Origin of the sequence: Pseudoalteromonas luteoviolacea H33-S (assembly GCF_001625695.1) — a bacterium.
Taxonomy (GTDB): Bacteria; Pseudomonadota; Gammaproteobacteria; order Enterobacterales; family Alteromonadaceae; genus Pseudoalteromonas; species Pseudoalteromonas luteoviolacea_B.
Map to the genome: position 1 here is coordinate 1 of NZ_AUXY01000081.1, position 57,671 is coordinate 57,671.

The window sequence follows — 57,671 nt, forward strand, 5'->3', positions numbered from 1 at the left end:
AATGGGTGTCACTTCAAAATCGTCTCTTAAAAATCTCTTAAAAGTCTCAAAATCTGTTGTCACTTAAAAATCGCTGTTTTGAAAATCACCGAAGTGTGGTTATGGTATAAATTTGAATGGGTGCCATGTGTAATGGAGACATCATGTGTAGTGGTGTTAGAGTTCAACCTTATTTTTTGTATAATTATTATGGGCGACACTTAAGTTTCACCCACTTTTATACGATTTATAGTTCAAGTTTATTTAGCTATAGCTGCCTGATTTTCATCAATAGCCCTATTCAAGATCCTTAAAACTTGTGGTGGCTCGAAGGTATCTGCTGTACCTCCCTTTACATTCTGTAAGTGGTTTACTGAGAGCCGCTTCAAACTTTTCTTCTTAAACTTCATTATATAATCCTTATTTCTCTTTTTAAAGTATCAACATATTCCATAACATGTTAGCTCAGCGAGTTGGAAATAACAATGAGAAGGCTAAATCAGATATTCATTGAAAATTGAATATTACAAACCCGAATTCAACATACAAGTGTATAAAAGTGAATATGACACCCATTTTAATTTGGGAATAGTTTAAGAAGCCGTCTATGCTTTAATGAATGTTAAAGTATGGAAGGCTTTTCTTATGGTAATTGCAAGGAGAGACAAGTTAGCTTGGTTGATACCTATTATTACCACCACGATACGTCAGACTCGTGTTTTTATGTGTAGTGCACTTACATGTTGAATTCGGGTTTGTATCAAAGGTAGGTCTTGACTGAAATTAAGGAATGTTATTCATAATCACCATAATTACTACAAATATCTTAGATTTAACATTTGTACTCATCATGACTTAATGTTGTCTTTTATTTAAATAAATTTATTTAACGTCAAAACCTGAGTGGATAGTAAGCAGTTGTAAATGAAGAGTCCCTCTATTTTTTGTTGAGTTGAAAATATTTTAAAGTAATTATATAAACACATTGATTAACAATTATTTTTTTAAAATAACATTTTAGATCTAAAATTACCCTTTGCGGTTCGAAAGTTGTTCGTTTTGTTTTTTTATTTGAGTTTTTTGGTTTTATTTTCTAAATATATTAATTTACATTTCTTTTTGGTTGAATGTTTTTGGTTTGAAAAGTATGTTGACATCTATTTTGTTTGTAAATATATTTAACTCAGCCAATGATTAATATTTAACATTAATAACTATTTATAAAGGATTTCTAATGAAATTATCATTTAAAAAAACAAGCCTTAAATCTCTTAACCAAAAAAGTTCGGAAATGGCCAAGAACCAGACAAAAAATGTAGCTGGTGGTAATGCTCGTTATACTTTAAATTGCTTAACTGGCGGTCCAAATGATTGGTGTCAAGAAAAGTAAATTTGAAAATGGCTGATAAGACTTTTGCATTTTAACACTGTACTAACAGTGTTTTTTTAAAGGCCAACACTTTCCCAAGGATTGGTGGCAGTTTAAAAAAGCCGTTTATGCTTTAATGAATATTGAAGTATAGATGGCTTTTTTTATCGCAATTTCATGAGATAGATAAGTCGGCTTGGTTGACGCAGGTTTGCTAGTGGCGAGTCCCCAACCATTTCGAGATACTGAATGAGTTAATGGGCGAATGCAAAATATGTTAGGACTAGGATATTGATTTTTATCTATTTGTAACTATGATATATTATATAATTTGGAGTTTCTTATCTTGTGAGGATGAATTTATAAAAGTCAAAAAATTCTGGTTTCTTTAGTTTAAAAATTAAATGAATTTGATTTGTGTATGGCTAAGAAAGCTACCAAAGCAGGTTTATTACATATAGTCCATGCTTCGCGAGAATAACAAAACTTACTGCTATACGTATGGCCATCTGAATTACATTTTCTTGTACTACCACCGATCTGCGGCGTCGCTTCTTTATTAAGTGAATGTGATGACTTAGAAATTTGCTTTACTTTAATTTATTCTAGTTTAACTTGATATTTAAATGCCACTGTAAATTTAAAAATAAAATCCATATTAATAGTCTTATTTGTGTTGGTTTAGGGTTGGTTTTTTTTGGGTGTTATAATTATTATTGATTTTTATGGGTAAGTTTTTTAGATTTTAATGGAACAAATGTGGTAGCAGTTATGATTTGAAAATTTATTTTTAGCCAGTTTTTATTTGTTATAACTTGGTTTTGTATAGAGTTGTCTTTGTTGTGTTTCCTCATTTGTTAGTGGCCTTTAAAATAAATTTCCATGAGGTTTTTGATTTTATTTAGTTGCTAAATCAGAGAGTAAATGAGCCTTCAGGAGATGGGGTAAGGCGTTTTCGGTAAGAAGGTGCTAGATGGAGGTAAGGTGTATAGTGCCTTGTATATAAGAAAAATATAGATAATAACCTGGCTAAATATTTATTATATATAATGTTTTGTTATGGGCTGTATGTAGTTGTACAAGATTTGAATCAGGCAGAAAATTATTTTATCTATAGATTGGTTAAACCAATAAGGTAGATATTGCTAGAGAGTACATTGCTTGCAAAAAAAGGTGGTGGTTTACACCTAATTTAAGCTAGTGTGTTACTTAATAACAACCTCATAATTAAAATTTATAAATTAAAGAGTTTTTATTAAATGAACAAGGTTAAATAGTGTTGATGGGTAATTTCTTTTCCTTTTTATATTAAAGGGATGATATCCTATTTCAGTAATATCAACCCTTTAAATCAATTTTTACTTCTTACCATGGATACCCAGTCGTCGAAGTAAACAGCATACCACCTTGCCACTCGCAGTTTCTGCGTTCTACAGCAGTATCCCATGAGAAATAAGTAATTCCGAAGTTAAGTACTTTACCGCCTTTTTTACATACATAATAAGTTTTTTGTACTGATTGAGGAGTAACTCCTTCTTCTGCTGCGACATTGACTTGAGCAGTTGCTGAAAATATAGTAAGCGCTGAAATTGAAGCGAGTAATAGTTTCATATTAATTTCCTTTTTTTGTTTAATATATATGTTGTGTTTTCACACTGTTAAAGATGTTTTTATTTTTTGTGGTTTGAATGTTGTTTTAATTTATAGTCATTGTCAATGTTTTTGTTTGAAAAATCTCATTAGTCACAGAAAGTGGTTTTTGTTATAAATCATAAAAATTTTCATTTTTACTTTAAGAAAAAATTAATATTATTAATGGAGTTTGTAGGCATGCTTGTCTTGTATTTACGGTTCATAGATTGTCTTAAATCAGGTTTATGGTACTAATTTTAAAAAATTATTTAAAATTTCATATGGTGTAGTGTGGCGTTTTTCTCCTGATTACAGTTGTGTCTTTAGTAAAAGACCGAGTTTGATAAGATTTACCCTGGTATTGGACGGAATGTTATCTAATAAAAATAATAAATTAAATTTATTTAATAAAACAATGCTTTAAGTTTTGGGCTGAAATTTGTTAGTTTGTTCACTCACTCAAAATAAATAGGAAGTAGTATCAAAGTTGGCAAGGCAACTTTTGAAAATTCAAAATGAGGCCAACTTTGAATTTATAAAAATAATAAGGGGGTTTATTTTAGTGCCAAATGCTTTACGACATTTTATCTTAGCCAATATAGTGATTGGCTCCTCACTCTTATCTAGCGATGCAAATTCTACACCAAGTGTTAGTGTTAGCGAAGCTCAGCCATGGCAAAGGGGCATTCAAAAACCACTGTATTGTCATGCTGACGTGCCATTTCGTCAGCAAATATCAAGTCATGTGTTTGCTGAGTTAACTTGGTTATTGCCTGCTGGCAGTCAGGTTAAAAGAGGTGAGTTATTAGCAAAGCAAAATGACTTTTATCTAAAACGCCAACTTGCGCAATTGGATGCCAATGCAAAAGCTGCGCATGCAAATTATATATACTCTTTCAATGAGTATGAGCGATTAGGCAAGTTAGATGAAGGTGGGGTTGTTTCTAGCTCTGAATTACAGCAACACAAGAAGGATTATCAAACTGCATTAGAGCAAAACAAAATATATGCAGAGCAATTTCGTTTAGTTGAACATCAGTTAAAAAACTTAACACATCGGGCGCCTGCTGATGGCGTTGTTCTGTCTTTATCAGGTCAGCCAGGACAGTGGGTTGGAGAGGGTGAAAGTATTTTAGAGTTTTTGCCTGCGGATCATCATGAAATGACTTGTCGAGTAGCACTAGATTTGTATCAGGAATTTAATCATTTTAAGGATGTTAAGTTATCTTTGTCAGATGGGACAGAGCTGTTTTTAGACCGTCATGCTGGTTTGGTGAGTAGCCAAGATCAGACAATCAATTTACATTTAAAGTTCAAAAGTACTCCCCCTGAAAAGTTTTTAATAGGCCAACGTTACGTTGTCGATGTATCGATGGCTGCAAGCAATTTGACCAAGGTACCGTATGATGCTTTGACCATTAACAACAGTGAATATTATGTTTGGCGTGTAAACCAAGACAACCAAGTGAGCAAAGTAATTGTACAAATAATTGATTCTGAAAAAAATTACTCAGTAATTCAGGGGAGTATACAAGCAGGTGACAAACTAGTGGTTAAAGGGAAAGTTGCACTCAAAGAAGATACAACAGTCACTATTAATGGTCAGGGTAAATTATGAGATTAGTTGAAAAGTATGTTTCTATTATTATCGCTTTCTCTTTTTTACTTGTTGTATTGGGCGTTTTTGCAGGTTTAAAACTCCCAAATGCGCTTTTACCAAAAATTGATAGAGCACAGATTGCCGTGGTCACATCATGGCCAGGTAAAACGGCGGCTGAAATTGAGCAAAGTTTAATTTCACCGCTTGAGCGTCAACTGGCTGGCTTAGGTCAATTAAAAAATTTACAAACCAATATTTCTAACGGTCAAGCTTGGACTACTTTGAACTTTCATTATCAAGCTGATATGGAAAAAGTGTATATGGAGGTTCTGGCGCGCATTAATCAGGTACCAGATTGGCCTTCTCAAGTTGCGAAACCTCGTGTGATTGACTTTAGCAATGGTGCGGGCTCAACTTTGGCTTCTTTGTTTTTGTACTCTGAGACAGAAAAGTCACAAGAAGAGTTTATGCATGCTTATCGTGCTTATGTTGAACCTGCAATGACAGATATTCCAGGTATTACCAACATTAATATGGATAATAATCGACTGGCACAAAGAGTAGATATTGAGTTTGATCCGCAAAAATTGACGCAATTTTCACTGACCATTGATCAAGTCATTCGTAAGCTTCAAGGCTTGGTTGACCGTTCTGGTGACAGCTTAATGTTGGGCTCAAAAGAGTATGATTTGCACTTTAAAGGCCAGATGGCATTAAGTGAATTAAGAAGTTTACCAGTTGCAGTTACTGGCATTCGCGTTGTGCGCTTAGGTGAGGTTGCCACTGTACACAAACGATTTGTATATGATTGGTCATATTCATCTTTTAAAGGCAATCAATCAATATATTTTTTCCTACAGCCAGATAAGGATATTAATGTATTAGAAACAATAGATCTCATTAAAGCGACTTTAGCAGAATTAAATGAGGGACCTTTGTCGTCACTTGATTTGAAAGTTGTCATGAGCAGAGACAACTCAATACCTATTAAACAAGCACTACTACTGGTTTATGGCAACTTGTTGTTAGGTGTGCTGCTTGCTTGCGGGTTCTTGTATTATTTCATACGTAATTTGCGCGTTGTGTTTTTGATTTTTGTCAGTATTCCTGTGTGTTTGTCTTTAGTGCTGTTAGGAATGCAATTGGGCGGGCGCAGCTTGAATTTAATTTCTTTGGCGGGGATGGCGTTGTCTGTCGGACTATTACTTGATGCATCCATCATCATAGTTGAAAACATCCAGCGCTTGAGGAGCACAGGGCTATCGCTGTTAGACAGCTGCCGACAAGGGGTATTACAAGTACGAGCAGCGCTCATTTCTTCTACTCTATCTAGTATTGTCATTTTTGTACCTATCGTTTTAATGCATTCAGAAGTAAGCCAGCTATTTGGCGATCTCGCATTTACGATTTCAAGTGCATTAGTGGCCTCGATTTTGGTTGCGCTGTTTTTATTACCTGCGTTATCACGGCAGCTTTTGCCTAAAAACCAAGTTTCATCCGGTAAACAGCTATCAAAAAAATGGACTACCTTTGTCACCGCGCCGTCTCGTTCAAAGATTCAAGGCGCAGTATGGCTGATATTAGCAATTCCCGGTGCTTTGTTAATTAGTTGGTGGATGAAGCCTGAGCTAGATTTACTGCCCAACCCGAAAGAAAACATTGTGTTGGTGTACACCGCTTTTGATGAACCGCTTTCAGTTAATGCTGCAAAATTACAGATAGGGGATGTTATGGAGCAGCGCATTGCAGCGCAAAAAGAGCTTGGTAACAATCCTGCTTTTGACATTCATGGTGCTTTTTGCCGACCAGCTAATTGCCTGTTGTATTTTTATCCCGAAGGGGATTGGGACTTTCCTGCATTCAAAAAGTGGGTGGAAACTGAAGTAGTTAAGGATTTACCTGATGCAAGAACCTATGTTTATCAAGGCACCTTACTTAGGTTAGCACTGCCTGATGCGCGTACCAGCCAATTGGATTTAAAAGGCTTAAGGATGCCAGAGCTACAAAAAGCTGGGCAAGCATTACTTAACCATTTAGTCGAGACTTTTCCTGACGCTCGGATCACCGAAGTCATTCCAATGAGAGATACAGTAGCAAGAATTGAGTTTACGCCTAAAGTCGACACGCTTGCTTTTATGGGGATGTCTCAATCTGAATTAAATCAGATCTTGGTGACATTAACCGATGGCGCCTATCTCGGTCAGTTTTATGCAGATAGTGATACTTTGCCTTTCTACTTAAAAGGGAAAACGCCTGAGCACCTTGAGCAATTATTGCAAACAGAAGTGATGATACCCAATCATGGACTGCATCCAATACGCTCTTTGGTAGACACACAGTTAAACTTGGCACCAAGTGCGATATATCGCACTGACCGAGAAGTCAGTATGTCAATTAATTTAGTACCTGCCAGTGGTCAGCCTGTGGGTCCGTTTATTTCGCAAGTAAAAGCTGAAGTTGATGCTTTTTTGGCGCAGAGACAAGAGCATGGGCTATATATCAATTACCGTGGTAGTGCAGATCAATTAAGTGGGTTTTTAACTGAGTTCTTCCAGATGTTTCTTGTATCTTTATTAATTTTATTTTTATTGATACGGATTGCACTTAGCTCATGGTCGTTAGCCATTGCTGTTATGTTGTCGATGCCATTGGCACTACTTGGTGGCATGCTCTGCTTGAAATTAGTCGATTACTTTGCTCCACAAAATTTAGACATCGTTACCATGATAGGCTTTATCATTTTAATGGGATTAGTGATAAATAATGCCATCTTACTTGCTAGTCAATATCGTTCGGCGATGGTGGCTGGTCAAACTCAGCAGCAAGCGATTATACAGTCAACAGGTTATCGTATGCGCGCCATTTATATGAGCACAGGTACAAGTATTTTTGGCATGTTGCCATTAATGCTCAGTCCTGGAGATGGCTCAGAGATTTATCGAGGTTTAGCTGCTGTTATTGTCGGTGGCATGACGTTCAGCGCTTTATTTAGTTTGGGCTTTATGTCGGCTTTACTGTCACTGCCGATTTTTAATAAGCAGCCTCAATTGAAAGATGACTCTGAAAATGAGCCTCTGTTAGAAAGTTAATGGCAATATGGCTTCTTTTACGACTTCTCTTTTATTGAGTAGGTAAGCAGTTGAAGCCATTACGACTCATTGTCGTTGTAAGTTTTTAAGTACGCTATAAATGGAAGGTCGCAAGTTATGCGACAGACATTAATGCGAGCCTTTGCTTTGGCAATTAGGTTCATGCGATTAAAGGGATAGTTAGATTTTATGATTGCGAGATTTTTATTGTGTTTGAGTTTATGTATTTTGGGTGTAAACACACTACAGGCTAGGGCTGAGGCAATTAGTCCTGCTCAGCAATTACAACCAGCACAAGCAAAACAAATAGTGGCAGAGTTTGCTCAATCTATTGAACAAAATTATATTTTTACCGATATAGCAAAAAAAATATCAGCTCAGCTACGTGGGCTAACTTTTCAAAGTTCGTTATCTCGTCATGGCTTGTCCAAACAAATTACAGACTTGGTGAGCCAATACGATAAACATTTAGCCTTAGTTACCCGCGTTGATAATAATGGCAAACACAGTAACGGTGCGCGAGAGCCTTGGTTTACCGAATTAAAACGCAAGAACTCGGGAGTACGACAAGTAGAAGTACTTGCAGGAAATATTGGTTATCTGGAGATGTGGGGTTTTGATACTGTATCTTCACAAGCCAACGAAGCGATTGCCGCGTCGATGACTTTATTGCAAAGAACCGACGCGCTTATTTTAGATTTTAGTCAAAATGGTGGCGGTGATGGTTTTATGGTTTCTCACCTTGCTAGTTATTTCTTAAAAAAGCCGACGTTACTGCATACTTACTTATTTAGAAATGACAGTCGCTACCCTTTTCATAGTGCTCAGCCTTTGGGAGCAAGTCAATTGCGTGATATACCTTTATATATATTGATTGGCCCAGGTACGTTCTCTGCTGGAGAGGCATTTGCATACGCGTTGAAACATTTAGGGCGAGCAACTGTGATTGGTGAGCCATCAAAGGGTGGCGCAAACCCGATCAGGCAATTTAAGTTATCCCATGATTTTATCGCATTTGTAGCAATTGGAACGAGTATCAGCCCAATAACTGGTGAAAACTGGGAAGGAAAAGGGGTAATGCCAGAAATCAAAACAGAGGTTGAATTTGCAAAGTCAAAAGCCTATCTCATGGCTTTACAAAAATTAGAAGGACAAAGTTCTAATCCTTACTTAACAAGGGAGAGAGCAGAGGCAAAGCGTCAGCTAATCTCTCAGCTGGCAGTCTTAGATGCAACAGATAGTAGTAATTAGTTGAATTCGATACTTTTCTGATGACGTATCGGGGTTAATAATCAAGTCATACCTGGTTGGTTTTATGCTCCTCTAATTCGCCTTTAAGTAATACGTAAAAGCCAAACTGAGGCATTTATTAAAGGCGTAATAAACTTTATCAATTAGGTATGTTATAGGTAGGAGAGATACTTTAAGAGTCGAGCGGTAAATTTCAATATAGCCTGTGGTATGAAATATATGAAATAGTAACCTGTATCTATAGTAAGTGAGAACTACTCAGTGGATACTAGCTGCGACTCTTATTTCCAGCTGCCAGAACATGTCGGTGAGATTTTTATTTCGAATCCCATTGTTTGGTTTTCAAGCAATGCACTCAGTTTAATGGATAGACTTTTCAGAGGTACGTAGAGCAAAGCTTTCCATTTCCTAGGGTTAAGTGTCCCTCTATATTTTTGCAGAAATATCAAAATTGGAATGATCAAGCGTGTTTGTAATAACGGTTGATTTTGTAATACCCAACCTATTCGGGGGGGCTTACAACCTATGAATGGCAATCACATATTATTGATAAAGCCTTAGATTCTATTTATAAAAATACAGGAAAGCGGCTGATAATAATTTAAAAAAGCTAAATGGTGTCCGTTTTTTTGAAAGCAGTAAATTAAAAATATAGGTGTATAATCCATCTAACAGGGGAAGGAATATGTTGAAAGCAGGAGTTGTATTAGGGGCTTTGCTAGTATCTGCAAGTAGTGTAGCCAATGAGGAGAACACGCTCCTTTCTGTTCATGCGGCTTTTATGAGTGACCAGAATAAACTTGATAAATCATCTATTCGTAAAAGACGAAGTGGTTTTGAAATTGAAAATATAGACACTGGTGAAATAACCAAGATTTATCAAAATAAAAAAGCCAAATCCATTTACTTAGAGCCTGGGGAGTACTGTTTCTTATCTAAAACAGTGTTTTTCCCTGTAAAGGCGCCGATTGTAAATCCAGTGTGCTTTTCTATTAGCGACAACCAAGTTAATAAATTAGGTACAGTCGTAATTGCGACTAGGATGACTAATAAAGGTCATAGGGCAGCGATTTTAGATATAAAGCAGAATTTTAGTGAAGTGGCTGCCGATGCAAAGTTTGTATACTATGAGCCTGTAAACTTCTATCTCAAGAATCAAGGTTAAAGTACTTATTAGTTTCTACAAAGCCCCATTGCTAGGGGCTTTCTAAGTACACGAAACTAACATGGTTTAAAATACTCAGGTCTAAAGTAACTAAAAAAACTTGTATTGTGAGCTGACTCTCTTTTTTCTCTTTCGCTTTAAGCTTTTTATCTTGATCAAAATGCCATTTAACGGCAAAAAATAGCTATACCTAACGCAACTACCTTAACACCCATAAAAATATATGGGAAAAATAAGAACAATTGTGTTCCATCACGGGCTCCATAAAATCACTTATCATTTACCACAATAAAGAGTCTTGCTACAAAATTACTTTTTTGAATGTCAATTCTTTTTAACCTTGGTCAAAGTTTGCCTGCTGTTATACTTTATTCGGCCAGTCACTGGGTATGGGCTTATATTTATAAATTCTGCTCATTCGATTCAAAAATATAATGAACTGAGACAATGTTTTAAAAATAAAATAAGGAAGGTGTATAACTGTCTCATAATTTTCAGCAGAAATATACATGGTGTAGCAAGCATGAATTTCAACTGGGAATAGAGGTTTTATAATTCAGTATAATTCAAGTGCTGTAAATTTTTATAGTTGGAAAAAGTGTTATGCATGATGATGTATCTAACATCTATTTGCTATGACTTGTTTTTTTCGATTGAGGCGGAGGTGTCGGTCATTTTAAATAATATCCAATCTGATATATAACTTTTTTACTATTGAGTTTGCTTCAATTTTGTGACTATATATTATTGACTTTTCAATATTATAAAAGGAGATTTTATGAAAAAGTTCAAAATGACGAGTATTACCCTTGCTATGCTACCCATGTTGAGTGTTGCGAGTTCAGAATTAGTCCTGCCGAGTGGGTTTTCAGATTCACTGGAAGTAGGCAAGACAGTTGTTCATAGCAATCAGCGATTAATAATAAAAAATGCAATGCTTGCTTCCTCGTCCTCGACTGTTAACGAAACGGATCAACAGACTGCTGCTTTCACGCAGCGCTGCCCAGATACTCTTAATATTAACACCAGTTACACGCTTGGGGGCGCGCAGACTGGCGGTAGCGATTGTTTCCACTTTAAACTCGACAGGCCGAGTAAGATCTATGCGTTTGTAACGGCGCAAAATGCACAAACCAATGTGAATCTGAAACTGATCCGCCATAATCCGGATGATACCTTGACTGAGATAGGGGCTTCGTCAAACGAGGCTGGATTGGATGAGCTGGTCACGACTGTTTCACAGGCAGGTGATTACTATTGGCTATTAGAATATGCTCAAGCGGATGGAAGTGAATTTAATTTTGGGGTTATGGCCAGTGAGTTCGTCGATAGTTATGAAATAAACGATACAATCTCACAGTCAACGATTTTACCGGACCAACTTAACAAAGTTGTCGGCAATCTGGATGGAATACTTGATATTGACCACTATGCGTTTGAAGCGAAAAGAGGACAAGAGGTCCTGTTGAAATTTTTGGACCCGGGTAATACAGGTGAATTTGTACTCGAGTACCTTGAGGCCGGAGCCTGGGTGGAAGTGCCACTTGCAAAAGGTAAGCTAATCACTCCTGCACAAGCTGGTGAATATCAAATTGTACGGGTCAGACCAAACTATAGCTTACCTAATAATCCGGCGAGCGTTTATCAACTTACTTTAGGTTCTAATGTTGCGTCCTATGCACAACATGCGGTGGAGCCAGATGCAAATATGTTACGCGTTCCTTACTCAGTTCAGAGCTCTCCATACATGACAACACAGACGTATCAAAAACTGACGTGGAGCCTTATTTTACAAGATTCTACAGGTCATCCAGTGGAGGGGGGGCAAGCGCACTTCATCAAGTGGAGTGACTACAATAACATGGCGGGAGCTAACGCTGAGATTACTAGTGCAGTTTCAGATGCACAAGGCAGAATCTCGGAAGTGATTGACCTGGGCCGCTGTACATGGGGAAGAGACGAAGCTATTCATACTCAATATAGCATGGGTTATGAAAACCGTTGGCGCTCCCGCTACAATATTGGTGCCTGGCGGGTACAGATCCCAAGTGGACTGGATAGCTACATAGGCATTGGCGGCAATCGTCATTCTGTTGTTACGCTCGGTCATATTTGTGATCAAGATCTGTTATCAAGCACTCGACAGTAAGTTAAAGGCCCCGGAAGGCTTTAGCCTTCCGCTACAATAATTATTTTGCAAAAGTGGGCTCTGCTCTTGCCTGTAATTGGTCGGATATATTGATCGTCCATTCCCACTTATTGAGCAAATAGCCTCTTTTCTCTCTTTCAATCTCGTCATTGCTGCCTTGTTCGATCATCTCTTTAAAATCGATGATCTGAGCAAAGTTGCCTTCGTTGACATCATATTTTCCCCAATACTGACTTGTACCGGCACTACCACGCTCAATTTCTAGTCCTTCCAAAAAGCTGGTTTTAAAATCTTTGGCGGCACTGACTAGTTCTTCATTGCTATTTAAAGCCTCTTCAACAAGTTGCTTATCTGCCTGATTCAAATGGCCTGTAGCAACCAGTTTGCCCGTTTCATCAACTGTAAAGCCCCAGCTTTTATTCTTTAGTCGCGGGTTCTGTTCATACAAATCTGCAGACACTTTTTCATACTCTTCTGCGATTCTGTTCGCTGCGGCTGGTGTTTCGTGTAAATACAGCTTGCTGGTGGAAATGATGGCGCTCTCAAGTATGCCCCTGTGTTCTTCATATCTGGCTGGTAGATCGAGTCTGCCGTTAGCCTTATAGGTGATTACAGTCAGTTTACCGTTGTCAGACTTAGCTCGCATTTGCTCTGCAGGATGTGTCGGCTCTGAATTGATAAATTGTTTGGTTGGATCTACTTTGAGGCCCTCTTGACTGCTTGGGGCTATATTTCTCATTTCATCACTAACCTGATTGTTTTTTGCATGCAGGAGTGGTCCCGCACTTGCGTTAATCTTCATGTCATTATCCTTATTACACGCTTTTCTCTGTACTGTATCGGTTACATAGAGAATAAATTTAACAAAATTTTATATATATTTTAAATTAATTTAAGGAGAACACCTATGGTGACTCTGTATTTAAGATTGAAAAAGTGACATATCGGTTGTTTTTGTCATTATAAATATAACAAAGCAATCCTCTTGGGTTTATTTTGGGTACTCAGCAGTTTTATAAAAAGGAAAAAGGAGGAATACACATGACACTTAGCCAAATTTGGGAATAGTTTAAGAAGCTCCCTATGCTTTAACAAATGCTAAAGTATAGACGGATTTTTAAATGGCAATTGCATGGAAGAGGCAAGATAGCTTGGCGGATACCAATTATTATAATTGTATATCGCGATGTGTAATACGTGCACTTTTATGAACAGAGGACAATAAAAGGTAAGTCTTATGAGTACCAAAGAGGGTAGATTGAAGGGTGAGCTGTTAAAACTAGCTAAGGTGCCTTGTATTTGATGTGTGCGCTCATGTTGTGATTAATAACCATATTTATCATGTTTTATATGCAGGTTATAAACAGATAAAACAAGGCTCACTCGTTGGTACAAACAATTTAAAGGGGCTTACATGACACACAAGCATGTTAATGGTGTGCCGTTGAGAAAACTGTTTCTATTTTATTGAAAAGAAAGATGAGTATTAGTGTGAGATATAAAAGCAAAGTAATAGCGCATGATGGCTGTTAATAATAAGCCACTTTTAAAAGTGGCTTATTATTAATAATTCTTAGCTAAAAAATTAACTTTCTTTTTGCTCTTTCGCTTTGAGCTTTTTATCTTGATCAAAATGCCATTTTACAGCAAAAAATCCAGCTATACCCAACGCAATTACCTTAACACCCATAAAGATATATGGGAAAAAATCAGACCAATGTTGTTCCATCACACACTCCACACAATTACTTATCATTTACCATAATGAAGAGCGATGCTACAAAATTGCCTTTATGAATTTCAATTCTGATTTGCCTTGGCTGCTGTACACTTTTTGTCATACTTTATTGGGCTTGCCAATGGGCATGGACAATTTTTTATAAATGCTATTCGCTCGAGACGACAATATATTGATCTGAGATAAGATTGTCAAACTATAATTAGAAAGTGCAGAACTTTTAGAAATCTTTGAAAGTTTATTGTGCAGCTAATTGAACTGAAGTGTTGGTTTGTCGTGCTTCGGTTTGAATTTATTTATGTTTATTTTTAAATAAAATCAATTGCTTATGTGTTTTTTGGTTGTGCTGGATGGTATGTGGTTCTTGTTTGTTATGCACATTGAGACAACACTATAAAGTGAATATTTTAGAATTGAAAAGCAGAAAAATTATGACCTTATGCATTAATATAGAGGTACATTACGACCTTAGCACCCAAAGTTTTCTTTTCAGTTATCCCTGATATTTGATACCGTCTAGCCAGTACGATAAAACCAGTGGATTCAAAATAGGTTATATAATGCAGTCACAAAGTAAAGCTAATCAGCCCATTATTGCACAATTAGGGCATCCTGTATTACGAAAAAAAGCTGAATTGGTTGATGATATTTTGTCAGATGAGTGTCAAAACCTAATTGAAGAAATGATGTTAGCTGTTGAAAAAGCAAACGGGGTAGGATTGGCTGCACCGCAAATATATCAGAGTTTACAGCTTTTTATCATGTGTTCTAAACCGAGTGTTCGATATCCGACCGCGCCTACTATGCGACCAACTGCGATCATCAACCCAGAGATCATTGAAGTCAGCGATGAGTTAGAAAAAGGGTGGGAAGGGTGTTTAAGTGTACCCAGTATGCGTGGATTAGTGCCTAGGCATAAACGTATTTCGGTTAGGTACTATGATCAAAATGCCCAGATGCACACACGAGTATTTGACGATTTTATCGCGCGTATTTTTCAGCATGAATTGGATCACTTAAACGGTTTGACCTTTATTGACCGGCTAGAGTCACCGCGAGATTTGGTGAGCGAAAGTTATTGGTATGAGCACATTGCAAATAAACAGTGAATTTGAATTAGGGTAGAGCATTGCATCGTTTTTTTATGCATATGATTGTGATAATAAATTGGAATTGGCTTTATTTCGAATACTGCGAAAATGAAGCAATGCTCTTAACATAATTATTTGTTAGTGAGTTTGATAATTCACCACATAGCCCATCATCCTAGTGAATCCATATCCGCTAGATAATGCATCGTCTGATACTCTAGGAAGCTTACAGTTAATAAATGCACTGATGTCTCCCCCCATAAAGTTTTGATAATTAGCTTGGTATGATTGTAGGTTAGCTTGAAATTCTTCAGATGGTTTCATCGTTAACCTAGAGGACAATTCGAAAACTCCGTTTGTTGTCGATAGTTTAACGCTGGGATTAGCCATGCCTCTTATTTCTAATGTGCATGATGCATCAGAATGTGGGTGTTTACTTGCAGTGTTAAAATAGGCATATACCGATTCAATTGGTGCACTTTGGTCCAAGTTTATTGGGCAATAAACATAAATATTTTTGTTCGTTGTATTTTCTATGCTTGATGATGAGAAGTGTCTATATTTTAAAGTTTCTTCCCCTGGGTTGACATATCGTTGTTGACACTCAGTTGCATTGAACGAAACAGAGCGAGCCTCAACACTTTCAGACACGCTTAGTGTAGCAACGAATAATAAAATAATATGTGTTTTCATAATTTCCCTTTTGTAGTAGATATTAATTCTTAATTCTTTTTTAACCCTCTTATAGCTTAAATTATTTTTAATTGACTTACTAATCTAGATTGACGACCTCCATATCTGAGAGATTTCACTTATTGTGAAGATGTTGCAATATCTTTGTATAGATTTTTCCTCGTTATATTCTGTCTATAGTTTTTCACAAGTAATCTAATTGAATACTGTAATTAAAATGAATAAAAATAGAAAATTACGTTCTTTTTAGTAAGTTAAACACGGCTTATGTAGTACTAGGTAATGGATTGTAAGTAACTGTAATGTAGACTTTTGGTTTTAAAATTATATGTGTAATGTTAACTAAAATACAAAGCGACGACAAATTTATAAAAGGATAATTAGCATGAAGACCAAGATTAAAAACATAGTTCAATTGTTGGTTGCGATAGCTGGAAGCTCAATGACGTCTGCATTCGCTCAAAGTTCAGAGCCTATGTCTTGCCAATGGCAATTTGATCAGCAAAACGAAGTTGCCATACATGAGAGTTTACTTTGCAATAACCCGGTAGGTTCAAGTTCGTCAGATTTACTTATAGCTAAAAAAGTAAATATACCGAGCCAAGGTTTTTGTAGTGTGAATTGGCTTGATGGCTATAGATCTGAATTAAAAGGCAGTATTCAAGTTACAGGCGAGAAATCAGCTTGCTATGGTTCTGCTGTTTCTTTCAAACCTGCACCGAGGTCTCGAATAGTTAATGGCGTAACTGAAAGCCTGCTTGATTGTAGTTGGACTCCTAAGGGAAACAATACGCATCAATTAATGTGTAATACTAATCAAGGACAGGCACTTAACTTACCAATTGCAACCAAATTACAGCAGAAGAATTCTGGTAGCTGTTATATGATTTTTAACGAGAATTCGCTTAAACATATTGATGGTGGTACGGTTGTTATCGATAACGCACCTAGAACAGATGCCTGTGATATTGGCCCAGCATATTTTAGAGCATATCCGCAAAAGCGCGTTGTAAATGGGTTTGAGCAAACACTTCTACAATGTGAGTGGCGCAATCAAAGTGAGCAAGTGAGTATGAAGTATTGTACTGGTGCGCAAGGGTGGAATGGTGATGTGGCAGTCGCATATAGAGTGGGCGCTTCTACACACTCTTTGGTAGACGCTTTAAATGAAGGGTTAACTAACGGTCAATTGATAGAAGATAAGTCGCTTAATTCTACTAATCCACCACTTTACTTTAGTGCATATTGATGATTACTTTATGGAAAAATTATTTTCTATTGCTAGTACATCAGGTGTGGAGTCGATAAGGGAATAGATAGGTATATTGTAACCAAATGACAGTGTTTGCAGATCATAGATATAATGGCTTTTCAAGACTTGTATTGCGACACTACTATCTTGCTGCTAAGTAGTTTTATTTTAATAGAAGCTACGCTTTGGCTAAACATGATATAAAGTAGGTTGGATGATAAAACCAACCTACTTAACTTTATAACACTTTCGTCGTTTAGTTTTAATGGCTAAACTTTAGTTTTTTACTACTGTTAAAGATCAAATAAAGCGATTTTCTTTTAATAAGTTTAATTTTTATATGTCAAATTATAAAGGGTTTAAACTGCCCCATTTTTTAATAGTAATACCTGCTGAACCTGTGCCGGTGTAGCCATCATTATCTGTCACCTTAACGGATAAATAAAATGATTCCCCAATGGCGCCGAATACCTGTACTTCGCCTAAACTCGTGTTAATAAGTTCCCCATTTAGTCTTATTTCACGTGATACAATTGTGCCATCTCTGTCACCCTCATTTATCTCAAATACAGCTGAACCTTCACTAAATTGTCTCACTGAAACAGATACGCCTGGTTTATAGTCACAAACTTCTTTAGTAACATCTTCAGTGTGAGAGAAAGGAACCGTTGCACGACAATTTAACCATTCACCGTTTATAAATTGATGTATCGTTCTTTGCTGCAAGACTGTTGGGTGAACATATTCCCTTATTTGTTTCATTCTACCGTTGCTGCTGAATGCGTTACAGTATGACCATCCTCCGTATAGATTAACTGTGCCCGCGTCGACTATGCGGCAGTTTACAGGAGTCGCATCTACAAATGTAGATGAAAGTATTAAAGGTAGGGCTAAGGTTATGCGTTTTATATTCATACTATTCTCTTTTTAGTTTTGTGTTGATTGAATCTGGATTTAATGAATAGCACTGAATCTTAGCAATTTAACTTCATAAAACTTTAAATTTTCCTTAATGTTTTATTATTTAAATTTTTATCAATAGGCAATTGTTTTTTTTGATGAGGTTTTAATTTTTCTTTTTTTGAATTAAAGCTTTTTTGTTTGTAAAAATTGTAACGATTTAAGTTTTTTTAACTTACGCCTTTGATATTTAAGTTTATTTTGCTTTTATTTTTTTTGCAGTTTGTGTCATGATATTAATGATTTATATAGGGAGAAAATATGATGAATAAATTAACTGTCCTTGTACTGGCAAGTATGTCTTGCGGTGTTTCAGCCAATACGTATTGGGAGTTGCTTTCCGATTCAAATTTAAACGGTGTACTTGAATCACCTTCTGCACATGTTCAGTATCTAGACATCCGTGTGTTGGCGAACAAATTTAGCGCAATTGCTGTTCAAGAGACAGAACCATCACTTATACAAGGTGAGTTTGAGCATCCAAATACGTTTGAGATAGGTTCTGGTACTACTCAACGTGTCCAATTTACAATTTCAAAAGACGGTCATCGATTGTATTATCTTGGTCAAGGTAACGCTCAAGCGGGTTACCATGGAACTTGGTATGGTCCTAATAATGATTCTGGTGATTTCACATTGGCAGCTAGAACACCGGTTGTCTCGTTACCATATAACTGTGCTCAAATTCTAAGTGAGAATCCCGAAGCGACGTCAGGCATTTATACAATAGATCCAGATGGTGAGGGCTTGTATGAGAGTTTTGATGCCTATTGTGACATGGACACAGATGAAGGGGGTTGGACTTTAATTGGTACGTACGCAAAAACTGAGCCAGGTGGAAAAGAGCGGATTAATCAATATAACCCGTTCCCTGATTCAACCGCAATGGAACCGTCAACAGGCCTATATCAGGGGTCTCTCAATACATTTAGAGATGTAAGAGAACAAGTCGCTTGTAACTCTACAGGCTGTAAAAGCACTGCATATCAATCTTCATTAAAAGAGGCTGAGCTGGATATGATCCGTTATACATGGGGATATATGGATCAACAAGAGATGCAGACAGAAGAAACACCGTTACCAAACTGCCGTTCACAATACGAAGCCAATAGCAAAACTTTCACAAAGTGTCTGATAAATCAAGATCGTAACAACATGAATGTGATTGGATGGCAACGTGACATTCACCCTAGCCACTATGCTTGCTGGTTGGGGCATGCATTGTATAACACTCCGCAAGCTAAGGGCAGCCCAGGTTGTGGGTCTCCAGTGGCAGGAGATGGAACAAAGTGGGGTCTTTTATGGGTTAGATAATACAGCCCATATAATCAATTCGGAGTATTATAGTGATTTATAATACTCCGAGTTTTACTAAACGTTTAAGCCATTATAGTAACTGGGTTTTGATTGTTTTTTCGCTCTTTATATAGAAAAAAGCAGAGCGAGAGGAGCGTTAAAACAGTACCTACCATGCCAGTAAAATACCCTAAATCTCGCAAAAAAATATTCCAATCGATAGTGTGGTTATGCGTGCTTTGATAAACCATGACGCCAACCGTACCTAAATAACCAAACGAATCAGCCAGATAGGTTAAAAACCCGACATTAGCAGGGCGGTTAAATGTGGCTATCAGTCGTTCAAATAATGACGTTGTGAATGGCACATAAGCTAGATACAGACCAATGCCATTACATACCATCCAACTGATAGGGCCGATTTGGTGGTGTTCGTACGCAATTGAGCTTAGCAGAGTGATAACAAAACCAAGGCATATCAAAATGTGATTAATTATCATGGCTGTATGGTTATTTTTTACAAGCTTTAGTAGCGCTATTATAATTTATACAACCACAGCGATTGGCAATTCAGTTAGCGTGAATAGTGCAGGTTCGCTGCTAAGTCCTGTCGCTTGCCAGACATCGGCTGCAAAGCTGTCGCGTAAATCGCGCAAAATAGTCAGTAGGATATAGCCTAAAATGAGCATAGTGATCCCAAAGCCGAGTAACTTTAGCAGCTCTTTACGACTAGTTTTATTCATTGGCACGCGTTTACAGCGTCGTTCAATATCGTCTTGATTTGGTGGCGGCAGTTGGTCCAGCATCCATACTGACACACACAAAAAGGGTAAGAACATGGATGCAGTAACAAATGGCATCCATATTTCACTCACGTTAAAGTTTAGCAGTAAGATGCTGGCCACCGTTTTAACTAGGCCTGATGCGAGAATAAAGCTGGTACAAAGGCCTGCGGCGAGTATTTCTGTAACTCGGCGTCCTTCTAAATAGCTGAACACAATGCCCCAAACCATACCCAATGGCAGTCCATTCAATAACATAAACACGGCGTTCCATGGAGAAGGGGTAACGGCAAACCCTAAAAGAGCGAACCATGCAAACAATACCAAAACGAGGGTTGCTTTGGCACGGCCATGGCTTTGTAGTTCTGATATAACTTTAATTCCGATAAATTTAGACAGCGCATAACCCAAAATTTGTGCGGTTAAATACACGGTTTTTAAAGATAGGCCTAACCAAGTAATGTCTTGGTAAAGACCAACTGCAACCGGTTTTCTAAAGCCATACATAAATGCATAGGTACTACATGCGGCAACAATGGCGTATAAACAAAAGAGAAAAGTATTTGTACTAAGTCGGTTTTGGGTTTGCTTGCCCAATCGGTAAAACATTTGACACTCATAGTGGAACGCGCATATTTGGTATGTACCAAATGGTGGCTGTCTTGAATTTTTTTACAGTTTAATTGGGCTATATTGCAGTTGTTTTACAATGTGTTTCAGTTTAAAAATGGAGCTTAGCTTTGTTTTCTATCATTAATGCATCATGGCGCCAATATTCGCGGTCAAACTCAAAGGCCGTTCCCTCTAAATCTCTCACTATACGAGTTACTTTAAGCCCCAAAGCGCCATCATATGTATTTAAATATTGTGCAATAGGATTGAATAAGCAGCATGATTCAACCGCAATATCATATAGAACATTGTGATGGTGATACGTATTTTTAAGTAATACGCTTATAGATAAAGACAGGTCATGTTTATCAATGTTGGGCAGGTGTTTGTTACTAAAGTTGAGCTCTTCGACGACAACGGCTCGACCGTCAACTGAACGGACGCGCAATATGCTTGTTAGGCTAGTTCTGCCATCTAACTCAAGTGCGTTGGCTATTTCTTTGCACGGCTTTTGCTTTTTTTGCTCAACTAACTTTGTACTTGGTTGAAAGCCTTGAGCAGTTGTGTACTGCAAGAAAGAGGTGTGTTGCATTGGGTCATATTTGAGCTTGCGAGGGCAAACATACCAGCCACTGCGGTTTTTTCTGTAGATCAGACCCATATGCTCAAGCTGGCCCAGCGCTTGTCTTAAAGTGGAGCGTGCGACATCGTATGTGGCGCATAATTCGCGTTCAGAAGGCAGGTTGCCTGTTAATTTTTGCTCAGCAATTTGTTGGCTGATGGCTTCCCGAACTTGGGCATAGGCATAACTCGTGTCGCTCATAGGTGACTTATTCTTGGCAATGTGTTGATGTTATTTATTGTTATCACATTACAACAAACTTCACAAAATGAAAACTTACCTTAATGAATTTTGGTCCATACCAATTAAATTAAAACTTAAATATTTCTGTAAAGTCCCTGTAATGATACGTAACTAAGATTTGCCCCGTTCGTAATTTTGGTATGTACCAATCACTTTCGGGAATTATAATGAAAACTTTATACTCTACAGGCTCTACAAAAATATCTATGCTGGCAATGGCCATCGCTGCGGCTTTATCGGCACCAGCTTTTGCAGAGGATGATCAAGCAAAAGCGGACCAGCAAATCGAAGAGATCATGGTTGTTGGTAAAAGTGTTTCTTACGCAAATAATGCAACATCTGAAGAAATGTTTAAGCAACAGTCATCAATGACCAGCGCGATGGCGATGATTGACAACTTACCGGGTGTGCTTATCAACGAGGGTGATACATTTGGCTCTGACGATTGGTCAACAACAGTGTCAATACGCGGCTTTCAATTGAGCTTAGATGAGCAGCAAGTTGGTATTACCATTGATGGCATCTCAAACGGTAACTCAAACTACGGTGGTGGCGCTAAAGCTAATCGTTATATAGATACAGAAAACCTAATGGCGGTTGAGGTATCTCAAGGTACAGCAGATATTGGCTCTCGTTCTAACGAAGCACTTGGCGGTACGTTAAACTTTACGACTATTGACCCAAGCACTGAGCAAGGCATTGTTGCAAGTTTATCGTTAGCGAATTTTGATGCGCAGAAATACTATATGCGTATTGAAACTGGCGAAGTGATGGATGACACCTTTGGTTGGTTGAGCTATTCAAACTCAAGTAACAGCGATTGGATCACCGGTACAGCAGAAAATACCCGTGACCATTTCGCTGCTAAGTTTGTTAAAGGTATGGATAGTGATTTAGAGATCACTGCGTACCTATCATATGATGATGTACACGAAGACAACTACCAGCGTGTTTCATTAGAAAGCTTTAAGCAAAACCCTGAATCAGATGGCCTAACCGGTGAGTGGACAGGTATTCCTTATATTGACCAAGTTTATCGTCGCGGTTGGTCAACACTGCGTGAAAACTTATTTGGTTACATCGAAGTGGATACGATGCTTGGCGAAGTGGAAGTGACTGCAAATGCCTACTTCCATAAAAACGAAGGCCGTGGTGACTGGGTACCGCCTTATATTGTTGATGTGAATCACGATGGCGCTAAAGGCCATTCTGAACTTGTGTCTGGCACGACTTATCAAGGTGGTAGCTCTCTAGGTAAGATTTATTTTGTTGATGCAGATGGTAAATCACTTCAGCCAATGAAAGGCTGTGAAAGCTCAATTACTTTCCCATACGGCGGTGCAGATGCTGAGTATGATCCAAATTGCTATGAGTCAACTGCACGCCCTGTTGGTTCCTACCGTAACAGCCACTATGAAAAAGATCGCTTTGGCATCAATGCCGACCTGACATGGGAAACCAAGATTGGCGATTACAACAACATCTTACGTGGCGGTATTTGGTATGAAGATTACGAGCGTTCTGAGTACCGTGATTGGCACAAAATCATCGATTCGAAAAGCAGCTTTGACTTTGATCACAACCCATATTGGATCCAGTACGACCGCACATATCCAGTAGAAACAACCATGTTATACCTTGAAGACTCAATTGAGATGGATACGGTGACATTGCGTGCAGGTGTGAAAAAGTACTTGGTCGATTTAGACAGCCACGACAAGTTCACAAGCACGAATAAATCGGTTAATTCAGATTCAGATACGCTGTTATCAGCGGGTGCTGTATGGTACACGCCAGTTGAAGGCTTAGAAGTATTTGCAGGTTACGCAGAGAACTTTGCGGCAATTAAAGACCAAGTACTTGAAGCAGATGCGTCGGCACTGGGTAACATTGAGCCTGAAACTGCGGAAAACATGGACTTTGGTATTCGTTATGACAACAACGATTTTGATGCGAGTGTTACTCTATATAGCATTGACTTTCAAAACCGCTTAACGTTTGTTGCACCTGAGTCTGCGTCTGGTAATGATTACTTGGTTGGTACGAGTGGGCAGTACATCAATACGGGTGGTATTGAATCATCAGGTGTTGAAGCGTCATTGACTTACTATCCAACTCAATCACTGTCTGTGTACATGTCATATACAAGCAATGACTCTGAGTACACAGATGGTACTGTTGATATCAAAGCGGGCAATACCGTATTTGGTTCAGTTGAAGACATGGCTGTGTTGTCGCTTGATTGGCAATCAGAAATTTACTCAGCGGGTCTTTCGACTAAGTGGATTGGCGAGCGTTGGATGGACTCGGACAATACTCAGCGTATTGACGCTTATGCAGTTAGCGATTTGTATGTTGCTGTCGATTTAGAAGAAGTTGGTGCACTAAAAGGTGCCTCAATTCGCCTAACAGTAAACAATCTATTTGATAAGAGTTATATCGGTAGTGTTGCAGGTGGTTGGGGTGGCTGGATCGGCGCACCGAGAACTGCAGCAATCAACTTCCAAACACGTTTCTAATCTTATCGTTGGCGAGCGATGAACAGCGTTCGCCATCAACTTTTGCCAAGTATTGCGGTAAAAAAGGATATTGATAGTGGTTTATAGAGGGTTTGATTATGCGTAGCGCGCAAGCATGGAGCAGTAAGCATAATACACTCTAAAGCACTATGCCGTAAGAGCTGAGAGATTCCTTTCCCCTGATCACTTAGCTCTTTTTTCTGGCAAAAAGTAAATGCAAGAAATCTACTAAATAATATTTACTATCTGCCTTTTGTACGACCTGTGTTTAATAAAAACAAACTCGGTTCTAATGAGCGTTTGCTTAGTCAATATAAGTCTGTTTTACAGGTAGGTGGTCTAAAAAGAGAACATCAAATCATGAATGTTAAACGCCCCATACTATCTACTTTATTTGTTCTAGGCTGTGCAGCAGCCAATGGGCATGCGGCGGGTTCTGTAGATAAAATCCTATTTGGCTCATGTAGTCACCAAGATAAGGATATTCCAATTTTTGATGCAATTAACAAAGAGCAGTCAGATCTTTTTATATTCCTTGGCGATAATGTCTATGGCGACACTGAGAATATGACGGAGCTAGCGGCTAAGTATCAAAAATTAGGCAGCAAAGAAGGGTTTAAAGCGCTGCGCTTAACGACACCTACCATAGCTATTTGGGATGACCATGATTATGGTGAAAATGACGCGGGGAAAGAGTACCCATTCAAAGAGCAATCTCGACAAATCATGCTTGATTTTTGGCAAGAGCCGAAAAATAGCCCGAGGCGAACACGTTCGTCGGGTATTTATACTTCTTACATGTATGGGGAGCAGCATCAAAATGTGCAAGTGATCTTGCCTGACTTACGTTGGAACCGCCCTGAACTCAACTCAATTGCCTCCTTGAGCTATTGGGTTGGCAGCTTCTTCAATAATAAAGGCCCGTATCGACCAGTTGATAACAATAGCTCTATGCTGGGAGAAGCACAGTGGCAATGGCTTGAGAAAGAGCTTTTAAAACCAGCAAAAGTGAAAATAATTGCGTCAAGCTTGCAACTGATCCCAGATTTCACTGGATGGGAAAGTTGGGCTAACTTTCCAGCTGATAGGCAAAGGCTATTGGATTTTATCGAACAGCACAAGATTGGCGGTGTGATAATGATCAGTGGCGACACGCATTGGGGGGAATTATCTAGATATGATACTCAACATGGTTATCCGCTTTGGGAGATCACAAGTTCAGGGTTAACGCAAAAGTGGAAAGATGTGAGTCCAAACCGCCACCGTATCGGAGATTACACTGCGCAAGTGAATTATGGCTTTGTTGAAATTGATTGGGAGCAAGCTGATCCACAAATTCAATTTGGCCTTAAAGATATCCATGGTGATATCACGCACCAGCAAAGCATGGCGCTTTCTTCACTACAATTTGAATAGTTGTGGAGGGCAATTAACATGCTGTCAAATTTTAAAAAACACTCGTCAATTTTCGCTGTTTTACTTTTAAGCCTATCGGGATGCAAAATGCTTGAAAGCAATGTTGATGATAAAACGGCTAAACCATCACAGATTAAAAATATAATCTTGTTGATTGGGGATGGCATGGGTCCCCAGCAAGTTGGTTTATTGGAGGAGTATGCGACGCGTGCCCCCCAATCAATTTATCGAGGTGACAATAGCGCGATATCTAAACTGGCCAATTTAGGTGTGACAGGGCTATCTTTACATGGGCCAGCTGATAAGCTGGTTGTGGACTCTGCTTGCTCAGCAACGCAATTAGCGACAGGAGTAGCGTCTGGCAATGAGATGATAGGGTTAAACCGTGCTGGGCATAAAGTCCCAACCATTTTGCAAAAAGCCAAAGCGTTGGGTAAGTCAACGGGGTTAGTATCTGATACTCGATTAACGCATGCGACACCAGCTGCTTTTGCAACGCATCAAATCCATCGTTCGATGGAAAACGCCATTGCGGAGCAAATGGTGTTAAGTAACGCTGTTGACGTTATGTTATCCGGTGGATTACGCCACTTTATTCCTAAAGACTATTTGTTATTGGGCGAACAAGCGGGATTTGAGAAAAATCTCGCTGATAGTGGCTTATCATTTAAGTCAAAACGCCGTGATAGTAAAAACCTATTGAGGCAAGCTGAAAATCAAGGTTATGAGTTGGTATTTAATAAGAGTCAACTGCAAGATACACAAAAAGCGCGTATTTTAGGCTTGTTTGCAAACAGCGCTATGGTAGATGGCATTGAAGCTTCAAATCTGCGTTATCTGGGTCAACCAAGTTTACGGGACATGACGCAAGTCGCTATCAGTAAATTATCACAAAATCCAGAAGGCTTCTTTTTGATGGTCGAAGGTGGGCAAATCGATTGGGCTGGTCACAATAATGATGCTGGCACTTTATTGCATGAAATGATCAAATTCGATAGTGCAGTAGATGCTGTTTTACAATGGGCTAAGGACAGAGATGACACTTTAGTTGTTGTGACAGCCGATCATGAAACAGGCGGCTTTGGTTTTAGCTATAGCGGTGCGGATTTGCCTCAAGCAGAGCAGCTCAACAATTTTAATAATGATACATATAAGCCTAATTATAATTTTGGTGAGCTTGAGATTTTAGACAAACTTTTTTTGCAAAAACGAAGTTATAGTGCGATGTGGAAAGCTGCTAAGCAAGATCATAATAACCCCAGTGCCGCGAAATTAGTTCAAACAGTCAATTTAAACAGTGAATTTAAAATAAATGGTACAGATGCTAATGCCATTTTGGCAGAGCAGAAAAATGCCTTTTTTCAACGTGGGCACAAAAGTTTAAGTCTCAAGACTAGCAGTAAGATCAATGATTTTTCTCCTTTTTATGTTTATCTAAATGAACGACCGCTCAATCTAATTGGTAGGGCACTATCAACAAAACAAAATATTGTTTGGTCAACAGGTACGCATACACATACCCCCGTAGGAGTTTTTGCTTTAGGTCCACAACATGCGATTAAACAGTTCAGTGGATTTTATACTCATGTAGAGCTTGGCAAGAAAATGCAGCATATATTAATAGATAAGGTAGATGCGAATTAAATAAAATCAGAATAAGAAATAGTTAAGTTTACTATTTTGCAACATTTAACTTTACATTTGGATGTGTTAAGTATAAAAAATACTGGCTATTCAAAAAAAGGAGAATAATTAATGAAGTTAGCATCTATGTTCGCTAGCGTAATAATTGCGCTTAGTACTGCCACCTCAATGACTGTTTCAGCGAAATCAGTTGGAGATTTTGCGTATTACCATATTGGTTGTTATGGATCTGGAACAAACACAATGTTGTGGTACGAAATCGCGGAGTCTAGTTCACAGATCAGAAGTATAATCCAGCGTTGCACCTCGCAAGGTGGGGATTTTAGGATCCAAAAAATTTATACTAATTAGCAAGGCTTATTTCTAATTAAAAGCCCCTTTTTGGGGCTTTCTGCAATGTAATAAACATATAAAACGTAAACACTATTGTGTTATAAAGTGGAAAAGTTTAAACACTTATAAATTAATAAGGAAGTAAATTGAGTATTCATGAGCAAAGTGAATGGTGGTCAATGACGTTTGAAGGTGAAGATCACTCTTCAGATGAGTTCATATCCAAAAGTTTTGAAAGCTGTACTTTTATCGGCTGTAACTTTTCAGAAGCCAGCTTTCGCAGCTGTAAATTTGTAGATTGCGAGTTTATAAAGTGCAATTTAAGCTTGACTAAAATTCACTACAGCGAATTTTCGGACGTCATCTTTCGCGATTCTAAAGTTATTGGCATTGATTGGACCAAAGCCGCTTGGCCAAGGTTAATGCTTAGTGCGCCTATTAAGTTTTACGATTGCATGTTAAACGACAGCTCTTTTTATGGCTTACAGTTACAAGGTTTTGCACTAGAGCGATGTATCGTGCGTGGTGTCGATTTTAGAGATGGTGACTTTGCCAGAGCTAGCTTTAGAGATAGTGAGCTATCTGGGTCTATGTTTTCGAGCACTAACCTGTCGGCTGTTGATTTTTCAAATGCGACGGGATTTGATATTGATATCTTTAGTAACACGATAAATAAAGCGAAGTTTGATCGCTTTGAAGCGACGAGACTACTGAATTGTTTGGAAGTGGAGTTAGTATGAGATGAAATACAATATACTTTAACTTGTATTTAAATCTTTGTTATATAACTTTAAATATGGTTTTTGTTAAGTTAGTTTTAAACTGGGCAGTAATTTTAGAACTCTAGCCTCACTGTATGGACGTTTTTAATTTTCAAATTTTCCTGTATAATTTCGCGCCTGTTGAGTGGGGCTTTATTGTCACTTGTAGAGAATAAGTTCATAGAAACCATTCACACCATATCTAACTATCTAAAGTATAAGGCTAATTGGTAGTTTACTTTTTGCAGTGTTCTATAACGCACTAATCAGTTCGAGCACTGGCTATCTAGCTCTTAACTAATGGAGAAGCACCATAAATGAGAATATTGGCATTATTGATAGTATTTGTTGCACTTAGTGGCTGTGAGGCTACGCGTGTAAACAACGTAAATTCAATAAAAACAAAAGCTAAGCTTAACAATACACTATCATTACCTATCAATGCAGATGTTGCTTTTCATGTAGATCGTTCTGTACCAGAAGATAAGGTCAATTTTATTGGTCAGTTAGAGAGTGCCGCTGAACTAGTGACACAAGAAATGTTCAGTTCATCAAAAAAGCTAGATAGCGATGTAAAGTTTGACTATTTAATTAAATTAAAAGCAACCAGTGATTGGGATATCGTGTGGGGTGGTTGGGACTCAGATTTTACAATACAAATTTTCAGTGCAGATGGTGAGTTAATCTTCGATAAAGCATCCATTGCGAAAGCAAGTGGAAGCGGGGGGGTTTATGATTTTAACGCTGTGTTCAACTCATTTGCTAAAGAAACAAAAACAGCTTTGATTGATTTCGTTAATGCAAACGAAACTCTTTTGCTTAATCCTACAATGGTTAGTGCGCAGAGCAAGCCTGTAAAGTATTTTTTCAAAGATGCAGAGCCTGCTATGTCAGGTACTGGTTTTTTCATTAATAATAAAGGTGTCGCCGTTACCGCAGCACATGTTATTGATGAATGTATCTTTTATGAAACACAAGAAAAGGGAGTAAAGCGAGAAGTTGAACTGATTGCACAAAGTAATTTGTTAGATCTTGCTGTTTTGAAAGTTAAAGGCATTGATTCTGCGTCAGTAACAATTTTAGAAGAGCCGAACGTGACATTGGGCAAGCAAGTGTTCACAACAGGCTTTCCACTGTCAGGAATTTTGTCTGAATATCCATCGATGACGATGGGTAATATTAGTTCCTTAGGTGGATTGAAGGGCGCTAAGGGCTTCTTTCAATTCTCAGCACCTATACAGCCCGGTAATAGTGGCGGTGCAATCTTAGACTATAAAGGAAATTTGGTCGGTGTTGTATCAAGTAGTCTTAATCAAAGTATTATGCTGAAAAAAAGCGGTACTGTTGCGCAAAACGTTAACTTTGGTGTTGATGTCGAATTACTTAAGAAATTCTTGACAAAGCAGGGTGTTACATACAATCAAGGTCAAAGCGAAACAGCTTTTGAGCAATCTTCGGCTAATGCCGTTGAATCGACTATTCAATTGTTATGCTATAAGTAGGTAGTAAAATGAAAACTTTTAATTATGCATATGTCCTTTTAAGTTTAATAATTCTGTCTTTCAGTGCAAACCTACTTGCTAATTCAGGTGGAGAAAACAGTAATACACAAGCAGTTACTGAGCCCGTCCTAACCGAATATAAGCATCAAGGCGTAACTTACCCGCCGGTGTTATTTGTGACGAATATTGAAGATAGCAATTTTACTGACAGTTTAGATGGATACGAAGCTTTTTCTAAGCTTGACAAAGAAGCGGTAGGTTTGCCAATTGGCCTTAGAGTATTAAAACTTCACAGAACAAAGCAAGACGCCACTCAGTTTTCATCTCTAATGCTCTCTGCATCTACTCTTGGAATTATTCCAATTGTATCAAATACAGAGTTCAAAGTTCGTTATGATATCTTTGTTCAAGGTAAGTCAATTGCACACTTTGAATACTCTATGGACTCAACTGATGTTGGAAATATGTGGACTCAAGCATACAACAAAAGAGAAACAAAACCCTCTGAAGTACAGTTTTTAGCAGATACTATTCCTGCATTTTTAAATGAATTGAGTAATTCTAAAGAAGTAAAATTGGCATTTGCTGAATACGAAGAGTATTTTGGCGACTTATAGAAAAGATTGGTAATTAAGTTTGGCGGCCATTTTTAAACTTGACCGCCTTTTTACCAAGCTTCATTTTTGATATATAGAATATTGGCATTACCTTATTGCGCGTAATTTTATGCGTGGGTAATTATATACATATTAGATATGTCGTAGCTTAAGGCATGTGGAGGCAATGTACGGGTTATTTAATACAAATTATCTAGCAATCTCTGAGTAGAGTTTTCTGTGGTCAGCGTCTACCTTGGATTTAAAGCTTTCAAACTTCTTTTAAATAACTCATAAATAAACATTTTTAAAATGTGTCACTTCCTAGATTGATTGTTAATTTACAAGTGTTTTGGTTTACTTTTGGCCGATTTTAGTTTGTTTTGCGGTGAATTGATATCAAACTTCTATCTAAGCACTTATCATATCTATTTTTAAACTCGTCTTATATCGTTTAATAAACATAACGATTCATAACATCAATAGAGCGCAATGAAAGTCAAACAGTTCTTAATTATTTTAATCGTATTCTTATCTGTTAATGGTTGTGGCATGACAGAAGATTTAATGAAAGCACGGTACACGCTTAATAAAGCCCGTCACTCAGTACAAGTCGCTGGCGACCATCCTGCTCTTAATGAGCACCGCCTTAAAAACTCAGCAGAAATTTGTTTAAGAGAAAATGATAAGCAGTGTTTAGCTCTTGCGTATGAACTTTATGGCCATTTATATCGCTCCAATACAATCAGGGTAGAACAGAACCATTACGAAGAAAAAGGATTTGTAGAGCCGAATGTCACATTTGAAAATAGGTTTGAGCATTCTGCTAAACATTTTGAAAAAGCCATTAGCTATTGGGACCATGCTAAAGATCACAAAGAAATATCAACTCTTTATATCCAGCTATCATTGAGTTACCACTTAATAGAGGATATAGAAAAAGAGTGTTTAGCGTTAGAGAAAAGCTTACAGTATCACTTTCAAGCGTACCCAGAAGATGACATGCCTGCTGATGAAATTCCAATGAATTTTGAACGCTTTAGTGACTATATTTTGCAACTACAGAGTCAAGCAGGCTGTGCAAGCAAACCAGAATAACATATCCTTATGGTGCTTAATCACTCGATTAAGTATACCTTGATGAGCGGCTTTTCAATTTTTTACTATCCGATAGTAATGACGATTTTTAAGATCAGTTTCAGTGAGTTTATGAATATAAAAAATACTATGTTGGCAGTTGGTGCTACCTTTGTTTCAACCGGGTGTGAAGTGACATATAAGCAAGAAGATGCAGATAGGGACTTTAATAAAGCAGTCAGATTCTTAAAGCAAAATAAAGCGCCTAAAGGGGTAGATAATCTGCTGAGTAATGTGCTGGAGTTTTGCAATGAAACCAAAAAGCCAAAATGTTTGGTGTACACTCATTTGTATTATGGTGACTTTTACTTTTCTTCTATGCTGACCAACCATAAAGGCACGTTTAACGTTTTTGGGTTTGCAGAAGCTGGTGTGTCATATGAAAACAGACACCAGCAAGGTATTACGCACTACTTAAAGGCGATCAGTTTTGTAGACCCAGATAATAATCAAGCATTTATAGCGAGTTTATATGAGAGGCTTTCATTAGGCTATCGCACTATGGGTGAGCAGGAGAAAGAGTGTGAAGCATTGCAAAAAGCTTTAATGTCTCAAGCAAAAGCGTATCCAGATGGTGATGAGCCTGTAGAGCATTTCCCTGTAAATGTTAAATATTTCAGTGAGTATATCGCATTTAAACAAAAGCGTGCTGGCTGTACTCAATTCGAAATAAAGTAGTAATGTGTGCTACTAAATTGATTTTTTACCAATTTAACATAATTCATAAGCTGGTTCGTTTTTGCTGTATCGTGACAAGGGGATTTAGAGGGGGTAAGGGTTTAAAGTTGTTCTTTGTGTTTTAAGTACATTGGAAAGTGTTTTAAGCACATTGAGAAAGGCGCTTAGTTTATGTACTCATTTATATAGTATGTTTCTCGGCCAATTACACTTTCTGCTCAGTTAAAAAAGGCCAACACAAGTTGGCCTTTCAATTACTAAATAATCACGCTATTAGAACGAGTAGCGGATACCAATTTTAGCTTGCCATGCAGATGCACCTTTGGTGATCTGAGAGTAGTTGCGAACGTCTGAACCTTGGTAACGCGGATCGATAACTAATTTACCGTCCTCTAAACCACCAAAATCATATAGTTTTTGGTCGCTGTAACCAAGTCTCTTTTCAACACCCCAATCACTGTTAAGTAGATTAGCGAAGTTTTCAATCATGAAGTAAACTTCGCCTTTGTGTTCTTTGTAGATACCAGGGATCTCTTGAGTAAAGCTTACATCCATTGTAGTTACCCAAGGTTGAGTCCCTGTATTACGGTCAAGTAATTGGCCACGCTCAGAAATACCAGCTCTGTTAAGAAGTGCTTCTAACTCATTCCACGATAACTTAGATTCATTCCAATCTACGTTTGTGTCATCAGGACCTGTTGGAATGTATGCAAGATAAGCTGATGTTCTATCTAGACCACGAGTATCACCAAAGTCGCCATCGTTGTATGAGCCCATAGTATAGCTAAATGGACGACCAGAACGACGCTCGAAGAACATGTTGAACTTAGATGCATAACCTTCGAAGAACTCAGTCTGGTAACGTAAGTTAAGCTTAAAGCTGTGCTCAACTTCATAGTGACCACGGCCAACTAAGTCAACGTTACGGCTATGTGTTGTTGCATGTTTGTAGTTACCGTCAGCTTGTGATGCACTACCCGGCGAGATGTCTTCAACATCTTGATGTGTATAGCTTGCAGACACGTATAGGCCGTTATCGAATTCTTTTGCGATTGCTGTTGAAATGATAATTGAACGTGCATCTAAGTCAGAATTCGTCATCATGATGTCATGATTATCTGTACGACCAGATTCTTCTGTGTAAATACTTTCATAAATTACACGCCCTGTCGCCGAAAGGTTTGGAGCAGCTTCCTTCTGTTCAATAGCCGTATTGTGCCAAACAGCTTCGTCTTGCTTGTTTTGGTAAGCAATTTCAGCAGACCATTTGAAGCCGTCACCTAATAGCTCTGAATCAAATTCATACTCAAAACCAACTTGTGCACGAATACTTGAAGGTAGTTTAAAGTTTGGATCAGTATAAGCTGTATTACCTGCGCCTTGAGTAAGCGTTGATTGAATAGCCTCTGGTACTCGCGTGATATCAACTTGCTCTACATTAGCAAAATAAGCGTTGATATCATCTTGCGATGCTTCAACTTGTGTTATGCCGTCTTTTTGGAATGGGTTGTTGAACCAAACGTTAGGAATACCGCCTTGGAAACGACCAATACCACCGTTAATGGTTAGTGCGTCCGTTGCGTAGAACTTAAAGCCAATACGCGGAAGGATGATGTCTGCGCCATCTAGGTTTTCTTGGTTAGTATAACCGTACGTTTGTAGGAAATATTCGTTAAGATTAGGCTTATCACCTGAAGATAAACGTTCATATCGAACACCAGCAGTGATTTCTAAATCATCAGTCAGGTAGAACTTATCTTCCACATAAAGTGCAAGTTGCTCACGTGTCGCGTCATACGCTAAGTCATTCACATTGTTTGAATTTGCGTTCATGTATGAGAATTGGTAATCATCTTTCCAATTTTGATATAGCTTTTTGCTTTCAAAATCATCTAGGCTACCAAACTTCCAAGTACCCATCGAATTTTGGGCAAATAGGTTGTATAGACGCTTACTTTCTAGTTGCGCACCAAAATTGATCTCATGGTCACCCATTAGGTAAGTTGCATCGAAAGTGAATGCGTAAGTTTCTGTTTCAGAAACATTGCTGTGACGTACATCGTCACGACCAAACTGAATAGACTCACCACGGTCGCTATTATTTAGATAGACTTGAATTTGACCTAAATCAGAATTTGTTAAGCTGTCATTTGATACATCTTTGTAAGCAAAACCAATTTCAGTTGAGAAGTCATCAGACCAATCAGAGTATAGTTTTGTCGCAAAGTTGTTGAATTTAGTCACGTATTGGTAACGGCTAGATGCCATAGTGATGGTGTTACCACCAGTTGCGAAGCCTTTGTCGCTTTCTTCATCCTGCCATTGGTAAGTAAAGTCTGCGCGGTGAAGGTCACTGATGTTCCAGCTAAGTTTGACTAGCAGGCTGTCACTAGTATTTTCTGGATCGCCACCAAGCTCATCTTGTAAACCGTATGTATTACTTAGGATGGTATTGAATCGGTCGTAATCTTGCTTAGAAATATCAAATTCGTGTGATGTGCCAGAGCCATCAAAGCCATAGTCCATTTCTCTCTCTTGTTTCCAAGAATTGTAGTTCACGAAGAAAAATAGTTCATCTTTGATGATAGCGCCACCAGTGCTAAAGCCCATTCTCGCTTCAGTTTCGATTGGATCTGTGCTTGAAACGTCAAACGTTTTGTGGCCATCTTTATCGAGAACGTGGTCGCCAGCTCTGTACTCTTCACCAGTCTCTGGGTTAACGCCATCTTTTGTGTGTTTAGCTTCTGAGATGTTATCTACTTTACCAGCAAGGCTAGGTGTACTTGTCTCGTAAAAACCAGAGAAAGTAAACTCGTTAGAACCTGACTTAGTTACGGCATTGATAGTCCCGCCGCCAAAGTTACCTTTTTTCGCAGAGAATGGAGAGCTATCAACAGAGATTTGCTCAATTGCATCCAGTGCAACTGGTGGTTGAGCTGTTGGGTAACCACCAAAGTTTAAACCAAAGTCATCGTTTTGGCCTATACCGTCTACAGTTAAACCGTTTGTTCTTGGGTTATTACCAGCAATGGTTAATTCACCGTTACCGTTAATGCTTGCAAGTGGGTTAAGACGTGCAACGTCTTTGATGTCGTTGTTAAAGCTAGGTACGTTATTAATGGTATCTTCACCAAATACACTGCTTGAACCGCCGGCTTGTTGTACTAGTTTATAACCACTTACTTGAATTTTTTCGATTGATTGTAGTGGCTCTAGCTGTTTTGTAATACGGTGTGTGTCACCTAGCTGAAGTGAAATATTGTTTAGCTCTGCATCAGAATATTTGTCAGAGTCAATCACAACGCGGTATGGACCGCCTACGCGAAGACCCTTTGCGATGAATGCACCAGAGTCATTAGTCGTAAATGTATTTACTGTGCCTGTCGGCTCGTGAATAACCGTAACTTTAACGTTAGCGGCAGCATCGCCAGCAGGCGTAGTGATTTTACCACGCATGGCTGATGAAGTGTCAGATGCAAATGCACTTGCTGACACACCAATAGCAAGTGCTAAGGCGCCGGCCACTTTTGATAAGCGAACGTTTTTCATTGTGTTGTTTCCCGTGTGTTTAGGTTGTTTCAATCTTAAATTAAAGTTTCTAACTATCTGACTTTAAAGATAAAGTTCAATAATTAGTAAAAATCTGCTTCATCCACACTATTTTATTCAGACCAAAATCAAGCAAGCTTCCAAAAGGAGGCTTACTCGGTGATAAAGTTGGTATGAGAATCAATAGATAGGAGTTACTGCTTATTATTTATAATTAGTACCAAAGAGTGTTTGACCACGAAGATTACAAATAAGAATGCGTAACTGAGTAATGATCAAAAATGCACAGGGCACTTTGAAAAAAGTTGCTATTTTAGTTTGTAACAACAAAATGTTTCGAGTTAACACGTTCTACTCTTTCTAGTCATCTATAAAGGTCTTGCCATTGTTATTGAATCAATAAATTTTGATTTACCGGACATTCATCCTGTGTATTCAATTCAATGTACTTTAAAGTCCGCCTCCCTTCATTTAAGTCAACCTGCAAAACAGCAGTAAAAATCCACTTAAATACGAGAAGAAAAACCTATCACCCTTTGGTTTTGTGCAATTATGGGCGCGCATTATAACTCAAGCTTGATTAGGTTATCAAAGATATTCTTTATTAAAAGAATAAAAAATACACAGTTTCAACGTATATTTTTTGGTTTTAAAGTTGAGGTGTTTATGAGTTACTGTCTGGATATACAGTTATTTGTTTGAAGTGTGTCCAGGTGGTAAAAGTGTTAATGATTTTTTCCTATATTTATGTATATTATAACAAAATATGTTATTGGTCTCTGTTGGATTTCAATGAGTGAGTATGGATTTGAGTTCAAAGTTACTGGTTCATTTATATAACTTTAATGAATGAATAAATTATTGCTTTATGTTTTGTTTTGTAAATTATGTAGAAGTTATTATTGTTTCATGTATTTCTTTATTGTTGTGTTTTTGTCATTTTTAAAAAGTGTGAGTTCAAGGCTAATCGGGATTGTTTAATTAGCCTTGAACATTGGTTTTGGTATTCTGCTGTTATTTATTTGTAAGCATAGTTAAGTGTTACACCACTGTAGTTACTATATCCAAATAAGCTAATGTGCCATGTGCCAGAGTTCGGGTTGGTGAATGTGCACTGTTCCTCGTTTCCGTCTTTCCATGGGCGACAGGTATAGTTGTTTGCATCTGGTTGCGCGTTGTAACGAACATATAGATCTGCATCACCGGTTCCACCTGTGATATTCAAGCTCATTTCTTTCACCCCTTGCGGTATATCCCAAGTGTAGTGCGTCCATCCGTTTTGCGTACCTTGTAAATTAGGCAAAGAACCATTGACCGGCTTTACACCGCCTGGATTACCTGGATCACCGCCACCTTGACAACCGTTTGCAGATAAGTAGTCAGATGCGCTTCTTGCTTGCGCAATTCCATGACCATAGTAGATATCATATCCTGCTGCACCTTTGTCTTTAGCAGTTGCATTTAATGCAGCACGAATTTCTTGGTTTGTACATTGTGTGTGATGGCTCCAAACGAGTGCTGCAACACCAGCCACGTGAGGCGAGGCCATAGAGGTACCGCTTAAACTTCTGTATGTGTTGGTTGGGTAGGTGGAGTTAACGTTTGAACCTGGGCCAGATATTTCAATTTGATCATTGTACTGGGAAAACGATGAGCGAGATTCATTTGAAGTCACCGAAGCAACAGAAATGACTGAATCATAAGAAGCTGGGTATGATTTCGTGCCGTTGCCATCGTTACCGGCGGCTGCAACCAACATCATGCCGCCGTTAACAAAGTTCTGCATTGCAGTGTTTTCAGTATTTGAGTAGTTTCCACCACCCAAACTCATATTAACCACATCTGAGCCCGCATCTTTACATTGCTGTATTGCGTTAATGAGGTTTGATGCGTAAGTCCACTGACCGTTATCATCGAAGATCTTTACAATATGCAGGTCTACACCAGGATAAACACCGACAACACCTTGATTGTTGTTTTCAGCAGCAATTGTGCCAGCTACGTGTGTACCGTGGCCGTTTCCATCATTGTTCCATCTACCAACTGCATTGTTGTTAGCAACACCAGTCACATTGCCATAAGGTAAGTCTGGGTGGCCCAAATTGTAACCAGTGTCTATAACACACACTTTTCGTGCTGAAGTGTTAGTTTGTGACAGTTGGTTTCCCTGTACCATGTTTATGCCATAAGGAGTGCTTTGCGCATAGGGCGCAATAGAGTCCTGAGAGGTTGGTTTTGACAAGTAACGCTTAGGATCAATTTCGATTGACTCAACAGATGACATCTTACGTAATGTTCTAAGGCTAAATTCGTCTAGTTCAGCTATCATGGCTTGCTCATCATTCAGTGCAAATAATGGCTCAGCACCCGCTGTGAATAAGTAATTTAGTGCTATAAAATCGTTGAATGCTCTTTTTTCACCTAGTTTTTCTTTCTTAAATTTTACAATGTATCGGTTAGACTCAACCGTTTTTGCTTTTAACTTATGGTCTGAGCTGTGACCTTCGAAAACAGGCTCATTTGCTAATGTGGGCAAACTTACAGCAGCTGCCATTAGGGTTGTGATTGCAGATAGTTTAAATCGCTGGATACTCATGTTTGTTCCTTGTTGTTTAGGTTTAATGATGCTTGTGAGAAAACATTTCTTATTCAGCCATATGCATTAGAATCTTAATATTCATAAGCATTTGGGTGTGCCTGTCATAAGGTGTAAACATCACGGCAACATGTTGTGTTCTTTTAAATAACATAATACTTGGAACGGTCTAATGGCAATGTCGTTTGCGAATTTAAATTAAAAATACCTATTTTTCAGTTTGTTTTTTGAGCAGAAATTATTGTTATATATGAATATATATAACAACTTGAAAAATACTAATAATGAGGTTTCAGCTTGAATAATGGGTACATGAATTGTGGTTGTTAGGGAAAATTTCGATGAAGAGAAGCTGTATCCGTCTTTGTATCTTTGTCTATCCTTTGCAAAGCTTTGAAAGGAACGGCGAGTATTTTATAGACTTATAACACAGTTGCACTTGCTAAACTTGCTTAGCAAAGTGCTAAAGTTTTGTCCCTAGAGTTAAGTAAACATTTGTTTTGGTTGTTTTATCCCAAATTGTATTAACAGTTTGATGCTAAGTGGTATTGTGCATCTTTAGATAAATAGATAGAGGTATCACAAACCGATGAAAACTCGATTATTTTTAATGTTTGTGTTGTTGGTTGGGTTGGCGCTTAATGTACATGCGACTTCTTCACAAGCAAATACAGCTTTGAGTATAGAGCGCTTATGGCAGCTAGAACGATTAGGTTCACCTGTTGTTTCGTCAGATGGAAATTTTATCGTAGCACCAGTGACTAAATTCGATGTTGCAAAAGATAAAGGTGAAACGCAATTGTGGTTGTTCGATGCGAAAGGAAAACCCGCGCGAGCATTAACATCTGCTAAGTTAAGGGCGAGTCAGCCTGTATTTTCTCCTGATTCCAATCAACTTGCGTTTATTAGTAAGCGTGCAGGGGATAAGGCTGGTCAAATCTATATTTTGCCTCTAACTGAGCCCGGTGAAGCAAAAAGATTAACGAATGTCCCAACTGGTGTAAAAGGTATTAAATGGGTAGGTAAGCACCTTTACTTTATTAGTTCGGTTTGGCCGCAAAAAACCTGGACTGAAATGGAAGGGCTTCTGAAAGAACAAAAGGATACCAAAGTATCTGCTCGACAATGGAACGCTTTGCCATATTCTTCTTTTGATCATTTCATTAATGAAGATAGACAAGCGCACGTTTTTCGTATTCCTGAAAATGGCGGTCAGGTTGAGCCTATTACTGAGCCAATGGGAAGACAGTTGGTTCGCTCGAGTCAATCAGCACTAAGTTATGACATTGACTCAACGGAGACACACATTGCGTTTAATTCTAATGGTTGGGAAAACCAAGTAGACACTAAGACAGATATTTTTGTTGGCAAAATTGGTGCTAAGAAAGCTGTAAATATCTCACCTGATAACAATGCTCCCGACTTCTCTCCAAAGTTTAATCAAAGTGGCAAAACCTTAGCCTATTTAAGCCGCAGCATTCTCGGCTTTTACGCTGATACTGCTGTCATAAAACTATATGACTTAAAAGATAAAGAAACCAAAGTACTCAATATAGACAAAGACCGTTCAGTCACAAATATTACATGGGCAGATAATGGCCGTGATTTTTATAGTTCGATAGATGATGCCGGAACAAGGCGTATTTACCATATTAATGGGAAAAGCGGGAAAACACGTGCAATTACAAAAGATACTAACTTTGGTGCGCCCATATTACTTGGTTCGCGCAAACTGGTAACAACGAATGAGAGCTTTTTATATCCAAAGCGTTTGGTCGTAGTCAATACGCGTAATGGAAAATTAAGTCGCATAGATAGCTTGAACGAATCTGTTATGTCTGAAGTTGAGTTAGGCACTTATGAGTCTGTAACCTACAAAGGCGCTGGTGGGCAGGACATACAGATGTGGGTTCATTATCCGCCAGGGTTTGATAAATCCAAAAAATATCCATTGATGATGCTGATCCATGGTGGACCACACAATGCAATTACTGATGGATTCCATTATCGTTGGAATGCACAGACTTTTGCTTCTTGGGGTTATGTAACTGCATGGCCTAACTTCCATGGTTCAAGTGGCTTTGGACAAGATTTTGCAGATGCAATCAACCCAGATTGGCGTACTAAGCCGCTTAAAGATGTGCAACTAGCAACAAAATGGTTTGAGCAAAAAACATGGATTGATGCGGAACGTATGGTTGCTGCAGGCGCAAGCTATGGTGGCTTTTTGAGCTCTACTTTACTCGGCGATAACCATTCGTTCAAAGCGTTTTTAATCCACGCTGCTGTGTATAATATGTATTCTCAAATGTCAGCTGATTTTGCGGTGCATTCGCCTCGTTTTGGTAGCTATTGGGAACAACCTGAAATTTATAAAACGATTTCACCTCATTTTTATGCTGAGAACTTTGATACACCGACTTTAATAGTCCATGGTCAGTTAGACTATCGTGTTCCTGTAGGTCAGGGGTTTGAGTTATTCCGCACTTTACAGACCAAAGGGGTAGAATCACGCATGATTTATTTCCCAGATGAAAACCATTGGATTATGAAGCCAAATAACTCAATTTATTGGTACAATGAAGTTGAGAAATGGATGACAAAATTTGCTGAACCGGGTGGCAAATAAACTAGACTTTGGGGTATCACTAGCAGTTATACCCCATTTTTTGCTGACCAGTTTTACACAAGGTCTCAGGTGGCAATCTGAATAGCAAACAAATCTATGTTGAAACAAACTAGATAAACAAACCTTGAAATGAATTATGAGTAGCCTGAGCAATTGATATATTGGCCATGGCTAACTGTTTTATCTGCTGCGTTATCCATCTTACTTTAATTATACCTATTCTTTTCTATTGATACTGTTATCAAAATACTTAACGCAACGCACTATCTGAATAAAAGCACACATTTCCATCACGCTAAAGTATTTTTGGCGAGTCTTCGGTCGAAGGTTTTATTTTGACGACTTCGAGTGAAAGAAACTAAACATAAGTTAATAGAAAGAGCCGAATATTAGCTTGATAACTGTTAACTTTGGTTTGTGCTATCCGCTAATTTGGATGACTAATATGAAGAAGAGTGACGTTGGCGCTTAGGGGGCAAAAATAGGGCGCTCATAATTAATTGTTGGTTATATATGCGCCTAAAGGAACTTTAGGCGCCATCAAAATTTAGACCGGCTTTGTGTTTATTAGTGACCAGTTTCGTATGATGCTCTAGCAGTATTAGTTTGCTCCCAAGTACCGTCTTTGTATAAGATCAATGCAGAAGCAGTTGTAGACGAATAAGCTCTTACTGTCACGCCGCAGCTTGTGCTAGATGTGCCACATCGTGCTGCACCGCTCCAACGAACTTCTTGGATTGGTTTTGTAACGTTTTTAAGGTAAAAACGGCCAGAAGTCGAACTGCCGAAAGAAAAGTCAAAGCCGAAGCAGCTCTTTGTGCCATTGCCCCAAGCATTACCATTACCTTTTGGATATACATCACACACAAGGTCTGCTGAGAATGCAGAACCAGCAAAAAAAGTGCCTGCTACAAGTGTGAGAGCTTTTAAAGTAGTTTTCATTTTAAAATTCCTGTTTATTGATGTTTTTTATTGAACGCGATTTCGCATTAACAAGATAATAAAATATTTAAGGTTTCGTCAATGGTGTTTTTTCTGTATGAAACAATTGGCTCATACAGGAGAGTGGATTGATTTTACATTAAGGGATTGAAAGTGTTGTTAATATTTTACTTTTACATCTTGTCTTTTAGTTAATGCTTTTGATATCTATAAATATTTTTTTATTTAACAATTTGGGTGATTTTATGTTAATTTTTATATTCTCGTGATGATTGTTCAGCTTTTGTTTAGGTGGTGGCTGTCATTATTCGAGTTTTTAGATTGAAAAATACGCATAAAGCTCCTTGTTTACACTAATAAACGACAGATAAACATTGACAAATCATTGAGTGCTTAAAGGGAAAAAACTTTGCAAATCTATCAAAGAGTGATTCACCGCTAGCAATAGTTTGAGGAAATTCATACATGTGTTTTGAGGTGGGTAATATATTTTGTTGCTATTTTGAACAGAGAATGATTGTATATTATTAATTTCTTAGTACTATTTAAATACAGATATGTGAGCAGTTCTACATAAGTTCATTCTTATATTAATTACGTTGGTGCACATCAAGAATATTTTTTGACATGCACCATTACTAGCTAAATTTTTTTGACTAGTGACCTGATTGATAAGTTGCTCTTGCGGTGTTTGTTCTCTCCCAAGAACCATCTTTGTATAGAATTGTTGCTGTTGCCTTGTTGATACCATATGCGCGAATAGATACGTTACATTTTTTACCACTACATCTTACAGTTCCGCTCCAATCAACTCTTTTAATAGGTCTGGTTACATTTTAAGATAAAAGCTGGCGCGTGCGGAGCTACCAAATGAAAAATCAAGTGCTTCACAACTTGAAGTGCTATTTCCCTATGATTGTCCGCCGTAGGCAGGATAAATATCACATATAAGTTGAGCAAAGAATGCTGAACTAGAGAAAATAGTACCAGCAACAAGAGTTAACGCTGTTAAAGTTTTTTTATTTTAATTTCCTTGTGATTTACATTATGTATATGAATTTGTGATTTTAATTTTTTATTAAACGAAATTTCGCTTTATAAAATTAGTAAAATTAATTAGGCCCGTCAACCTTATTGAAAACCTTAAAAATAGATAGTTATAGTTTTTTTGGTATACCTTGAAGTTTTGAGTTATTTATATTTTTAGCTTTAAATTTTGTTGTTGTCATATCTTGTGTTGTTTTAAAAGGAAGTGGTTATATGTGGTTTTTTTTATAATTAGGTTGTTTTAATTTTTATTAAAATCTTTCTTTTGTTTTTCTGTATATGCATGTTATTTAAGCTAAAAATATACATTGAGATGCTCTTTTAAGGTGAGTGATCAAGTTAATTTATGTTTGAAGTTAACGACCAGGTTAAGTTGCTTTTTAGTTGTTTAATTTTTATTAATGTGTTTTTTGAACATGTCAGGTTTTCTGTTCGTTTAGTTCTTTAATTTAGAAAGGGGGATTGTAAGTGATTTCTTTGTTATGGGCGTGTCAGCTATGGAATAAATATTTTCATTTCTTATGTCTTTCTAATTTTTATGATAGAAAGATTAGTTGTTTAACCTGTTTCAATCTTATTTAACATTAATTTTAAACTGCAATTAAAAGTTCTTTCGACCACTTTTAAGTAGTAAATCATTGAAATAGTGCTGCCTTTCAGTTGAAGTTTGTGGTTACAAAATATGTCTATTTGACATTTCACAAATGTTTTCTGATACATTGGTGAACACAATTTATCTAACAATAAGGAAATAAGAATGAAAAAGTTCGTGATTGTGTTCGCTTGTTTCGTGCTTAATGGTTGCTCTGTTGCGATAAATGAGTCTAACTTTATTAGTCAATCAGAATCAGTAAAACCATACGAGCGACAATTTATAAAAAAACTCGATCAGGTTATGACGAAACATACTGTTAAAGAACTTAATATGTCTGCAGATGAAGGCACAGTTCAATTAAATGGCTTGCATATAGACTCTTTAGATACAGAAAACACAATATTATTTATACCAGGTAATGGAATGACAGTTGAAAGTCCGGCAACTGAAAAAGCATTACTGCATTTAGCTAAATATAACTTTGATATTGTTGTGTTTGACCGCAGGGGCCTAGGCGCAAGCAATGGCAAAGCCACAATATCAAACCTAGTTGAAGATGCGAAAATGAGTTTTGAATATGTTAAAAACCAGCTTAATGCTGATAAAGTGTTAGTGCATGGTTTTTCCTTAGGTAGTTTCTTGGCAGCTCAAGTAGCAAGTTCCAAGTCAATTGATGGCTTGGTAATGGAAGGATCAGCCACTAATGTTCAAGAGTGGATAGATGAAGCAATTCCTTGGTATAAAAAAATGATTGTTGATGTTCAAGTGGATGATGTCTTTTACTCTGTTGATAATAAAAAAGTGCTAGGGAAGGTGTATAAAGGACCATTACTAGTTATCGGTGGTGGGGAAGATAAGCAAACTCCTGTTTCACTCTCACATGCATTGTATAAATCGAGCAATAGTCAGAATAAACGAATTGTAATTTCTGAAGAAGCTGACCACTATCAAATGTTTGAAAATGAAAAAGTGCGCCGTGCCTATGCTGATTTTGTTGTGAGTCTTTAGAGATCATGTTTAATGGGCTAGCATTATGTCTTAGCTAGCCCGTTTATTCGGATCAGCAGGGTGATGTTGGACAACCGCACTCAGAGTACCAAGTAGGGTTACGAGGCACTGATGGGCCGCAATCATCAGAATATTGATCAGTGTGATCACCCCCTGCAATGCGAGGAGTTATATCCAATGGCAGCTTCAAATTGTCTTTAGATAAACTTTTTAGTGTTTTTTTATTTAGTTTTTTCATTCTTCTTTTTCCTTAAGTGATACTTGGTTTTCATTAACGTATATCAATAACAATAGGATGTAAATGATTTGTTTTTATTATGTATATTGTGGTGGCTCTATATTCGAATTATAGTTACTAATTGCTACCGATTTCCGAGGGCGATATGAAATAAACCTTTATAACTTTATGAGATTAATTATATAAAGTTATAGCCGCTTGAACATGAAAGATGACATTGATAATTTCTACTTAAACACCTTAATACACAGGCCGTGTTATGAATGAAATCCCGAGTTCTTCTCTTATTAAGTCATATGTAGGTAATGCAGATTTTTATGATTGCTTTTCGTCTGATATCGATAGTTACCAAGATGAAACAGCACTTGAGCTATTTATAGAGTTAGTGACCCGCTCACCTGCGTGGTTCAACTTTTTAATGAGTTTGCGTAATAAGATCGTCTCTAGCTTTGGTATGAAAGATCTTGGTGCGATTGACGATGTTAATCCGCAGAAAAATTTAGAGAACATAAAAGTTGGAGACAGGGTTGGAATTTTTACTCTTTATAAAAATACGCAGCAAGAAGTCATATTAGAGGATAAAGATAAACACTTAAACGTTAAAGTGTCTTTTCATGTGACACCAAATAATTCCGGAGCCAAACTCCATGCAACCACTGTTGTCCATTTAAACAATATTTTTGGCAAGTATTATATGTTTCTTATAAAACCAGTTCATAAGTTGATAGTTCCAACGCTATTGCATCGGCTTCGCGGCGCAAAGAACAAAGGAGAACAGACAGCATCTTGATAGATTGGTTGCAATAAGCCACAACCAACCTAATGCTAAATAAGAATTTATCGCTCAATAAATGAAATTAATTTCTCGGCAATTTGCGTGTTGTTTTGCGAGCCAATGAAATCTTCACGGCCTTTGCCATGTGCAAATACCTGAACATCTATGGCAGTATGACCCCCTGTTGTCCAACCGGTGTAACTAGCTTCATTTATTTGCTCGTTTATCGCTTTAAAAAGTGCTCTATCACCCTCTGATTTTGCTTCTTTCAGCTCTTCAGCAACTTCAGACGTATATTCTAAGCCGGTAAGTGCAACCCAGTCTTTTTCTAAGTTTTTACTATCTTTTAGTTTTTGGGTAATGGTTTTGACTGATGCTTTAACATTTGCAACGACGTCACGTTCCCATTTGTAGTCGCCGTCTGCCCCCAGCGTTAGACCACCGGTAGAGTGATCAGCTGTAATAACTAAAAGTGTATCAGGGTTTCTGTCGACATAGGCCTTAGCGAGTTCAATCGATTGAGCGAAGTCATCCATTTCCATCATGGCGCACGCAATGTCATTAGCATGTCCACACCAATCAATTTGACTGCCTTCGATCATGACAAAAAAGCCTTCTTTGTTTTTGTCTTTATCAAGTAGAACGAGTGCTTTATTGGTCATATCAGTAAGGCGAAGAGGGCTTTCATCAATAGCATGTGGCATGCCTTTTTCGGCAAAAAGTCCGATTGCAGGAATTGATTTAAGTGAGTTTAGGTCATTTAAATCGTCAATGTATTGATATCCAGCTTGCTTGAACTCAGACACTATATTTCTATCTTCTCGGATGAAGTATTGTGTACCACCGCCTAGCATTAAATCGACAGGTAATTTTCCTGCTATTTTAACGTCTACATAATCGTTGGCGATTTCATCGTAATTGCGTCTTGACTCATTATGCGCAGCAAAACTTGCTGGTGTTGCATGGTTAATTTGTGATGTTGCAACCAAAGCCGTAGTCATGCCTTTTTCTTTTGCCATTTGCAACATTGTTTTAAGCGGCTTTTTAGCTGTGTCTACCGCGATTGCGCCATTGTAACTCTTCTTTGCTGTACTTAACGCCGTTGCACCGGCTGCACTGTCTGTTACAACTGTGTTGTCGTCAGGATATGTATGCGCCATACCAACTAAAATAGAGTCAAACACCGTAGGCTCAACTACTTTGGTTGTTTTGTCATCTTTGTAGTATCTGTATGCCGTAGTATAAGCTGGGCCCATGCCGTCACCAATCATGTAAATGATGTTTTTTGGTGCAGCGTAAACTTGGCTACTCGCCAATAATGAAATTGCCGCTGCAACTGCCGAAATTTTGCGTGACATAGTTTTTCCTTTGAATTCCCGTGTTTGATTTAAAGTCTGATGCAATAATTGAATTAATTATTTCTATAGCTGTATAGATTTTATCGCGTATGATCATAACTAAATGTGTTTGTGAAGAATATCAATAAATGCTGATTAATAAAAAAAATGAGATGAAAGACAATTTTAAAGATGGCTTTTCTTGGCAACAGGCTGGTAATGGGCCCGACGCTGTTGTTTGTTTGCACGGGTGGTTGGATAACAGTAATAGCTTTAAACCGATAGCGAAGCTACTCACGGAAGCTCAGAAAAAGAAATACACTTGGTATTTTTTGGATCTACCAGGACATGGAAAATCAGCTTGGAAATCTGACGATGCGCAGTACTATTTTGTCGAGTACGTGTATGATGTAATGCGCTTCATGCAAACAGCGAACATAAATAGCGCACATTTTGTGGGTCACTCCATGGGCGCGCTCATTGCTAATCTACTTGCCAGTACTTTTCCTCATTACGTACGTTCATTGAACTTAATTGATGGCATTGGGCTCATATATCAAGGTAATGAATATGCAAAAACAAACTTAGTAAAGGCGTTTGAAGAAAGACAAAAGCTGTCTTCTCAACGTGACCGTTGGTTTGATGACAGGTCATCAATGATTAAGGCAAGAGCTAAGGTTGGCGGTTTTGATGAGCAAATCGCAGAGGTTTTAATGGAAAGAACGATTCTTGCCGAGTGTGGTAAATACAGATTGAGTTCAGACCCTAAACTTAAACTGCCTTCGACAATTAGGCTAAATCAGGAACAAGCGCTGAGTTTATTAGATAAAATTTCAGTAGACACTATGCTTATCTTACCTGAAGAAGGATATGCTCAAATGCGTGATAACATGAAAAAATTTCTTTCGTGTTTTGATAAACTTAGCGTTTCTAAGGTCTCTGGAGGTCATCATTGCCATATGCAACACCCTCAAGATATCTTAAATGAGATTGTTGGACATATCGAAAAGCAGGTGCTTTGCTGATTGTAACTTTGCTTTAAATATGGGAATATCCATCAGTTAGAGTATTTACTCAATTGTTTAAGTGCCTTATTTGCTTTAAGGTTAATGTAAAAAAAGAACGAGAACACAGGAGCTAAGAGTGGAAAAAATCTGGCTAAAGCGCTATCCAGAAGGCATGCCGGCAACGATTGATCCAGAACACTACAACTCGCTGCTAGAATTAATAGACGAATGTTTCACCAATTATGCTCAGTTACCCGCTTATTCAAATATGGGCAAAACGCTGACATACAAAGAGATTGATGAAGCGACTAAATCAGTTGCAAGTTATATTCAAAATACGCTTAAACTTGGTAAAGGCGATAAAGTTGCGGTGATGATGCCAAACTTATTGCAAACACCAATCACGATTTTAGGTGTACTTAGAGCTGGTTGTACGGTTGTTAATGTCAACCCGCTTTACACAGTTAGAGAGTTAGAGCATCAATTAAATGACTCTGAGGCCAAAGCTATCTTTATTCTAGCGAACTTTGCAAGTACGTTAGAAAAAGCGCTTCCTTCAACACCGGTTAAGCATATTGTTTTAACTCAGATTGGTGATCTACTTGGCGGTGTGAAAAAGCATTTAGTGAACTTTGTCGTCAAAAAAGTCAAAAAGATGGTACCAGCTTATAATTTGCCATCGGCGATCCCTTTTGCAAATGTAATGAGTGCTGACCCTAATCGCTATAAAAAGCCTGAAGTTAATCAAAACGACCTTGCATTTTTGCAATACACCGGTGGTACGACTGGTGTATCTAAAGGGGCGATGTTAACGCACGGCAATATGGTTGCTAATTTAGAACAAGTATCAGGGTGTTTAGACAAAGTACTAGATAAAGGCAAGGAAGTTGTGATCACGGCGCTGCCGCTTTATCACATTTTTGCACTTACCGCGAACTGTCTGACTTTCATGAAGTACGGCGGTCATAATATTTTGATCACAAACCCTCGTGACATGGCGGGTTTCGTCAAAGACCTAGCAAAGTATCCGTTTACTGTGATCACGGGGGTAAATACACTATTCAACGGTTTGCTCAATACTGATGGCTTTGCGCAGTTAGACTTTTCGAACCTAAAAGTGTCTTTAGGTGGCGGTATGGCAGTGCAGAGACCTGTTGCAGAAAGGTGGCAGTCTGTCACTAACTCGCGTTTACTAGAAGGCTATGGTTTAACCGAGTGTGCGCCGCTTGTGACGATTTGTCCGTTAGACCTAGAAGGCTATAACGGGTCAATTGGTTTGCCAGCACCAAGCACAGATTTAAAAATAGTGCTAGAAAATGGTGAGGAAGCACCTAAAGGTGAACCGGGTGAGCTTTTAGTGAAAGGCCCTCAGGTAATGGCTGGGTATTATAACCGTCCAGATGCAACGGCTGAATGTTTGCAAGATGGTTGGTTTGCAACTGGTGATATTGCAACCTATGACGATGAAGGCTTCTTTTACATTGTCGACCGTAAAAAAGATATGATCTTAGTATCTGGTTTCAACGTGTTCCCTAATGAGATTGAAGAGGTTGTTGCGAGCCACGATGGCGTGCTTGAAGTTGCTGCGATTGGTGTGCCTCATGAGGTCAGTGGTGAGCAAGTTAAAGTTTTTGTTGTCAGAAAAGACCAATCCTTGTCAGAAAAAGATATAATAGCGCATTGTCGTGAAAACCTAACAAACTACAAAGTTCCTAAAATGGTTGAGTTCAGAGATGAACTGCCAAAAACGAACGTAGGTAAGATATTACGTAGGGCGTTAAAATAACAAGAAACCGGCTTATGCCGGTTTTTTTTCGCAAGAAGCGAAGGAGTCAATGTGCAGTATCAGTTTATTCAAACTCAAGCAGAGTTAGATAAATTTATTAACCTCATTTGTGAAAGTAAAATTTTAGCAATTGATACCGAGTTTATGCGTCGTAGAACGCTATATCCTGAAAGTGCTTTATTCCAAGTGTATGACGGTACACATCTAGCTTTAATTGACCCATTGATTGATATGGACTTTTCAGCTTTGTGGGCACTGTTTACTTCACAAGATGTGATAAAAGTAATTCATTCTCCCTCTGAAGACATTGAAGTATTCCAAAAATTTGGTGGCATCGTGCCTTCTCCTTTATTTGATACTCAATTTGCGTTGCAGTTGTTGGGCGAGGGGAATTGCGTTGGTTTTGCAAACATGGTTAAAAACCTTTTGGATGTTGAAATCGATAAGAGCATGTCGCGCACAGATTGGCTTAAAAGACCATTATCAGATAAACAGTTGGAATATGCCGCAGCTGATGTTTACTACCTTCTTCCTTGTTTTGAAAAACTAATAAAGAAAATAGAAGAAAAGCAGTTATTTGATATCGTGATATCAGAGAGTGAATTGATTGCTCAAAAGCGTGCTTTTAGAACGCCGGATGAATACCTTTACTTAAACATTAAAAATGTTTGGCAGTTAAGAGGGCGTGATCTTGCTGTATTGAGAGAACTGGCGGCTTGGCGTATGAATAAAGCTGAAAAGAAAAATATCTCGGTGAATTTCATACTTAAAGAGCTCAATATGGTTGAGATTGCTAAGCGGCGTCCTAGTTCACTTTCGAGTATGCGCAATATTCCAGAAGTAGACGCCATGGAAGTGAATCGATCTGGTAAAGAAATATTAGCGTGTATCGAGAAAGGTAAAGCCGTACCAGAAGATACTTTACCTGCAAAAGTAAAAAGACTCATTGACTTTGCACAGTACAAAAGAGCGGCGAAAGAAATTAAGTCAGACATTACGGATGTTGCTAAGAAGAGTAACTTACCTGTTGATGTCATTGCATCTAAAAAGCAAATTAATCAAGTGATCAGCTGGAATTGGAAGCTCAGTGCCAAAGAGCGCGAAGTAATGATAAAACCAGATTTATTCCAGGGCTGGCGTAAGCAACTCATTGGAGATGCGCTTAAAAAGTGGGAAGTATAACTGTTGTTTTAGTTTCTTCGAGCGAAGTAGTGTACTTCGCTCGAACTATCTAATCAGAATTTAACTTGCTCACCTTCATTTAAAATATACAGTGGGGAGCGGCTTTTCAGCTCACCCTTCATATGTAACAGACGAAACAGGGCTGAGTGTGATGTATGATCGCCCATTTTCCAGCTCATATTTCCGTGTCCCCAAGGGATCATAACACCGCAATTTAGCTCATCAGCTGCAATTAGCGCATCTTCTGGCGTTAAATGGACATTTCTATACCACTTTCCATGTTTCTCATGGTGGTAAGATGCAATTGGGATAAGACAGACATCCATATCACCATACTGTTGGTGAATATCTTTAAAGTGCCCAGAGTACCCCGTATCTCCGGCAAAAAACAATTTCCTGCCTTTACTTTCGAATACCCAGCCCCCCCAGAGTGTCTCATCATCATCACTTGTGATCATGGGCACAACAATACGACTACTAAAATGGTGTGCAGGGACAAAATGGACTTTTGTGTCACCGATATCATATTTTGAGAACCAAGGCATTTCGACAATATTATACCCACCAGTAGGAAAGTAATCTGCAAAGTTTAAAGGGGTTAGGTAGGTTGGATGATTACCTATGTTTTCAATATCTGATTTATTGAAGTGGTCATAATGGATATGCGAATAGACGACTGCCTGAGTATCTTCAAGTGTTTGTTTACTGTATGCACTGGGCTCGGTTCGATAAAAACCACCTGCCAAGTGAACAAATGCCCAATCTACAGGCCAGTCAAATTGACCTGTGACAGGGTCAATCAGTATGGTTTCTCCCGAAGGTGTCGTTACGGCAAAGCTAGCGTGACCTAACCATCTAACATTAAAAGCGTTTTCTGTAGTAATGGAAAGCACAGGGTTTTGACCAACATACTGGCAGCGTTCCATGTCATTTTCGCACTGAATATCTTGGCTTTTAGGGTAGCAATTTTCTTTACAAGTATAAGGATAATCTTCGGGCATCTTGTATGTATTGGCAAATTGATGGGTATAGCCTTCAGTCACTTTGTATTTAATGTCTTTGGTCGGTTCCAAGCGATTTACATTATTTTGTGAAGCACAACTTGCTAGTAATATGCAAAGTGGAAGAGGGAAGTATTTGTTTATCATGGGTGTAAAATTTCTTATTGTAATTATCCGAGTCTGTCTCTATCCTAAAATTGCTTAACATTTAGAGTGTTAACCAATTTAATTCACTATGGGAGTGTTATGGAACGAGTTTCAGACGAAACCTGGTACGCAGTTTTAATATTCTTTTCGTTGATAATAGTACCTTTTTTAATAGGGCTCGCAATATTTAAAGTGTATCGAAAAGTGTTTCCATACACACATTCTGAGCATGACTCTATTGTAGAGACGTTAAACGCAAAGCGACTGGGTTTTTTTCGACCTTTTTTAATCGGTTGGATTGTGTGCGGACCAATTGTATATTGGTTTTATAGAGAATATTTGCAATATGTGTAGTGGTTAAATAGGCTCATCCTTGAGCCTGTCTCACACTTAGGAAATTTTATTATTCAATATCATGGTTGCTTGGAAGAGAAACAAAAGAGCCAAACCTTGTGACGGCATACGCCCCACATTTCGCTGAGAAATTGACCAAGTCGAGCACTTGTGCCTCACTACTGACTATTTCTTCAAATGGGGTTTGAGGTAATTTTCGTGTTAGCTCAGCAAGTAAGCCTCCCACAAATGCATCTCCACCCGCGGTTGTATCAACTGCTTTTACATTCGGCGGCGTGATGTATCCAGAAAACTGCTCAGTAAAATAACGAATGTCATTAGCACCGTCAGTGATGACAAGCAATTTAACTTTACTAGATAATATTGCCTCAATGGTGTTTTGCTCATCTTTAGAAGGGTGGGCATGTGTATTTAAAAATACCAACTCTTCTTTAGACAACTTAACCACATCAGATTGAGACATAATGTGCCAAATTCTGTCGAGGCAATGATTCATCGAAGGCCAAAGGTTTTCACGCAAATTCATATCAAAGCTTTTGATAAGGCCATATTGCTTAGCTTTTTCCATTGCTGTGACAGTGCTTAGATAAATGTTTTTCTCTGTCAGACTGTTAGAGCACACATGTAAAATGGTTCCCTGCTCAAACATACTTTCTTCGAAATCTTCTCCACGAAATAGCAAATCCGCTGCTGGTGGTCGATAAAAGCTAAAGCTTCTGTCTCCATCACTGTCTAACGAGACAAAGGCCAGTGCTGTTTTTGCTTGAGAAGTAAATTTCACAAACTCGGTATTCACCTGTTGATTGGAGAGTTCATCTTTTAAAAAGTGACCAAACATATCTTCACCGAGCATACCGCAAAATATGCTATCTATACCTTGTTTTGCTACGGCTACAGAGACATTTGCTGGCGCGCCACCAGCATATTTAGTAAAGGACTCTGGTGTGCCACCATCAGATAAAAAGTCGATTAGCGCTTCACCAAAACAAATAACGCTCATTAACTTCTCTCACTTAAATTGTAGGCTCTTAATACTTCGTAACAGGCACCCATTGTATGGTAATCTGTCTTACCAGCAGGGCTCTTTTCATCGCTGTAACTGCGGTTGTCTTGGGTGAGAATTCGATACCAAGCGCCGTATTTATGATCGATCATATTATCCCAGCTGTACTGCCAGATCTTTTCATACCATTGCCAATACTGCTCATCGTTTGTTTCAATCGCTAACAGGGCAGCCGCTGCAAAGCTTTCTGCTTGAACCCAAAAATATTTGTCGCCATCACAAATGCTTTTATCTGGTGCAAAACCGTAGCAAATACCTCCATGCTCTTCATCCCACGCATGTGCAAGCGCTTGATCGAATAAGAATTTAGCCTTGTCTACCATCCAAGCTTCTGGTTTATGCCTATTTAGGATCAATAGTAGTTTGGTCCATTCTGTTTGGTGGCCTGGCTGGAAGCCCCAAGGTCTAAATAGATGCTTAGGGTTGTCTTTATTGTAATCCCAATCTATTTCCCAATTACTGTTGTAATGCTCCCAAACTAGACCATCAGCTAAGCTTGCTTGTTTCACTGTCATATTGTGTGCAAGTATGTAGGCGCGGTCTAAAAATTTGTTATCATTGGTTGTTTCAAAACACATAAGTAGTGCTTCACACATATGCATGTTCGCGTTTTGACCGCGATATTTGTCTGCATTAGTAAAGTTTGCATCAAATTCATCAAGATATAACCCGAACTCAGTGTCATAGTATTTTTGTTCTAATAGTGACCAGACTTGCTCGATAGTATCTTTTGCTGAAGTGATACCTGCTTTTACAGCCATGGCGTTTGCAAGTAATACAAATGCAAGGCCGTAACAATGATTGGTTAGGTCGCTCGCCACACCATTTTCGATAAGCCAAGCGTATCCGCCACTTTCTTGCTTATGGACCTTTTCTAAGTAATCTAGGCCATGTTGCACTAACTCCAAATATTCAGCGTTGTCTGTATTGATATATGCCATGGCATAGTTGAAAACAAATCGCGTACTCGATACTAGATGACGCGTGCTGTCATCATAAATGTCACCGTTATCCTTGAAAAACTGATAAAATCCACCCTTGTTGTCTACGCACCTCGGATGATAGAACGCCATCGTTTTATCAATATGTTGCTGTAAAAAATCTCTACTCTTAAAATCTAGCGACATTATTTGTGCTCCACTCTCAAATCGCGTAGCGGTCAATGTATGTAAGCGCATTTTAAACTGCGATATATACAATAAAAATCTGAACTTGGTCTATTCAGTATATTGACCGTGTTTTCTCATTTATTCATTTACTGTAGCATCTTAAAAAAAATAATGGAACGATCCAATAAAACATTTGTGATTTTCTTGTAACAATGTGTAGAATCATTACATCCTTTAACATGGAGTAATCCGAGTGAGTGAAATCAACATGAATCAAAGCATTGCTGCAGGCACCCAGAACAACGAAAAAAACTACTTTTTTCCGCTTGCTGCAATGACAACCCTGTTCTTTTTATGGGGTTTTATTACTGTATTTAACGATGTTTTAATTCCAAGATTAAAAAGCGTTTTTGACTTAAACTACACAGAAGCGATGTTAATCCAATTCTGTTTCTTCATTGCCTACTTTGTTGTCTCTCTACCCGCCGGTAATCTGGTCAAGCGACTAGGCTATCAAAAAGGCATTATTATCGGCCTTGTTGTCGCTGCTGCTGGGTGTTTACTATTTTATCCTGCGGTGATAGTTCACCAGTACTGGGTTTTCTTAACGGCTTTATTTGTGATGGCATCAGGTATCGTTATTTTACAGGTTTCTGCTAACCCGTATGTTGCAGCACTGGGCACGCCAAAAACAGCTTCTAGCCGTTTAAACTTAGCGCAAGCGTTAAATTCACTGGGCACAACTCTAGGCCCAATTGCTGGCGGTATGTTGTTATTTGGTGCAGGCAGCGCAGCGGTGGTCGAAGCTGCTAATGCTGATTCGGTCAAAGTACCTTATTTGGTCATTGCTGGTTGCTTGCTTGCAATCGCGGTTGTGTTTGCGTTTTTGAAGCTACCAACAATCGAAGCGCATATTGAAACTGAAGACTGTAAAGTCAAAGACAAAAACTTAAAAGAAGCGCCGCATTTAATGATGGGTGTTGTCGCTATATTTTGTTACGTAGGTGCGGAGGTCTCAATAGGTAGCTTTATCGTAAACTATTTTGCTGAAGAACATATTGGTGGCTTAGATGCGCCAACCGCAGCAAAACTGCTTGGTTATTATTGGGGTGGGGCGATGGTTGGTCGCTTTATTGGCTCTCAAGCACTTAAATACGTAGCGCCTTCGAAAGCATTGGTATTCAACTCAGTATTTGTCATGTTGTTGTTGGCAGTGACCATGTTTACAGAAGGTAATGTTGCGATGGTGTCTGTATTGGCGATAGGTTTGTTTAACTCAATCATGTTCCCAACTATTTTCACAACTGCTATTGAAGGTCTAGGCTCACTGACAAGTAAAGGCTCAGGTTGGTTGTGCTTGGCCATTGTTGGTGGTGCTATTATTCCGTTATTACAAGGGGTTGTAGCAGACACAATGCATATTCAAATTAGTTTCATTGTGCCGCTTGTTTGCTATATTTTTATTGCTTGGTATGGCTTAAATGTTGTCAAGCTATCAAAGCAATGGCATGACAAAATAGCGTAACGCTAAAACTTCTTTCCAATAAGGCAAGTGTTCACTTGCCTTTTTTAACTTAAATTTATAAATTTCTATCTCATAAGTATTGAATACGTATTCATAGACGTTGTATATTAAACCTAGTTGGAACGATCCAATCATAATTTAGAATAAAGGAGAGGCACATGCATCGCTCTATTTGGGCTGCAGCTATGTTGTCACTTACCTCAGTTTCGTCGGTAAGTGTGGCAAGCGAATCAAACACGCAGTGGGTTGATACATTCATTGGTACTGGCGGAGATGGTCACACATTCCCTGGTGCAGTTGTTCCATTCGGTATGGTCCAATTAAGTCCTGATACTGATAACCCTATGCGCGGCGTTTCACCACAACCAGAAATATACAAGCGCTGTGCAGGCTATCACTATGATGATCATACGATAGTAGGTTTCTCTCATACGCATTTCTCAGGTACTGGTCACTCTGATTTAGGTGACTTATTGGTTATGCCAATCACTGGCGATGTAAAGCTAACAGCAGGTACTGCAGAAAAGCCAGATACTGGCTATCGTTCGCGCTTTTCTCACGATAAAGAGTGGTCAGAACCGGGTTATTATGGCGTTGAATTACAAGACTACGACGTGACAGCTGAACTAACAGCAACAACTCGTGTGGGTATGCACAAATATACCTTTAATAGCCATGATGACGGTCATGTCCTATTTGATTTAACTAGCTCAATTTATAACTTCGAGAACAAAGTTATTTGGAGTGACATTCGTAAAGTTGATGACAGAACGCTAGTTGCTTACCGTGCGACTAATGGCTGGGCGCGCAACAGACAAATGTACTTTGCAATTCAATTCTCGCAGCCAATCGATGACTATGAGTTTATCAACGAAGACAACATGCGTTACAGATGTATGAATTGTCTGAATACCAAGCAAAAGCACTCAACGATTGAAAACAAAGCAGTTAAAATGACTGCGGGTAAAGCTGTAAAGTTTGTTGCTTCATTCGATGGCCTAAAAGATAAACCGCTTTACGTTAAAGTTGGCTTGTCAGCGGTGAGCCGTTCAAATGCACTTGAAAACTTAAATGCAGAAATCCCGCATTGGGACTTTGATAAAGTGCGTGCTGAGTCTAAGCAGCTTTGGGCTAATTACTTAGATAAAGTTGATGTTGAAGGCACTGTATCTGAAAAGCGCCAATTCTATACAGCGCTTTATCACGCATTACAAGCGCCAAGCATTTACCAAGACGTAAACGGTCAATACCGAGGTGTTGATGGTGAGATCCACGACGGAAAAGGCTTTGAGCACTATACATTATTCTCTCTTTGGGATACTTACCGTGCATTGCACCCGTTGCTGACGTACATCGACCCAGATCGCGTATCGGGTATGATCCAATCTATGTTAGTTCATTATCAACAAAGTTATGAAAAGATGCTGCCTATTTGGTCTTTCCATGCCCATGAAACTTGGACAATGATTGGCTATCACGCTGTATCTGTCATTGCAGACGCTTATCTTAAAGGTATTCGTGACTATGACATTGATTTAGCGGTTGAAGCGATAACTAACACGGCAAATAACAAAGTGTATGACGCGATCCCTGAGTATAAAAAGTATGGCTACGTGCCTATGGATGTATTGCCAGAGTCGGTGTCTATTACATTAGAGTATGCGTATGATGA

At 38.4% G+C, this 57,671-nt stretch carries 39 protein-coding genes and 1 pseudogene (1 of these 40 running past the window's edge); 25 read left to right on the top strand and 15 right to left on the bottom strand.

What is annotated here, in order from left to right; genetic code table 11:
- Window positions 1-1,213 precede the first annotated feature (1,213 nt).
- Window positions 1,214-1,369 carry a hypothetical protein gene (locus tag N477_RS26115; protein ID WP_155731923.1) on the top strand — a complete coding sequence of 52 codons (156 nt, stop codon included), beginning with the start codon at window positions 1,214-1,216 and terminating at the stop codon, window positions 1,367-1,369.
- Window positions 1,370-2,713: 1,344 nt separating this feature from the next.
- On the opposite strand, the gene N477_RS15755 is transcribed toward N477_RS26115, so the two are convergent.
- Window positions 2,714-2,959 carry a hypothetical protein gene (locus N477_RS15755; RefSeq protein ID WP_063361654.1) on the bottom strand — a complete coding sequence of 82 codons (246 nt, stop codon included), beginning with the start codon at window positions 2,957-2,959 and terminating at the stop codon, window positions 2,714-2,716.
- A gap of 583 nt (window positions 2,960-3,542) precedes the next feature.
- Between N477_RS15755 and N477_RS15760 the strand changes: the two genes are divergently transcribed.
- The 5 genes from N477_RS15760 (at window position 3,543) to N477_RS15780 (ending at window position 12,234) form a co-directional block, all read left to right on the top strand.
- Window positions 3,543-4,598: an efflux RND transporter periplasmic adaptor subunit gene (locus tag N477_RS15760; protein ID WP_196760637.1), complete on the top strand. Its 1,056-nt coding sequence runs from the start codon at window positions 3,543-3,545 to the stop codon at window positions 4,596-4,598.
- Window positions 4,595-7,669 (top strand): efflux RND transporter permease subunit, encoded by a 3,075-nt coding sequence (locus N477_RS15765; protein WP_063361656.1) that lies wholly within the window; start codon window positions 4,595-4,597, stop codon window positions 7,667-7,669. The genes N477_RS15760 and N477_RS15765 overlap by 4 nt, the downstream gene beginning before the upstream one ends.
- Window positions 7,670-7,858: 189 nt before the next feature.
- Entirely contained in the window at window positions 7,859-8,920 is a 1,062-nt protein-coding gene (locus N477_RS15770; RefSeq protein ID WP_063361657.1) for a S41 family peptidase, read from the top strand.
- A 685-nt stretch (window positions 8,921-9,605) separates the two neighbouring features.
- Window positions 9,606-10,085 carry a hypothetical protein gene (locus N477_RS15775; RefSeq protein WP_063361658.1) on the top strand — a complete coding sequence of 160 codons (480 nt, stop codon included), beginning with the start codon at window positions 9,606-9,608 and terminating at the stop codon, window positions 10,083-10,085.
- A gap of 778 nt (window positions 10,086-10,863) precedes the next feature.
- On the top strand, window positions 10,864-12,234 hold the full coding sequence (locus N477_RS15780) for a hypothetical protein (RefSeq protein WP_063361659.1): 1,371 nt from the start codon (window positions 10,864-10,866) through the stop codon (window positions 12,232-12,234).
- 40 nt (window positions 12,235-12,274) lie between these two features.
- On the opposite strand, the gene N477_RS15785 is transcribed toward N477_RS15780, so the two are convergent.
- Window positions 12,275-13,036: a hypothetical protein gene (locus tag N477_RS15785; RefSeq protein ID WP_063361660.1), complete on the bottom strand. Its 762-nt coding sequence runs from the start codon at window positions 13,034-13,036 to the stop codon at window positions 12,275-12,277.
- Between the two features lie 783 nt (window positions 13,037-13,819).
- Window positions 13,820-13,963 (bottom strand): hypothetical protein, encoded by a 144-nt coding sequence (locus tag N477_RS26310; RefSeq protein ID WP_196760638.1) that lies wholly within the window; start codon window positions 13,961-13,963, stop codon window positions 13,820-13,822.
- Window positions 13,964-14,532: 569 nt separating this feature from the next.
- Here N477_RS26310 and def point away from each other — a divergent pair.
- Window positions 14,533-15,081, top strand: a complete 549-nt coding sequence (gene def, locus N477_RS15790) for a peptide deformylase (protein ID WP_063361661.1) — start codon at window positions 14,533-14,535, stop codon at window positions 15,079-15,081.
- A gap of 120 nt (window positions 15,082-15,201) precedes the next feature.
- Here def and N477_RS15795 read toward each other — a convergent pair whose 3' ends face one another.
- Window positions 15,202-15,756, bottom strand: a complete 555-nt coding sequence (locus tag N477_RS15795) for a hypothetical protein (RefSeq protein ID WP_063361662.1) — start codon at window positions 15,754-15,756, stop codon at window positions 15,202-15,204.
- A 385-nt stretch (window positions 15,757-16,141) separates the two neighbouring features.
- Between N477_RS15795 and N477_RS15800 the strand changes: the two genes are divergently transcribed.
- Entirely contained in the window at window positions 16,142-17,005 is an 864-nt protein-coding gene (locus N477_RS15800) for a hypothetical protein (RefSeq protein WP_063361663.1), read from the top strand.
- A 351-nt stretch (window positions 17,006-17,356) separates the two neighbouring features.
- Here N477_RS15800 and N477_RS15805 read toward each other — a convergent pair whose 3' ends face one another.
- Entirely contained in the window at window positions 17,357-17,923 is a 567-nt protein-coding gene (locus tag N477_RS15805) for a hypothetical protein (RefSeq protein WP_155731924.1), read from the bottom strand.
- Between the two features lie 306 nt (window positions 17,924-18,229).
- On the opposite strand from N477_RS15805, the gene N477_RS15810 reads away from it, so the two are divergent.
- Window positions 18,230-19,282, top strand: coding sequence for a fibrinogen-like YCDxxxxGGGW domain-containing protein (locus N477_RS15810; RefSeq protein WP_063361665.1), 1,053 nt, complete (start codon window positions 18,230-18,232; stop codon window positions 19,280-19,282).
- A gap of 65 nt (window positions 19,283-19,347) precedes the next feature.
- Here the strand turns inward: N477_RS15810 and N477_RS26480 are convergent.
- Window positions 19,348-20,655: pseudogene (locus N477_RS26480) on the bottom strand (DUF5690 family protein).
- A gap of 112 nt (window positions 20,656-20,767) precedes the next feature.
- Entirely contained in the window at window positions 20,768-21,481 is a 714-nt protein-coding gene (locus tag N477_RS15820; RefSeq protein WP_063361666.1) for a UTRA domain-containing protein, read from the bottom strand.
- Between the two features lie 209 nt (window positions 21,482-21,690).
- On the opposite strand from N477_RS15820, the gene N477_RS15825 reads away from it, so the two are divergent.
- From N477_RS15825 to N477_RS15865, 8 genes are all read left to right on the top strand, one after another.
- A complete protein-coding gene (locus tag N477_RS15825) occupies window positions 21,691-24,042 on the top strand; it encodes a TonB-dependent receptor domain-containing protein (RefSeq protein ID WP_063361667.1) in 2,352 nt (783 codons plus the stop codon).
- Between the two features lie 360 nt (window positions 24,043-24,402).
- Window positions 24,403-25,458, top strand: coding sequence for an alkaline phosphatase D family protein (locus N477_RS15830; protein ID WP_063361729.1), 1,056 nt, complete (start codon window positions 24,403-24,405; stop codon window positions 25,456-25,458).
- Window positions 25,459-25,545: 87 nt separating this feature from the next.
- The gene (locus N477_RS15835; RefSeq protein WP_231098091.1) at window positions 25,546-27,102 is read left to right on the top strand and encodes an alkaline phosphatase; all 1,557 of its coding nucleotides are present in this window, start codon (window positions 25,546-25,548) and stop codon (window positions 27,100-27,102) included.
- Window positions 27,103-27,581: 479 nt separating this feature from the next.
- A complete protein-coding gene (locus N477_RS15845; protein ID WP_063361670.1) occupies window positions 27,582-28,175 on the top strand; it encodes a pentapeptide repeat-containing protein in 594 nt (197 codons plus the stop codon).
- 338 nt (window positions 28,176-28,513) lie between these two features.
- Complete coding sequence (locus N477_RS15850) at window positions 28,514-29,698, top strand: S1 family peptidase (protein WP_063361671.1); 1,185 nt, start codon at window positions 28,514-28,516, stop codon at window positions 29,696-29,698.
- A gap of 8 nt (window positions 29,699-29,706) precedes the next feature.
- Complete coding sequence (locus N477_RS15855) at window positions 29,707-30,315, top strand: hypothetical protein (protein WP_063361672.1); 609 nt, start codon at window positions 29,707-29,709, stop codon at window positions 30,313-30,315.
- A 471-nt stretch (window positions 30,316-30,786) separates the two neighbouring features.
- A complete protein-coding gene (locus tag N477_RS15860) occupies window positions 30,787-31,392 on the top strand; it encodes a hypothetical protein (protein WP_063361673.1) in 606 nt (201 codons plus the stop codon).
- Window positions 31,393-31,503: 111 nt separating this feature from the next.
- Window positions 31,504-32,109, top strand: a complete 606-nt coding sequence (locus N477_RS15865) for a hypothetical protein (protein WP_155731925.1) — start codon at window positions 31,504-31,506, stop codon at window positions 32,107-32,109.
- 273 nt (window positions 32,110-32,382) lie between these two features.
- On the opposite strand, the gene N477_RS15870 is transcribed toward N477_RS15865, so the two are convergent.
- Both N477_RS15870 and N477_RS15875 read right to left on the bottom strand, forming a co-directional pair.
- Window positions 32,383-35,658 carry a TonB-dependent receptor gene (locus tag N477_RS15870; protein WP_063361675.1) on the bottom strand — a complete coding sequence of 1,092 codons (3,276 nt, stop codon included), beginning with the start codon at window positions 35,656-35,658 and terminating at the stop codon, window positions 32,383-32,385.
- 1,018 nt (window positions 35,659-36,676) lie between these two features.
- A complete protein-coding gene (locus tag N477_RS15875; RefSeq protein ID WP_081216437.1) occupies window positions 36,677-38,254 on the bottom strand; it encodes a S8 family serine peptidase in 1,578 nt (525 codons plus the stop codon).
- Window positions 38,255-38,843: 589 nt separating this feature from the next.
- Between N477_RS15875 and N477_RS15880 the strand changes: the two genes are divergently transcribed.
- The gene (locus N477_RS15880; RefSeq protein WP_063361676.1) at window positions 38,844-40,883 is read left to right on the top strand and encodes an alpha/beta hydrolase family protein; all 2,040 of its coding nucleotides are present in this window, start codon (window positions 38,844-38,846) and stop codon (window positions 40,881-40,883) included.
- Window positions 40,884-41,450: 567 nt separating this feature from the next.
- Here N477_RS15880 and N477_RS15885 read toward each other — a convergent pair.
- A complete protein-coding gene (locus tag N477_RS15885; protein WP_063361677.1) occupies window positions 41,451-41,825 on the bottom strand; it encodes a hypothetical protein in 375 nt (124 codons plus the stop codon).
- Window positions 41,826-43,629: 1,804 nt separating this feature from the next.
- Between N477_RS15885 and N477_RS15895 the strand changes: the two genes are divergently transcribed.
- On the top strand, window positions 43,630-44,475 hold the full coding sequence (locus N477_RS15895; protein ID WP_063361678.1) for an alpha/beta hydrolase: 846 nt from the start codon (window positions 43,630-43,632) through the stop codon (window positions 44,473-44,475).
- A gap of 52 nt (window positions 44,476-44,527) precedes the next feature.
- Here the strand turns inward: N477_RS15895 and N477_RS15900 are convergent, their stop codons facing one another.
- The gene (locus tag N477_RS15900) at window positions 44,528-44,713 is read right to left on the bottom strand and encodes a hypothetical protein (RefSeq protein ID WP_063361679.1); all 186 of its coding nucleotides are present in this window, start codon (window positions 44,711-44,713) and stop codon (window positions 44,528-44,530) included.
- Window positions 44,714-44,972: 259 nt separating this feature from the next.
- Between N477_RS15900 and N477_RS15905 the strand changes: the two genes are divergently transcribed.
- Entirely contained in the window at window positions 44,973-45,503 is a 531-nt protein-coding gene (locus N477_RS15905; RefSeq protein ID WP_063361680.1) for a DUF2867 domain-containing protein, read from the top strand.
- Between the two features lie 47 nt (window positions 45,504-45,550).
- Here N477_RS15905 and N477_RS15910 read toward each other — a convergent pair whose 3' ends face one another.
- On the bottom strand, window positions 45,551-46,846 hold the full coding sequence (locus N477_RS15910) for an alkaline phosphatase (RefSeq protein ID WP_063361681.1): 1,296 nt from the start codon (window positions 46,844-46,846) through the stop codon (window positions 45,551-45,553).
- A 128-nt stretch (window positions 46,847-46,974) separates the two neighbouring features.
- Here N477_RS15910 and N477_RS15915 point away from each other — a divergent pair, with 128 nt between their 5' ends.
- The 3 genes from N477_RS15915 (at window position 46,975) to rnd (ending at window position 50,800) form a co-directional block, all read left to right on the top strand.
- Entirely contained in the window at window positions 46,975-47,850 is an 876-nt protein-coding gene (locus N477_RS15915) for an alpha/beta fold hydrolase (protein ID WP_081216438.1), read from the top strand.
- Between the two features lie 118 nt (window positions 47,851-47,968).
- A complete protein-coding gene (fadD, locus tag N477_RS15920) occupies window positions 47,969-49,618 on the top strand; it encodes a long-chain-fatty-acid--CoA ligase FadD (protein ID WP_063361682.1) in 1,650 nt (549 codons plus the stop codon).
- Window positions 49,619-49,669: 51 nt separating this feature from the next.
- Window positions 49,670-50,800 (top strand): ribonuclease D, encoded by a 1,131-nt coding sequence (gene rnd / locus N477_RS15925; protein ID WP_063361683.1) that lies wholly within the window; start codon window positions 49,670-49,672, stop codon window positions 50,798-50,800.
- Window positions 50,801-50,853: 53 nt separating this feature from the next.
- Here rnd and N477_RS15930 read toward each other — a convergent pair whose 3' ends face one another.
- The 3 genes from N477_RS15930 to N477_RS15940 all read right to left on the bottom strand — a co-directional run bounded on the left by N477_RS15930 (window position 50,854) and on the right by N477_RS15940 (window position 54,492).
- Entirely contained in the window at window positions 50,854-51,948 is a 1,095-nt protein-coding gene (locus N477_RS15930) for an MBL fold metallo-hydrolase (protein ID WP_063361684.1), read from the bottom strand.
- A gap of 403 nt (window positions 51,949-52,351) precedes the next feature.
- Window positions 52,352-53,302, bottom strand: a complete 951-nt coding sequence (locus tag N477_RS15935; RefSeq protein WP_063361685.1) for a carbohydrate kinase family protein — start codon at window positions 53,300-53,302, stop codon at window positions 52,352-52,354.
- The gene (locus N477_RS15940; RefSeq protein ID WP_063361686.1) at window positions 53,302-54,492 is read right to left on the bottom strand and encodes an AGE family epimerase/isomerase; all 1,191 of its coding nucleotides are present in this window, start codon (window positions 54,490-54,492) and stop codon (window positions 53,302-53,304) included. The genes N477_RS15935 and N477_RS15940 overlap by 1 nt, the downstream gene beginning before the upstream one ends.
- Before the next feature lie 235 nt (window positions 54,493-54,727).
- On the opposite strand from N477_RS15940, the gene N477_RS15945 reads away from it, so the two are divergent.
- A complete protein-coding gene (locus N477_RS15945) occupies window positions 54,728-55,999 on the top strand; it encodes a sugar MFS transporter (RefSeq protein ID WP_063361687.1) in 1,272 nt (423 codons plus the stop codon).
- 185 nt (window positions 56,000-56,184) lie between these two features.
- Window positions 56,185-57,671, top strand: the 5' portion of a protein-coding gene (locus tag N477_RS15950) for a GH92 family glycosyl hydrolase (RefSeq protein WP_231098095.1). The gene runs 841 nt beyond the window's last position; only the first 1,487 of its 2,328 coding nucleotides appear in the window; the start codon lies at window positions 56,185-56,187; its stop codon lies off the right edge, out of view.

Excerpts from the sequence above, each read along its gene's own strand:
- N477_RS15755 (WP_063361654.1), bottom strand. The coding sequence starts at position 2,959 with ATGAAACTATTACTCGCTTCAATTTCAGCGCTTACTATATTTTCAGCA.
- N477_RS15880 (WP_063361676.1), top strand. The coding sequence starts at position 38,844 with ATGAAAACTCGATTATTTTTAATGTTTGTGTTGTTGGTTGGGTTGGCG.
- N477_RS15835 (WP_231098091.1), top strand. The coding sequence starts at position 25,546 with ATGCTTGAAAGCAATGTTGATGATAAAACGGCTAAACCATCACAGATT.
- N477_RS15825 (WP_063361667.1), top strand. The coding sequence starts at position 21,691 with ATGAAAACTTTATACTCTACAGGCTCTACAAAAATATCTATGCTGGCA.
- N477_RS15915 (WP_081216438.1), top strand. The coding sequence starts at position 46,975 with ATGCTGATTAATAAAAAAAATGAGATGAAAGACAATTTTAAAGATGGC.
- N477_RS15785 (WP_063361660.1), bottom strand. The coding sequence starts at position 13,036 with ATGAAGATTAACGCAAGTGCGGGACCACTCCTGCATGCAAAAAACAAT.
- N477_RS15780 (WP_063361659.1), top strand. The coding sequence starts at position 10,864 with ATGAAAAAGTTCAAAATGACGAGTATTACCCTTGCTATGCTACCCATG.
- N477_RS15870 (WP_063361675.1), bottom strand. The coding sequence starts at position 35,658 with ATGAAAAACGTTCGCTTATCAAAAGTGGCCGGCGCCTTAGCACTTGCT.
- N477_RS15765 (WP_063361656.1), top strand. The coding sequence starts at position 4,595 with ATGAGATTAGTTGAAAAGTATGTTTCTATTATTATCGCTTTCTCTTTT.
- N477_RS26115 (WP_155731923.1), top strand. The coding sequence starts at position 1,214 with ATGAAATTATCATTTAAAAAAACAAGCCTTAAATCTCTTAACCAAAAA.
- N477_RS15910 (WP_063361681.1), bottom strand. The coding sequence starts at position 46,846 with ATGTCACGCAAAATTTCGGCAGTTGCAGCGGCAATTTCATTATTGGCG.
- N477_RS15865 (WP_155731925.1), top strand. The coding sequence starts at position 31,504 with ATGAATATAAAAAATACTATGTTGGCAGTTGGTGCTACCTTTGTTTCA.
- N477_RS15820 (WP_063361666.1), bottom strand. The coding sequence starts at position 21,481 with ATGAGCGACACGAGTTATGCCTATGCCCAAGTTCGGGAAGCCATCAGC.
- N477_RS15875 (WP_081216437.1), bottom strand. The coding sequence starts at position 38,254 with ATGAGTATCCAGCGATTTAAACTATCTGCAATCACAACCCTAATGGCA.
- N477_RS15860 (WP_063361673.1), top strand. The coding sequence starts at position 30,787 with ATGAAAGTCAAACAGTTCTTAATTATTTTAATCGTATTCTTATCTGTT.
- N477_RS15775 (WP_063361658.1), top strand. The coding sequence starts at position 9,606 with ATGTTGAAAGCAGGAGTTGTATTAGGGGCTTTGCTAGTATCTGCAAGT.
- N477_RS15900 (WP_063361679.1), bottom strand. The coding sequence starts at position 44,713 with ATGAAAAAACTAAATAAAAAAACACTAAAAAGTTTATCTAAAGACAAT.
- N477_RS15850 (WP_063361671.1), top strand. The coding sequence starts at position 28,514 with ATGAGAATATTGGCATTATTGATAGTATTTGTTGCACTTAGTGGCTGT.
- N477_RS15800 (WP_063361663.1), top strand. The coding sequence starts at position 16,142 with ATGAAGACCAAGATTAAAAACATAGTTCAATTGTTGGTTGCGATAGCT.
- N477_RS15895 (WP_063361678.1), top strand. The coding sequence starts at position 43,630 with ATGAAAAAGTTCGTGATTGTGTTCGCTTGTTTCGTGCTTAATGGTTGC.
- N477_RS15855 (WP_063361672.1), top strand. The coding sequence starts at position 29,707 with ATGAAAACTTTTAATTATGCATATGTCCTTTTAAGTTTAATAATTCTG.
- N477_RS15830 (WP_063361729.1), top strand. The coding sequence starts at position 24,403 with ATGAATGTTAAACGCCCCATACTATCTACTTTATTTGTTCTAGGCTGT.
- N477_RS15810 (WP_063361665.1), top strand. The coding sequence starts at position 18,230 with ATGATGAATAAATTAACTGTCCTTGTACTGGCAAGTATGTCTTGCGGT.
- def (WP_063361661.1), top strand. The coding sequence starts at position 14,533 with ATGCAGTCACAAAGTAAAGCTAATCAGCCCATTATTGCACAATTAGGG.
- N477_RS15905 (WP_063361680.1), top strand. The coding sequence starts at position 44,973 with ATGAATGAAATCCCGAGTTCTTCTCTTATTAAGTCATATGTAGGTAAT.
- N477_RS15795 (WP_063361662.1), bottom strand. The coding sequence starts at position 15,756 with ATGAAAACACATATTATTTTATTATTCGTTGCTACACTAAGCGTGTCT.
- N477_RS15935 (WP_063361685.1), bottom strand. The coding sequence starts at position 53,302 with ATGAGCGTTATTTGTTTTGGTGAAGCGCTAATCGACTTTTTATCTGAT.
- N477_RS15805 (WP_155731924.1), bottom strand. The coding sequence starts at position 17,923 with ATGAATATAAAACGCATAACCTTAGCCCTACCTTTAATACTTTCATCT.
- N477_RS26310 (WP_196760638.1), bottom strand. The coding sequence starts at position 13,963 with ATGGAACAACATTGGTCTGATTTTTTCCCATATATCTTTATGGGTGTT.
- N477_RS15770 (WP_063361657.1), top strand. The coding sequence starts at position 7,859 with ATGATTGCGAGATTTTTATTGTGTTTGAGTTTATGTATTTTGGGTGTA.
- N477_RS15885 (WP_063361677.1), bottom strand. The coding sequence starts at position 41,825 with ATGAAAACTACTTTAAAAGCTCTCACACTTGTAGCAGGCACTTTTTTT.
- N477_RS15940 (WP_063361686.1), bottom strand. The coding sequence starts at position 54,492 with ATGTCGCTAGATTTTAAGAGTAGAGATTTTTTACAGCAACATATTGAT.
- N477_RS15930 (WP_063361684.1), bottom strand. The coding sequence starts at position 51,948 with ATGATAAACAAATACTTCCCTCTTCCACTTTGCATATTACTAGCAAGT.